Source organism: Pseudomonas sp. 21615526, from assembly GCF_013386245.1.
Classification (GTDB): Bacteria; Pseudomonadota; Gammaproteobacteria; order Pseudomonadales; family Pseudomonadaceae; genus Aquipseudomonas.
The window spans coordinates 1-54,408 of sequence record NZ_JACAOM010000041.1 but is presented as its reverse complement, the minus strand read 5'-3'; the positions used below and the strand labels follow the sequence as shown (position 1 = coordinate 54,408).

The 54,408-nt window shown below is 61.7% G+C and carries 49 protein-coding genes and 1 pseudogene; 26 read left to right on the top strand and 24 right to left on the bottom strand.

All coding sequences use genetic code 11. The features are described 5' to 3' along the window. Positions 1 to 300 precede the first annotated feature (300 nt). Positions 301 to 771, bottom strand: a complete 471-nt coding sequence (locus HX786_RS14265; protein ID WP_003209237.1) for a DUF1289 domain-containing protein — start codon at positions 769 to 771, stop codon at positions 301 to 303. Positions 772 to 1,165: 394 nt separating this feature from the next. Here HX786_RS14265 and acnB point away from each other — a divergent pair, with 394 nt between their 5' ends. Then, a complete protein-coding gene (gene acnB, locus HX786_RS14260) occupies positions 1,166 to 3,766 on the top strand; it encodes a bifunctional aconitate hydratase 2/2-methylisocitrate dehydratase (RefSeq protein WP_003209239.1) in 2,601 nt (866 codons plus the stop codon). 33 nt (positions 3,767 to 3,799) lie between these two features. Here acnB and HX786_RS14255 read toward each other — a convergent pair whose 3' ends face one another. Beyond that, positions 3,800 to 4,222 (bottom strand): MerR family transcriptional regulator, encoded by a 423-nt coding sequence (locus tag HX786_RS14255; protein ID WP_087693749.1) that lies wholly within the window; start codon positions 4,220 to 4,222, stop codon positions 3,800 to 3,802. 69 nt (positions 4,223 to 4,291) lie between these two features. Here HX786_RS14255 and HX786_RS14250 point away from each other — a divergent pair, with 69 nt between their 5' ends. Beyond that, entirely contained in the window at positions 4,292 to 5,524 is a 1,233-nt protein-coding gene (locus tag HX786_RS14250; protein ID WP_178912255.1) for an NADH:flavin oxidoreductase/NADH oxidase family protein, read from the top strand. Positions 5,525 to 5,602: 78 nt separating this feature from the next. Continuing rightward, positions 5,603 to 7,327 (top strand): ubiquinone-dependent pyruvate dehydrogenase, encoded by a 1,725-nt coding sequence (poxB, locus tag HX786_RS14245; protein WP_178912254.1) that lies wholly within the window; start codon positions 5,603 to 5,605, stop codon positions 7,325 to 7,327. 84 nt (positions 7,328 to 7,411) lie between these two features. Here the strand turns inward: poxB and HX786_RS14240 are convergent, their stop codons facing one another. Continuing rightward, complete coding sequence (locus tag HX786_RS14240; RefSeq protein ID WP_008431334.1) at positions 7,412 to 7,969, bottom strand: NADPH-dependent FMN reductase; 558 nt, start codon at positions 7,967 to 7,969, stop codon at positions 7,412 to 7,414. Between the two features lie 228 nt (positions 7,970 to 8,197). Between HX786_RS14240 and HX786_RS14235 the strand changes: the two genes are divergently transcribed. After that, complete coding sequence (locus HX786_RS14235; protein WP_003209248.1) at positions 8,198 to 8,434, top strand: hypothetical protein; 237 nt, start codon at positions 8,198 to 8,200, stop codon at positions 8,432 to 8,434. A gap of 4 nt (positions 8,435 to 8,438) precedes the next feature. Here the strand turns inward: HX786_RS14235 and gspG are convergent, their stop codons facing one another. After that, on the bottom strand, positions 8,439 to 8,867 hold the full coding sequence (gene gspG / locus HX786_RS14230; protein WP_008431333.1) for a type II secretion system major pseudopilin GspG: 429 nt from the start codon (positions 8,865 to 8,867) through the stop codon (positions 8,439 to 8,441). A gap of 176 nt (positions 8,868 to 9,043) precedes the next feature. Between gspG and HX786_RS14225 the strand changes: the two genes are divergently transcribed. After that, the gene (locus HX786_RS14225; protein WP_178912253.1) at positions 9,044 to 9,946 is read left to right on the top strand and encodes a LysR substrate-binding domain-containing protein; all 903 of its coding nucleotides are present in this window, start codon (positions 9,044 to 9,046) and stop codon (positions 9,944 to 9,946) included. Positions 9,947 to 10,420: 474 nt separating this feature from the next. Here HX786_RS14225 and HX786_RS14220 read toward each other — a convergent pair whose 3' ends face one another. The 3 genes from HX786_RS14220 to HX786_RS14210 form a co-directional block, all read right to left on the bottom strand. Then, the gene (locus HX786_RS14220; RefSeq protein WP_003217028.1) at positions 10,421 to 10,990 is read right to left on the bottom strand and encodes a GNAT family N-acetyltransferase; all 570 of its coding nucleotides are present in this window, start codon (positions 10,988 to 10,990) and stop codon (positions 10,421 to 10,423) included. Positions 10,991 to 11,010: 20 nt separating this feature from the next. Beyond that, positions 11,011 to 13,266 carry an arginine/lysine/ornithine decarboxylase gene (locus tag HX786_RS14215; RefSeq protein WP_087693840.1) on the bottom strand — a complete coding sequence of 752 codons (2,256 nt, stop codon included), beginning with the start codon at positions 13,264 to 13,266 and terminating at the stop codon, positions 11,011 to 11,013. Positions 13,267 to 13,347: 81 nt separating this feature from the next. After that, on the bottom strand, positions 13,348 to 14,727 hold the full coding sequence (locus tag HX786_RS14210) for a PLP-dependent aminotransferase family protein (RefSeq protein ID WP_178912252.1): 1,380 nt from the start codon (positions 14,725 to 14,727) through the stop codon (positions 13,348 to 13,350). A gap of 133 nt (positions 14,728 to 14,860) precedes the next feature. Between HX786_RS14210 and HX786_RS14205 the strand changes: the two genes are divergently transcribed. The 5 genes from HX786_RS14205 (at position 14,861) to HX786_RS14185 (ending at position 21,040) form a co-directional block, all read left to right on the top strand. Continuing rightward, positions 14,861 to 15,337: a carboxymuconolactone decarboxylase family protein gene (locus HX786_RS14205; RefSeq protein WP_003217021.1), complete on the top strand. Its 477-nt coding sequence runs from the start codon at positions 14,861 to 14,863 to the stop codon at positions 15,335 to 15,337. Then, entirely contained in the window at positions 15,330 to 15,770 is a 441-nt protein-coding gene (locus tag HX786_RS14200; RefSeq protein WP_087693842.1) for a GNAT family N-acetyltransferase, read from the top strand. The genes HX786_RS14205 and HX786_RS14200 overlap by 8 nt, the downstream gene beginning before the upstream one ends. Then, the gene (locus HX786_RS14195) at positions 15,767 to 16,390 is read left to right on the top strand and encodes an FMN-dependent NADH-azoreductase (RefSeq protein ID WP_102605240.1); all 624 of its coding nucleotides are present in this window, start codon (positions 15,767 to 15,769) and stop codon (positions 16,388 to 16,390) included. Before HX786_RS14200 ends, HX786_RS14195 begins: the two co-directional genes overlap by 4 nt. A 59-nt stretch (positions 16,391 to 16,449) precedes the next feature. After that, on the top strand, positions 16,450 to 17,598 hold the full coding sequence (locus HX786_RS14190; RefSeq protein ID WP_102605241.1) for a MalY/PatB family protein: 1,149 nt from the start codon (positions 16,450 to 16,452) through the stop codon (positions 17,596 to 17,598). A gap of 94 nt (positions 17,599 to 17,692) precedes the next feature. Next, positions 17,693 to 21,040, top strand: coding sequence for a hypothetical protein (locus tag HX786_RS14185; protein ID WP_178912251.1), 3,348 nt, complete (start codon positions 17,693 to 17,695; stop codon positions 21,038 to 21,040). Between the two features lie 147 nt (positions 21,041 to 21,187). On the opposite strand, the gene HX786_RS14180 is transcribed toward HX786_RS14185, so the two are convergent. Next, the gene (locus HX786_RS14180) at positions 21,188 to 21,403 is read right to left on the bottom strand and encodes a molybdopterin-binding protein (RefSeq protein ID WP_003217010.1); all 216 of its coding nucleotides are present in this window, start codon (positions 21,401 to 21,403) and stop codon (positions 21,188 to 21,190) included. A 413-nt stretch (positions 21,404 to 21,816) separates the two neighbouring features. Between HX786_RS14180 and HX786_RS14175 the strand changes: the two genes are divergently transcribed. From HX786_RS14175 to HX786_RS14165, 3 genes are read left to right on the top strand one after another with little or no spacing between them, the layout of a single operon-like run. Continuing rightward, complete coding sequence (locus HX786_RS14175; RefSeq protein WP_177051391.1) at positions 21,817 to 22,788, top strand: aliphatic sulfonate ABC transporter substrate-binding protein; 972 nt, start codon at positions 21,817 to 21,819, stop codon at positions 22,786 to 22,788. 10 nt (positions 22,789 to 22,798) lie between these two features. Continuing rightward, positions 22,799 to 23,632, top strand: a complete 834-nt coding sequence (locus tag HX786_RS14170) for an ABC transporter permease (protein WP_087693846.1) — start codon at positions 22,799 to 22,801, stop codon at positions 23,630 to 23,632. A gap of 2 nt (positions 23,633 to 23,634) precedes the next feature. Continuing rightward, a complete protein-coding gene (locus HX786_RS14165) occupies positions 23,635 to 24,348 on the top strand; it encodes an ABC transporter ATP-binding protein (protein ID WP_177019626.1) in 714 nt (237 codons plus the stop codon). A 132-nt stretch (positions 24,349 to 24,480) separates the two neighbouring features. Here HX786_RS14165 and HX786_RS14160 read toward each other — a convergent pair whose 3' ends face one another. The 3 genes from HX786_RS14160 to HX786_RS14150 form a co-directional block, all read right to left on the bottom strand. Beyond that, a complete protein-coding gene (locus HX786_RS14160; RefSeq protein WP_178912250.1) occupies positions 24,481 to 25,416 on the bottom strand; it encodes a FecR domain-containing protein in 936 nt (311 codons plus the stop codon). Beyond that, positions 25,413 to 25,931 (bottom strand): sigma-70 family RNA polymerase sigma factor, encoded by a 519-nt coding sequence (locus tag HX786_RS14155; protein ID WP_178912249.1) that lies wholly within the window; start codon positions 25,929 to 25,931, stop codon positions 25,413 to 25,415. The genes HX786_RS14160 and HX786_RS14155 overlap by 4 nt, the downstream gene beginning before the upstream one ends. An 84-nt stretch (positions 25,932 to 26,015) precedes the next feature. Beyond that, complete coding sequence (locus tag HX786_RS14150) at positions 26,016 to 26,636, bottom strand: LpxA family transferase (protein WP_177081531.1); 621 nt, start codon at positions 26,634 to 26,636, stop codon at positions 26,016 to 26,018. 114 nt (positions 26,637 to 26,750) lie between these two features. Here HX786_RS14150 and HX786_RS14145 point away from each other — a divergent pair, with 114 nt between their 5' ends. Both HX786_RS14145 and HX786_RS14140 read left to right on the top strand, forming a co-directional pair. After that, on the top strand, positions 26,751 to 27,716 hold the full coding sequence (locus HX786_RS14145; protein ID WP_178912248.1) for a threo-3-hydroxy-L-aspartate ammonia-lyase: 966 nt from the start codon (positions 26,751 to 26,753) through the stop codon (positions 27,714 to 27,716). Beyond that, positions 27,713 to 28,090: a RidA family protein gene (locus HX786_RS14140; protein ID WP_178912247.1), complete on the top strand. Its 378-nt coding sequence runs from the start codon at positions 27,713 to 27,715 to the stop codon at positions 28,088 to 28,090. Before HX786_RS14145 ends, HX786_RS14140 begins: the two co-directional genes overlap by 4 nt. 1 nt (position 28,091) lies before the next feature. Here HX786_RS14140 and HX786_RS14135 read toward each other — a convergent pair whose 3' ends face one another. Then, a complete protein-coding gene (locus tag HX786_RS14135) occupies positions 28,092 to 28,718 on the bottom strand; it encodes a transcriptional regulator (RefSeq protein ID WP_003212543.1) in 627 nt (208 codons plus the stop codon). Positions 28,719 to 28,775: 57 nt separating this feature from the next. On the opposite strand from HX786_RS14135, the gene HX786_RS14130 reads away from it, so the two are divergent. Further along, the gene (locus tag HX786_RS14130) at positions 28,776 to 29,885 is read left to right on the top strand and encodes a DSD1 family PLP-dependent enzyme (RefSeq protein WP_177067357.1); all 1,110 of its coding nucleotides are present in this window, start codon (positions 28,776 to 28,778) and stop codon (positions 29,883 to 29,885) included. 104 nt (positions 29,886 to 29,989) lie between these two features. On the opposite strand, the gene HX786_RS14125 is transcribed toward HX786_RS14130, so the two are convergent. From HX786_RS14125 to HX786_RS14115, 3 genes are all read right to left on the bottom strand, one after another. Then, complete coding sequence (locus tag HX786_RS14125) at positions 29,990 to 31,573, bottom strand: nuclease domain-containing protein (RefSeq protein ID WP_178912246.1); 1,584 nt, start codon at positions 31,571 to 31,573, stop codon at positions 29,990 to 29,992. 2 nt (positions 31,574 to 31,575) lie between these two features. After that, positions 31,576 to 33,834 (bottom strand): McrB family protein, encoded by a 2,259-nt coding sequence (locus HX786_RS14120; protein WP_178912245.1) that lies wholly within the window; start codon positions 33,832 to 33,834, stop codon positions 31,576 to 31,578. A gap of 76 nt (positions 33,835 to 33,910) precedes the next feature. Continuing rightward, positions 33,911 to 34,567: a hypothetical protein gene (locus HX786_RS14115; RefSeq protein ID WP_177039958.1), complete on the bottom strand. Its 657-nt coding sequence runs from the start codon at positions 34,565 to 34,567 to the stop codon at positions 33,911 to 33,913. A 256-nt stretch (positions 34,568 to 34,823) separates the two neighbouring features. On the opposite strand from HX786_RS14115, the gene HX786_RS14110 reads away from it, so the two are divergent. After that, positions 34,824 to 35,750, top strand: coding sequence for a pyridoxal-phosphate dependent enzyme (locus tag HX786_RS14110; RefSeq protein WP_178912244.1), 927 nt, complete (start codon positions 34,824 to 34,826; stop codon positions 35,748 to 35,750). Positions 35,751 to 35,864: 114 nt separating this feature from the next. Here HX786_RS14110 and HX786_RS14105 read toward each other — a convergent pair whose 3' ends face one another. From HX786_RS14105 to aldA, 4 genes are all read right to left on the bottom strand, one after another. Beyond that, positions 35,865 to 37,475, bottom strand: coding sequence for a GMC family oxidoreductase (locus HX786_RS14105; protein WP_178912243.1), 1,611 nt, complete (start codon positions 37,473 to 37,475; stop codon positions 35,865 to 35,867). 27 nt (positions 37,476 to 37,502) lie between these two features. Beyond that, a complete protein-coding gene (locus HX786_RS14100; RefSeq protein ID WP_178912242.1) occupies positions 37,503 to 38,720 on the bottom strand; it encodes a mandelate racemase/muconate lactonizing enzyme family protein in 1,218 nt (405 codons plus the stop codon). A gap of 1 nt (position 38,721) precedes the next feature. Continuing rightward, entirely contained in the window at positions 38,722 to 40,032 is a 1,311-nt protein-coding gene (locus HX786_RS14095) for a nitrate/nitrite transporter (RefSeq protein WP_178912241.1), read from the bottom strand. A 76-nt stretch (positions 40,033 to 40,108) separates the two neighbouring features. Further along, positions 40,109 to 41,533: an aldehyde dehydrogenase gene (gene aldA, locus HX786_RS14090; RefSeq protein ID WP_177008514.1), complete on the bottom strand. Its 1,425-nt coding sequence runs from the start codon at positions 41,531 to 41,533 to the stop codon at positions 40,109 to 40,111. A 208-nt stretch (positions 41,534 to 41,741) separates the two neighbouring features. On the opposite strand from aldA, the gene ccoN reads away from it, so the two are divergent. Then, positions 41,742 to 43,169 carry a cytochrome-c oxidase, cbb3-type subunit I gene (gene ccoN, locus HX786_RS14085; RefSeq protein ID WP_178912240.1) on the top strand — a complete coding sequence of 476 codons (1,428 nt, stop codon included), beginning with the start codon at positions 41,742 to 41,744 and terminating at the stop codon, positions 43,167 to 43,169. Further along, positions 43,169 to 43,390: a cbb3-type cytochrome c oxidase subunit 3 gene (locus HX786_RS14080; protein WP_177020105.1), complete on the top strand. Its 222-nt coding sequence runs from the start codon at positions 43,169 to 43,171 to the stop codon at positions 43,388 to 43,390. Before ccoN ends, HX786_RS14080 begins: the two co-directional genes overlap by 1 nt. A 110-nt stretch (positions 43,391 to 43,500) precedes the next feature. On the opposite strand, the gene HX786_RS14075 is transcribed toward HX786_RS14080, so the two are convergent. Continuing rightward, positions 43,501 to 43,995 (bottom strand): hypothetical protein, encoded by a 495-nt coding sequence (locus HX786_RS14075; RefSeq protein WP_003212554.1) that lies wholly within the window; start codon positions 43,993 to 43,995, stop codon positions 43,501 to 43,503. Between the two features lie 126 nt (positions 43,996 to 44,121). Between HX786_RS14075 and HX786_RS14070 the strand changes: the two genes are divergently transcribed. Continuing rightward, entirely contained in the window at positions 44,122 to 44,817 is a 696-nt protein-coding gene (locus tag HX786_RS14070) for an aspartate/glutamate racemase family protein (protein WP_178912239.1), read from the top strand. Here HX786_RS14070 and HX786_RS14065 read toward each other — a convergent pair. Continuing rightward, positions 44,814 to 45,326 (bottom strand): GNAT family N-acetyltransferase, encoded by a 513-nt coding sequence (locus HX786_RS14065; protein WP_177039954.1) that lies wholly within the window; start codon positions 45,324 to 45,326, stop codon positions 44,814 to 44,816. The two genes, HX786_RS14070 and HX786_RS14065, sit on opposite strands and share 4 nt — an antisense overlap. A gap of 204 nt (positions 45,327 to 45,530) precedes the next feature. On the opposite strand from HX786_RS14065, the gene HX786_RS14060 reads away from it, so the two are divergent. From HX786_RS14060 to HX786_RS14045, 4 genes are all read left to right on the top strand, one after another. After that, entirely contained in the window at positions 45,531 to 46,502 is a 972-nt protein-coding gene (locus HX786_RS14060) for a helix-turn-helix transcriptional regulator (protein ID WP_178912238.1), read from the top strand. 138 nt (positions 46,503 to 46,640) lie between these two features. Next, positions 46,641 to 47,486 carry a transporter gene (locus tag HX786_RS14055; protein ID WP_372846832.1) on the top strand — a complete coding sequence of 282 codons (846 nt, stop codon included), beginning with the start codon at positions 46,641 to 46,643 and terminating at the stop codon, positions 47,484 to 47,486. 22 nt (positions 47,487 to 47,508) lie between these two features. After that, entirely contained in the window at positions 47,509 to 48,684 is a 1,176-nt protein-coding gene (locus tag HX786_RS14050; protein WP_178912236.1) for an MFS transporter, read from the top strand. Positions 48,685 to 48,697: 13 nt separating this feature from the next. Next, positions 48,698 to 49,810, top strand: a complete 1,113-nt coding sequence (locus HX786_RS14045; protein ID WP_178912235.1) for a class II histone deacetylase — start codon at positions 48,698 to 48,700, stop codon at positions 49,808 to 49,810. Here the strand turns inward: HX786_RS14045 and HX786_RS14040 are convergent. Then, on the bottom strand, positions 49,807 to 50,949 hold the full coding sequence (locus HX786_RS14040) for a glycerate kinase (RefSeq protein WP_178912234.1): 1,143 nt from the start codon (positions 50,947 to 50,949) through the stop codon (positions 49,807 to 49,809). The genes HX786_RS14045 and HX786_RS14040 overlap by 4 nt on opposite strands. 91 nt (positions 50,950 to 51,040) lie before the next feature. Beyond that, positions 51,041 to 52,147, bottom strand: coding sequence for a sugar diacid recognition domain-containing protein (locus HX786_RS14035; protein WP_178912233.1), 1,107 nt, complete (start codon positions 52,145 to 52,147; stop codon positions 51,041 to 51,043). 161 nt (positions 52,148 to 52,308) lie between these two features. Here HX786_RS14035 and HX786_RS14030 point away from each other — a divergent pair, with 161 nt between their 5' ends. After that, positions 52,309 to 53,619, top strand: coding sequence for an MFS transporter (locus tag HX786_RS14030; RefSeq protein WP_003212559.1), 1,311 nt, complete (start codon positions 52,309 to 52,311; stop codon positions 53,617 to 53,619). A gap of 254 nt (positions 53,620 to 53,873) precedes the next feature. Next, positions 53,874 to 54,227: a hypothetical protein gene (locus HX786_RS14025; RefSeq protein ID WP_023658819.1), complete on the top strand. Its 354-nt coding sequence runs from the start codon at positions 53,874 to 53,876 to the stop codon at positions 54,225 to 54,227. A gap of 65 nt (positions 54,228 to 54,292) precedes the next feature. On the opposite strand, the pseudogene HX786_RS14020 reads toward HX786_RS14025, so the two are convergent. Further along, positions 54,293 to 54,408 (bottom strand): annotated as a pseudogene (locus tag HX786_RS14020) (dehydrogenase); the annotation flags it as partial.

Genomic DNA, 54,408 nt, shown 5'->3' with positions numbered 1-54,408 from the left:
AGGCCGCTGTGCTTTTGCTTTTGCTTTTGATCTTGATCTGACTGCCCCAATAAGCCCGAGGCCGAACGCAGGTATTGCGGAGCGGGTAAACCGGCAGGACGCCGGTTTAGCCGCGCCGGGCCATGGATGGCCCGTCGCGGCGGCCCGCGGAGCAATGCCGGAGTGAGGGAACGCCGAGCCTAGGCGAGGCGCCGACAGGCGGGGCAGAGCCCTTTGCTTACTTTGGGGCTTTTCCAAAGTGAGCCGCTGTAAGAGCGGAACCATAAGCGGCCGTTACCCAAATAACGGATATGTACTCAATCACCCCCCAAACGCATCCCTGAGAAACCCCGGCGCGATATACCGCTGATAATGCGCCTCGGACAAAATAAAAAACTCCCGATCAATCGCATCCCGCAACTCAGGCAACCCCCACTCCCGAAACTCCGGCATCAATACCATCCCATAAGCCTCAAGATTGCTGATCACCCGCGCTCCCCGGGCAATCAACTGATACGCCCAGCAGTACTCCGACTGATGCGGCACAAACCGAATCTTGCGCTGCTCCAGCTGCCCCCGCAGCATTTTAGGGTCAAACACCTCAAGCTTCCCGGCCATCACCTGCACCAACAACTGCTCCAGCCGCAGCCACACCGCACGTTTTTCTTCCTCGTTATACCCGTTCCACTGAATCACCTCATGGTGAAACCGCTTGCACCCCCGGCACACAAGATCGCCGTAAACCGTGGAGCACAGGCCTACGCAGGGGGTCTTGATGGTTTGGTTAGACATGGTCGACAACGCACAAATCAGCGAAACAGTTGCACATGTTAGCCCTTTGTCTAAGGTTGATCACCCTGCAAACTTGGCGCGGCAACTTACGTTTAGAATTTTTTTGCCGTAGAATCATCCGGCCTTGTAAGGCGCCAATAATCCGTTGGAAGCTGTTTTCAAAGCGTCACGAGCACAGTCGTTCCTAAAGAACGGTGTTGGCGATGGTTATTTACCCGGTAAATAACCATCGCCAACCCTCATCAGCTCCGTTCTGCAGGCGTAAAACTTTGAAAGCAGCTTCTGTGAGGATTGCCGGCAGCGCTGGCTCTACGGCCCAAAAAGCCCCTGAGCGCATGCGTGCCGTGCATTTCTGGATGAGCGTCCCGTGGGACCACTGATGAGGGTAATAACTGTGCTTGAAGCCTACCGCAAACATATCGAAGAGCGTGCAGCCCTGGGTATCGTTCCCCAGCCGCTTAACGCCGAACAAACCGCAGGCCTGGTCGAGCTGCTGAAAAATCCCCCGGCTGGCGAAGAAGAATTCCTCGTTGACCTGATCACCAACCGCATTCCACCAGGCGTTGACGAAGCTGCCTACGTCAAGGCCGGTTTCCTGTCTGCCCTGGCCAAGGGCGAAGCCACTTCTCCCCTGATCGACAAGAAGCGCGCTGTTGAACTGCTCGGCACCATGCAAGGCGGCTACAACATCGTGACCCTGGTCGAGCTGCTGGACGACGCCACCCTGGCCCCCGTCGCTGCCGCCCAACTCAAGCACACCCTGCTGATGTTCGATGCTTTCCACGACGTCGCGGAAAAAGCCAGGAACGGCAACGAACACGCCAAAGCCGTGATCCAGTCCTGGGCCGACGGCGAGTGGTTCAAGAACCGCCCGACCCTGGCCGACAAGATCAGCCTGCGCGTGTTCAAGGTCACCGGCGAAACCAACACCGACGACCTGTCCCCTGCCCCGGACGCCTGGTCCCGCCCTGACATTCCGCTGCACGCCCTGGCCATGCTGAAAATGGCCCGTGAAGGCATCGTGCCGGATGAGCAAGGCAAGACCGGCCCGATGAAGCAGATCGAAGAAATGCGCGGCCAGGGCTTCCCGATCGCCTACGTCGGTGACGTGGTCGGTACCGGTTCGTCGCGTAAATCGGCCACCAACTCGGTACTGTGGTTCTTCGGCGACGACGTGCCTTACGTGCCGAACAAGCGCGCTGGCGGCTTCTGCTTCGGCAGCAAGATCGCTCCAATCTTCTACAACACCATGGAAGATGCCGGCGCACTGCCAATCGAGTTCGACGTTACCAACATGAACATGGGCGACGTGATCGACCTGTACCCGCATGCTGGCAAAGTCACCAAGCACAACAGCGATGAAGTCCTGACCACCTTCGAAATGAAGACTCCGGTCCTGTTGGATGAAGTCCGTGCCGGCGGTCGTATCCCGCTGATCATCGGCCGTGGCCTGACCGAAAAGGCACGTGCCGAGCTGGGTCTGCCACCTTCGACCCTGTTCAAGCTGCCGGAAGCCCCGGCTGAAAGCGACAAGGGCTACACCCTGGCGCAGAAAATGGTCGGCAAGGCCTGCGGCGTGGCTGGCGTTCGTCCAGGCACCTACTGCGAACCGAAGATGACCACCGTCGGCTCCCAGGACACCACCGGTCCCATGACCCGTGACGAACTGAAAGACCTGGCGTGCCTGGGCTTCTCCACCGATCTGGTAATGCAGTCGTTCTGCCACACCGCGGCCTATCCAAAGCCGATCGACGTGACCACCCACCACACCCTGCCTGACTTCATCATGACCCGTGGCGGCGTATCGCTGCGTCCAGGCGACGGCATCATCCACAGCTGGCTGAACCGCATGCTGCTGCCGGACACCGTCGGTACCGGTGGTGACTCCCACACCCGTTTCCCGATGGGCATTTCGTTCCCGGCCGGTTCCGGCCTGGTAGCGTTCGCCGCCGCCACCGGCGTCATGCCGCTGGACATGCCGGAATCGATCCTGGTGCGCTTCAAAGGTGAAATGCAGCCTGGTATCACTCTGCGTGACCTGGTTCACGCCATTCCTTACTACGCGATCCAGGCTGGCCTGCTGACCGTAGAGAAGAAAGGCAAGAAGAACGCTTTCTCCGGCCGTATCCTGGAAATCGAAGGCCTGGACAACCTGAGCATCGAACAAGCCTTCGAGCTGTCCGACGCCTCGGCTGAACGTTCGGCTGCCGGTTGCACCATCAAGCTGTCGAAAGAATCCATCACCGAGTACCTGAACTCCAACATCACCCTGCTGCGCTGGATGATCGGTGAAGGCTACGGCGATGCGCGCACCCTGGAACGTCGTGCCCAAGCGATGGAAGCCTGGGTTGCCAACCCTGAGCTGATGGTTGCCGATGCTGACGCCGAATACGCGGAAATCATCGAGATCGACCTGGCCGACATCAAGGAGCCTGTGCTCTGCGCGCCAAACGATCCGGACGACGCCCGTCTGCTGTCCAGCGTTGCTGGCGAGAAGATCGACGAAGTGTTCATCGGTTCGTGCATGACCAACATCGGTCACTTCCGCGCTGCCGGTAAACTGCTGGATCAGGTCAAGGGTCAGCTGCCAACCCGTCTGTGGCTGTCGCCGCCGACCAAGATGGACGCTCACCAACTGACCGAAGAAGGCTACTACGGCATCTACGGCAAGGCTGGCGCGCGCATGGAAATGCCGGGCTGCTCGCTGTGCATGGGTAACCAGGCACGTGTAGAGCCGAACTCGACAGTTGTATCGACGTCGACCCGTAACTTCCCGAACCGTCTGGGTGACGGCGCAAACGTCTACCTGGCTTCGGCCGAGCTGGCGTCGGTGGCTTCCATCCTGGGTCGCCTGCCGACCGTCGAGGAGTACATGGAATACGCCGCGAAGATCAACACCATGGCCAGCGACGTGTATCGCTACCTGAGTTTTGACCAGATCGCCGAGTTCCGTGAAATTGCTGCAAGCGCCAACATCCCTGTGGTTCAAGCCTAAGGTTTTGTTGCTGTAAACGAACGCCGCGTATCGTCAGATGCGCGGCGTTTTTTTATGCGCCTCGATTGAGGCCCAGACCTTGTCCTGCGCCTGGGTGCACGGCGTGCCTTCCGGGTGTGCCTGGATCGTGGCGATCACCGCGCGTAACTCTGCCTTGCTCTGGTCCATTCGGGCTTGAAGCTCTTCTATCTGCGCAATCCTGCGCTCAAGCCTCAAGATGATATCGGCGCGTTTCGCCTCGCTCGGGGAATCGTCGGGCATCAGCGCCTTCAACTCCTGCAAGCTGAAACCGGCGCGCTGAGCGCCCTGGATCAATTGCAGCGTCTGCAACGTCTGCATGGGATAACGGCGATAGCCATTACCTTGTCGCTCGACCTGGATCAGCCCCTGGGCTTCGTAAAAACGAATCTTCGAGGCTGCCAAGCCGCTGCGTTCCGCCAGTTCACCAATATTCATCGCCAACCCCATTGACCTTAAAGTGACCTTTAAGCTTAGCCTGAGCGCTCCCAATGTGAGGAGTCAAGCATGTCGCCCTTTGAAGCGTTGCAATTGCCCAACGGCCAGCTCATCAGTAACCGCATCGCCAAGGCGGCGATGGAAGAGAACATGGCGGATGCGAACCAGGCGCCTTCCGAGGCCCTGATGCGCTTGTATCAAGCCTGGGCCGACGGCGAGCCGGGCCTGATCCTGACCGGCAACGTGATGATTGATCGCCGTGCCATGACCGGCCCCGGCGGCGTGGTGCTGGAAGACGAACGTCACCTGGACAAATTTCGCCAATGGGCCGCGATTGGCCGGGCCAAGGGCGCGCAGTTCTGGGTGCAACTCAACCACCCGGGCCGTCAGACCATGGCCAACCTCGGCCAGCAGGCCCTGGCACCTTCGGCGGTGGCCCTCGATCTCGGCGGCTTTTCGAAGATGTTCGCCCAACCCAAGGCCATGACCGAGGACGATATCCAGGACGTCATCACGCGCTTCGCCACCAGCGCGCGTCTCGCCGAAAAGGCCGGCTTCAGCGGTGCGCAGATCCATGCGGCCCACGGCTACCTGCTCAGCCAGTTTCTCTCGCCCTTGAGCAACCAGCGCACAGACCGCTGGGGCGGCAGCGTTGAAAACCGTGCGCGGCTGTTGCTGGAAGTGATCAAAGCCGTGCGCGCCGCCGTGAGCGCGGATTTCTGCGTGGCGGTGAAACTCAATTCCGCCGACTTCCAGCGCGGTGGCTTCGACGCCGCCGACGCCCGCTCCGTGGTCGAACTGCTCAACCCGCTGGCCATCGACCTGCTGGAACTGTCCGGCGGCAGCTACGAAGCCCCGGCCATGCAAGGCGAGGCTCGCGACGGACGCACCCTGGCCCGCGAAGCCTATTTCATCGAGATGGCCAGCGACCTGGCGAAAGTCGCCAACATGCCGGTGATGGTCACCGGCGGCATCCGGCGCTTGCCGATCGTGCAGCAAGTCCTGGACAGCGGCATCGCCATGGCCGGGATCGCCACCGCGCTGACCCTGGAGCCGCACCTGATCAAGCAATGGCGCGCCGGCCGCGATCTCAACCCGCAATTGCCGCCGATCCGCTGGAAGCGCAAACCCCTGGCCAGCCTGGCGAGCATGGCAGTGGTGCGCTATCAGCTTCGCCGCCTGAGCCGTGGCCGCCAGCCGAAACCCGGGGTGACGCCGCTGCTGGCGTTGATAAAAGACCAACTGTTTATCGCCCGCCGCACTCGGCAATATCGCGCTGCGATGACCAATTCTTCACATTGAGCGGGGAGCATTCAGCGCCATGGAACTGTCCTTAACTGATCAGCAGCTTTTTACCCTCACTGACGATTGGAGTTCTTCATGGCGAAAATCACCCTGGCCCAGCAATTGGCGACCACCCTTGAACAGGCGGGCATCAAGCGCATCTGGGGCCTGACCGGCGACAGCCTCAACGGCCTGACCGACTCCCTGCGCACCATGGACAGCATCGAGTGGATGCATGTGCGCCACGAAGAAGTGGCCGCGTTTGCCGCCGGTGCCGAAGCCGCCGCCACCGGCGAGCTGACCGTATGCGCCGGCAGCTGCGGCCCCGGCAACCTGCACTTGATCAATGGCCTGTTCGATTGCCATCGCAACCACGTGCCGGTGCTGGCCATTGCCGCACAGATCCCCTCCTCCGAGATCGGCCTGAACTACTTCCAGGAAACCCATCCCCAGGAACTGTTCAAGGAGTGCAGCCACTTTATCGAGCTGGTGACCAACCCCGAGCAGATGCCTCACGTACTGCACCGTGCCATGCGCTCGGCGATCCTCAATCGCGGCGTAGCGGTGGTGGTGATTCCGGGGGATGTGTCACTGTTGGAAGTAGAAGATAAATTCAAACCGTGGCCGGCCCTGCTGGCACCGCGCACGTTGCCGGCGGAACAGGACCTGCAACGCCTCACCGACATCCTCGAACACAGCGGCAAAGTCACCCTGCTGTGTGGCAGCGGCTGTGCCGGCGCCCACGATGAGGTGGTGGCCCTGGCCGACGCCCTCGGCGCGCCCGTGGTGCATGCCCTGCGCGGCAAGGAACATGTGGAGTGGGACAACCCGTTCGACGTCGGCATGACCGGCCTGATCGGCTTCAGCTCCGGCTACCACGCCATGCTCAACTGCAACACGCTGATCATGCTCGGCACCGACTTCCCGTATCGCCAGTTCTACCCGACCGACGCGAAGATCATCCAGGTCGACCGCAACCCGCAGGCACTGGGCCGACGTGCCACGCTGGACCTGGGCATTGCAGCTGACGTCAGCGAGACCATCCAGGCGCTGCTGCCGCGCCTGACCCGCAAGACGGACCGCAGCTTCCTCGAAACCTCGCTCAAGCATTATGACAAAGCCCGCCAAGGGCTGGATGACCTGGCGGAACCGTCAAAGGCCGGCAGGCCAATTCACCCGCAATACGTTGCGCGCCTGCTCAGCGAACTGGCGGACGACGACGCAATCTTCACCGCCGACGTTGGCTCGCCGACAGTCTGGGCGGCGCGTTACTTGAAAATGAACGGCAAGCGCCGGTTGATCGGCTCGTTCAACCATGGCTCGATGGCCAACGCCATGCCCCAGGCCATCGGTGCGCAAGCCGCGTTTCCCGGGCGCCAGGTGATTTCGATGTCCGGTGACGGTGGGTTCACCATGCTGATGGGTGACTTCATCAGCCTGGCGCAGCTGAACCTGCCGGTGAAGCTGGTGGTGTTCAACAACTCTTCTTTGGGCTTCGTCGCCATGGAGATGAAAGCGGCGGGCTACCTGGATACCGGCACCGAGCTGAAAAACCCGGACTTTGCCGCCATGTCCAACGCCATGGGCATCCTCGGTATTCGCGTAGAGCAGTCCGAAGACCTCGAACCGGCCCTGCGCCGCGCCCTGGCCCACGACGGCCCGGTGCTGGTGGACGTGGTCACCGCCACCCAGGAACTGGTGATGCCGCCGAGCATCAAGCTGGAGCAGGCCAAGGGCTTCAGCCTGTACATGCTCAAGGCGGTGATGAGCGGACGCGGTGATGAGGTGATCGAGTTGGCGAAAACCAACTGGCTGCGTTAATCGCGCCGTAGTCGCCGACCACGCGGCCGACCGCAGACAAAAAAGACCCCGCTTAAATAGCGGGGTCTTTTTTCGCACGACTGATCAACCGTGCTGTTTTTCCACCCACTTGCCATAGGCGTCGATAAACGCCTGCAAAAACGGCTTGGTCTTTTCCGAGACCTTGCCCGACTCATCGAACACGCTGCCCGCACCGCCCAGATAGGCTTCCGGCTGCTGCATGCACGGCACATCGAGAAACACCAGCGACTGGCGCAAATGGTGATTGGCCCCAAAACCGCCGATGGCGCCGGGGGACACACTGATCACCGCACCCGGCTTGCCGCTGAAGACACTCTGGCCATAAGGACGTGAACCGACGTCAATCGCATTCTTCAATACACCCGGCACGGAGCGGTTGTATTCGGGGGTCACAAACAACACCGCGTCGGATGAACGCACGTGTTGACGGAAAGTACTGTAGGCTGCCGGCGGTGCAGCACCGTCGATGTCCTCGTTGTAGAGCGGCAAATCGCCAATTTCGACAATATTCAACTTGAGGTTGGCGGGCGCCAACTCGGCCAGTGCCAGGGCGACCTTGCGGTTGATCGACTCTTTTCTCAAGCTGCCGACCAGTACGGCAATCGTGTAGACCTTGCTCATTGGGGTTTCCCGATTTCTGACTTAAGGAGTTTGTAGTTATAGAGCCTGCGCGACGCTATCACCAGCGCGTTTTTGCAATCCCCAGGGACGTTTACACCGCAGATGGATTTGTAAGTAATGTCTGAAAAAGTCAACGAATAGTATTTTTTTTCAATAGGTAAACTACCCCGCTCTCCTACGGTCTACAGAACCGCAAATCGAGTGTTTATCTCCAGAGGTTCTAAACAGATGGCAGCAGTACTTGTCGGACAGTTCCATGCCAGAGACGCGGAAGGTCGCGTTTATTCGGTGCATGAGTTCCAGGAATCCAACCCGCCCCTCGACGGCCTGGCTGGCTCGGCGCCCACCACCACCTACAAGCTGGCCATTGGCGACCGCGTAGAAAAACTGGATGGCGATGAGTTCAGGCTGATTCAGTCGGGCACTATCATCACCCGCGAATCCGCCACGATCCACGCTTCATAAAACGTTATTCCCCATAGGCGATATCAACATTATCGCCGACGCCTCCCAGTGTCCGGTCCTTGCCGAACGAGAACAGATCAAAGTTGGTTTTGGCCTGGCTGGGAGGATAGTGGTACTGATAGGCCACGCCCCAAGGGTCCGTCAGCATGTCCTGATCCTTGAGATAGGGGCCCCGCCACTTCCCTTCTCCCGCTGGCTGAACCGTCAACACCGCCAGACCCTCGTCGTCGGTAGGATAACGCCCTACATCTTGATGAAAACGCTCGACTGCCTTGCCCAGCTCTTTCAACTGGACCTTGGCCGTGGCGATTTCCGACTGAGTCACGTCGCCGAAGATCCGCGGCCCCACCGCAACCGCCAACACACCGACCACCAGCACCACCACCAGCAGGTCCCACAACGAAAACCCGCGCGTGTCTGTTTTACCGAGCATCGATAAGGCTCCCCCGTGGATCCTCTGGTTGATACGCCCTTTGTATGACCTGCTGGTTGCAGGCGCCAAGGGACTTGATCGTGCAAGTCTAGTTGGGGCGCTGCCGTGGCGGGTCTTTTTTCCACGCCCGGGCCTGAGCCATTGAATCCACGTCGCGCTGAACATAGACTCCGGCCATGCGTTTACGTCATATCGAAGTCATTCAAGCGATTTTACAGACCGGACACCTCGGCACCGCCGCCGAATGGTTGCAACTGCCCGTGGCCGATGTGGACGCAACCCTCAAGGATGCCGAGCTGCAGTTGGGCTTCATGCTGTTCGCCAGTGTGCGCGGACGCTTGCAGGCCACCCGGGAAACCCTTGAGCTGCAGGCCGAAATCGCCCACCTCTATGCAGCCCTTGAGCCGGTGCAACGCCTGGCCAGCAGCCTGAAGCACCACCATGCCCCGCCCTTGCGCGCACTGTGCACCCCGCCGCTGGCCAATCAACTGCTGCCCCAGGCGATCGCCGTGCTGCGCCGACGTTTCCAAGACACGCCGTGCAACCTCTCCAGCCATTCCACCCGGGATATCGTCAAAAGCCTGCTGCTGCACGAAGCCGACCTCGGCCTGAGCCTGCACGACCCGGAACACCCGCAAATCCACAGCCAACCGATGGCCCATGGCAAGCTGCAATTGCTCGCGCCCCATGGCTGGCTGAAGCCGCGGCAGAAATACATTGCGCTACAGGAGTTGGCCGGGCAGTCGATGATCGGCCTTGAAGGCCAGGACCCGCTGAGCCGCCTGCTGGACAGCAAGCTGCAAGCCCTGCGCCCGCTGCCGGTGGTGCAAACGCGGGTGCAGACGTATCAGATGATGCGCAGCATGGTAGAAGCCGGGGAAGGCCTGGCGATTGTCGACCCGTTCACCGCCAGCGGAGCACGGGAAGCCGGGCTGCATGCGTGCCCATTGTCACCGCCGATTGTGGTGACCTTGTATGCGTTGACCCTGAAGGGCAGCGAGCCATCGCCCGCCTTGAATGCGCTGCTGGAGATTGTCACCGAGAAGGCTGAAAACCTGCTGACAAGCACATTGCCGTGAATGTGGGAGCTGTCGGGCCTTGGCGAGGCTGCGAAGGCGGCGGCACAGTCGATAAAGAGGTTGCCTGACCTACCGCTATCGCGGCCTCGCTGGGGCTCGACGGCTCCCACAGGGGGTCGGGGGAAGTCTGGGAGTTGTGTGTTCGGTCGCAAGTACTTGGGTTGCGCAAATCGAATGTGGGAGCTGTCGAGCTTTAGCGAGGCTGCGAAGGCGGCGGCACTGTCGATAAAGAGGTTGCCTGATACACCGCTATCGCGGCCTCGCTGGGGCTCGACGGCTCCCACAGGGGATCGGGGGAAGTCTGGGAGTTGTGTGTTCGGTCGCAAGTACTTGAATTGCGCAAATCGAATGTGGGAGCTGTCGAGCTTTAGCGAGGCTGCGAAGGCGGCGGCACTGTCGATAAAGAGGTTGCCTGACACACCGCCATCGCGGCCTCGCTGGGGCTCGACGGCTCCTACAGTTGATCGGTGCAGCTCAGACTGCTTCCAATTCTGTCTTGAACAACCGATACCAGAAAATCGCCACTTCGCGCGTCTGCGGATCAATCCCGCGATAGCGCAGGTGGTCGATCCCGCCCATCACATACCCGCAGCGCTCATACAGCCGGCAGGCACCGAGGTTGTTGTTCTGGGTCTCCAGCATCATCCCCGGCAGGTTCTTCTTGCGGCTCCAGAACTGCGCCACGTCCAGCAATGCCTTGGCCACCCCGTGGCGCCGCGCGGGCAAGACCACCGCCAGCTCATCCACATGGGCAAAGCCGTTCCAGTTGGTGCTGACCACGATATGCCCCACGGGCCGGTCATCGAGGTAGGCCATGAACACCGCACTGTCGGCCGCGTCACGGAAGCTGGCGAACTCCTCGGGGTCGATGCCGTAGCATTTGCGGTACGGCACGATACGCTCCACCGCCCACTGGTCGACGCGCTTGCCCATTTCCGGCTTGCCGTAGGCGTTGACTTCAAAGCTGAAGTCGTTCCCCCACACGTAGGCGTCAAATCCTTCGTCAGCCACCCGGACACTGAGGCCCGGGTACTTCGGGTTCATTACAGCTTGCATAAACATCCTTAACCCTTGATGCAGTCGACGGTGTAACAACGACCACTGCCGTCATCTTCGTGTTGCAATCCATGAACATCGGCAACAAAGCCGGGGAAACTGCTATCGAACGTCCTGGCAAACGCCAGGTAATCAATGATCGAGCGAGTCGATTCGGTAAAGCGCTCACCCGGCATGATCAACGGAATGCCCGGCGGGTAAGGCACCAGCATGACCGCTGCGACCCGACCTGGCAAAGCGTCGATGGACACCGCCTCGACTTCGCCCTTGACCAACAGGTCGTAGGCGTCGGCCGGTTTCATCGCGATTTCCGGCAGTACCGTGTACATCCGCTTCAGGTGCTTGGCCGTGGCATTGCTGCGGTAACAGCTGTGCAACTGGTCGCACAGATCCTTCAAACCCAATCCCTGATACCGCGCCGGGCCCTGCTGAAACACCGATGGCAAACACACAGCAAGGCTCACGTTGGCGTCATAACTGCGCTTGAATTCCAGCAGTTCGGTGAGCAGGGTACTCCACTTGCCTTTGGTGATGCCCATGGAAAACAGCACGAGGAACGAATACAGCCCGGTCTTTTCCACCACCAGCCCACGTTCCCAGAGGAATTTACTGACCACCGCAGCGGGAATTCCGCACTCGCTCAAAGCCCCGCCGGCATTCAGGCCAGGCATCACCAGGGTGACTTTTATCGGGTCCAGCAGCACGTAGTCTTCGGCGATATCGCCAAAGCCATGCCAGTCGGCCTGGGGTTGCAGCAACCAGTCCGCCGTCACCACCCGGTCAATGCCCGCCACCAGCGGCGGCTGCCAGATGGAAAACCACCAGTCTTCAGCGGCGATATGCTGGCGCAGGTTGGCCAGGGCGCGACGAAAGCTCAGGGCCTCGTCAAACATCTCTTGCAGCAACGACCGCCCCGCCGGCCCTTCCATCATTGCGGACGCCACATCCAGGGAGGCGATGATGCTGTACTGCGGCGAGGTGGAAATATGCATCATGAACGCTTCGTTGAAGCGGTCGCGGTCCAGCTTGCGCACGCCGCCATCCTGCACATGGATCATCGATGCCTGGCTGAACGCCGCCAGCAGCTTGTGGGTGGAGTGCGTGGTGAACACCAGCGGGCTGTCGGCCGTGCGCGAGGTGCCCATGCCGTAGCGCCCGGCAAAGAACTCATGAAACGCCGCGTAGGCGTACCAGGCTTCGTCGAAGTGCAGCACCTCGACGCTGTTGCCCAGTTGCTGCTTGATCAGTTCGGCGTTGTAGCACAGGCCGTCATAGGTGGAGTTGGTGACCACCGCCAGCTTGACCCTGGCCGGTCGGCCTCGGGTCAGCGGGCTGGCGTCGATCTTGGCGCGGATCGACTCGGGGCTGAACTCGCTCAGGGGAATCGGCCCGATGATCCCCAGTTCATTGCGCTCCGGGCACAGGTACAGCGGGATGGCGCCGGTCATGATGATCGAATGCAACACCGACTTGTGACAGTTGCGGTCCACCAGCACCAGGTCATCCCGGCCCACCATCGAGTGCCAGACGATCTTGTTGGCGGTGGAAGTGCCATTGATCACGAAGTAGGTGTGATCGGCGCCGAAGTTGCGCGCTGCCCGCGCCTCGGCTTCGGCCAACGGGCCGGTGTGGTCCAGCAGCGAGCCGAGCTCCGGCACCGACACCGACAAGTCCGAACGCAGGGTATTTTCCCCGAAGAACTGATGAAACGCCTGCCCCACCGGGCTCTTGCGATAGGCCACGCCGCCGCCGTGACCGGGGGTGTGCCAGGAATAATTGGAATCCGCCGTGTGCTGCACCAGGGCCTTGAAGAATGGCGGCAACAGGCCATCCAGGTAGGCGCGAGCCGCACGGGCCACTTGCCGGGCAAGAAACGGCACGGTGTCTTCAAACAGATAAAGAATGCCCCGCAACTGGTTCAGCTCGCTCATGGCATCGGCCGGGGCGTTTTCCAGGGTGACCTGCTCACCGAGGGCGAAGATCGGCAGGTTTGGCGCCCGCACCCGCGCCAGGCGGATCAGCTCCACCATGTTTTGCATCAGATGGGTATTTTCCCCGGCCCCCTCGGCGGCAATCAGCATGCAGGCCAGGCCGTGATGGGTCGAAGCCACCAGGCGACCCTCGGCGTAGTCCACCGCCGAAAAGATACTGAAGCCTTCCTGCTCAAGCTCCCGGGCGATGCCCCGGACGCGGTCGCCGGCAACGGTGTCGGCCTTGATGTCGCGGTGTACGATCAGAACCGGGAACTTCAGGTCTTTGTACATGAGCGCTTGGCGTCCTGAGGGCTATGCCTTCAGGGTAGAAGCTCGGGGCCGATGTGGCGAATGAAGATGTTCAACCGGTGTTCACAAAGCGCCGTCGATGACCTCGCGCAACACCAGCGCCGCTTCCACAGCTTGCTGGCGAGTCGCCAGGTTGGTGAAGCCCATCAACAGGCCTTGCTGACCGCCGGGCTCGATGCTCCAGCCCGACACGGCCTGTATCCCCAGCCCGGCACGTGCGGCGGCCGCAGCGACGGCCTGATCGCAGACGTCCACCCGCAGCCGCGCCAGCAGGTTGATCCCGCCGGACTGCTCATCCACCTGCAAAAGCGCCCCGCAATGACTGGCCAGTGCCTCCACCAGAAAGCCGCGCCGCACGGTGTAGAGCTGGCGCATTTTTTTCAGGTGACGGGTGAAATGGCCCTGGTCGAGAAAGTCCGCCGTGGTGGCTTGCAACAATTCGGCGCTGCGGTTTTGCAGCACGCCGGCGCTGGCCTCAAAGGCCGGGAGCAGCGCCCGAGGCACCACCAGATAACCCAGGCGCAGCCCCGGGAAGAGCATCTTGCTGAAACTGCCGGAGTAGATCACCCGGTCGGCCGTGTCCTGGCTCTTGAGCGCGGCCAGGGGCTGGCCCTTGTAGCGAAACTCACTGTCGTAGTCGTCTTCCACCACCCAGCCGCCGTGGGCCTGTGCCCAATCGAGCAAGCAATGGCGCCGCGCAGTACCGAGGGCGACCCCCAGCGGGCTCTGGTGGGCCGGGGTGACAATCGCCAGCCGGGCGCCGGGCGCACGCCGTATGCCCTCCTCCACATCAAGCCCGTCGCGGTCCACCGGCACCGGGACCAACTGCGCCCCCAGGTGCAGCAGCAGTTGCCGCGCATGCAGGTAGCCCGGGTCTTCGAACCAGCATGGCTGGCCGGCCATCTGCAGCGCATCACACACCAGCGCGAGGCACGCCGAGTAACCGGCACACACGAACACCTGCTCCGGCGAACATTCCACGCCCCGGTACAGCGCCAGGTATTGCGCGATCGCCACACGCAGCGAGCGGGCGCCACGCACATCGCCCATGGCCAGGCTGTTCACATCGACTCGGCGCACTTGCCGGGTGACCAGCCGCGCCCACAGCTTGCGCGGAAAGCTGTCGAGCGCCGGCAAGCCCAACTGCAACAGGCGCGGGGCCGACGCCGGCGCCACGGGTTCGGGTTCGGGTTCAACCGGCAACGACTTGATCGAGCGCTGCGGCAACGCCTCGGCCACCACTGTTCCCGCCTGGCCCCGCGCCAGGAAGAACCCTTCGCTCACCAGCAACTGGTAGGCCGTCTCCACCGTGCCCCGGGCCACCTTCAGTTCCTGGGCCAGGCTGCGCACCGACGGCACCCGCTCACCGGGGCGCAGTTGGCCCTGGTCGATGGCCTGGCGAAAGCGCCGGTAGATCTCCTGGTATTTGGGCAGTGACGACATCGTTATCCGGCTCACAGTGAATCAGCCCTGAAGTCTGATCTTGTCCCAACCCGCTTGTCCATTCTTGGCCCTATTGAGCCGGCGACCCGGCCGCCACACTGACGGCATCACTTCACAAAACAAGGAGCACCCCATGCAACACCGTCTCGACTACGCCCTGGCGGCGCCCGTCGGCTACAAGGCCCTTGGCTCGGTGCACAGCTACATCCACGGCTGCGGCCTGGAGAAGGAATTGATTGACCTGGTGTACCTGCGGGTCTCGCAACTCAACGGCTGCGCCTACTGCCTGGACTCACATTCGCGCGACCTGCTCAAACAGGGCGTGAGCCTGGAAAAGCTGATGCTGCTGGCCGCCTGGCGCGAAGCGTTGCCGTTGTTCAGCCCGCGTGAACGCGCCGCGTTAGCTTGGGCCGAGTCGGTCACCCAGGTCGCACAAACCGAGGTGCCGGACGAACACTATGCCGAGGCCAAGGCCCTCTTCGATGACAAGGAAATTGCCGACCTGACCCTGGCTATCGCCCTGATGAACGCCCTGAACCGCGTCGCCATCAGCTTTCGCAAAGTCCCTGCCGCCGTAAAAGCGCACATGGAGCACGGCAACCATGAATGACTCTGTTGAGTTTGTGCACATCGAAAGCGACGCCGACTGCCTGGCCTGCTTTGCCGTCATGCAGCAACTGCGGCCAAAGCTCGAAGACCCACACGCCTTCGTCCAGCAGATCCAGCGCCAGCGCGAAACCGGCTACCGCCTGCTGGCCGCCCGGGAAAACGGCCAGGTGCTGGGCCTGGCCGGTTATCGCCTGACGGAAAACCTGCTGTATGGGCGCTTTATCTACGTCGATGACCTGGTGGTGGACGCCTCCCTGCAACGCCGACGCCTGGGTGCGCGCCTGCTGGACGAGGTACGCCAGCACACCCGCCGCCTGGGCTATCGCTACCTGGTACTGGACACCGGCATGCACATGGCCCTGGCCCAACGCTTCTATTTTCGCCAGGGCCTGCTGCCACTGGGGATGCACTTTTCACAGGACCTCGACCAATGACCCGCGCCCTGCTACTGAGCTTCAGCCCCCACGGCAAGGCCGCCCAGACCTTCCGCCTGGCCCGCGCCCTGCTCCGCGAACAGGCACCCGAGGCCGAAGTGGTCGAACGCGACTACGGCGGCCAGGGCTTGCCGGCGCTGACCCGGGAATACGCCAACGCCCTGACCACGCCCGGCGGCCTGAGCGGCCCGGCAACCGAGCGCTCCGAGCAACTGATTGTCGAGCTGGAAGCCTGTGACCTGTTGATCATCTGCACCCCCGTGCACAATTTCACGGTGCCGGCGGCCCTCAAGTGCTGGATCGACCATGTGGTGCGCATCCACCGCAGTTTCACGGTGAATCCGCAGTTTGAGAAAGTCGGCTTGCTCAAGGACCGGCGCACCTTTGTACTGGTCAGCTCCGGCAGTTCGCGAAAAAACCGCGAGCCCGACTTCCTCACGCCCTACCTGCAGGCGATCCTTGGAACCGTGGGCATTCACGCGGTGGATTTCGTCTATCTGGGGGCCATGGTGCGTGGCGCAGCCGCCGTGCAGCGCAGCCTGGAACAGGCCCACACGCAGTTGGCCGAGGCATTTGACCGGCAAGCGGGCGCCCGGGCGGCAATCAGCGCTGGCGCGTAAAATTAATGGCGCTAGAATCAGCGCCATTTCTACGCCCGCCTCCCTGATACGAGCCACCCATGAGCTTTGATTTCGACACGATCCACTCCCGCCTCGGCACCGGCAGCACCAAGTGGAGTCGTTACCCGCAAGACGTTCTGCCGATGTGGATTGCCGACATGGACATCGCCGCACCACCGGCTGTGCTTCAGGCGCTGCACCAGCGCCTCGGTCAACAGATCCTCGGCTACAGCGTGGCCTGCGATGGCGTGCGCGAGGCGATCGTCGCCGACCTGTGGGCCAAGTACGCCTGGCGCGTACAGCCGGATGAGTTGCTGTTCCTGCCGGGGGTCGAGCCTGGTTTCAACATGGCGCTGCACGCATTTGTGCAGCCCGGCCAACCGGTGGTGTTACAAACCCCCAACTATCGCCCGATCCGCCTGGCGCCCGGCCACTGGAACCTGCCGAAGATCGAAGTGCCATTTGAGCTGAGCGCCGAAGGCGAGTACCTCACGCCGTTGCCGGCAATGCGTGAAGCCCTCACCGGCGCCGGGGCGCTGCTGTTGAGCAACCCGCACAACCCGATGGGCAAGGTCTTCCCCCGTGAGGAACTGCTGGCCGTGGCCAGCGCCTGCCTGGACCAGGGTGCACTGATCGTCTCCGATGAGATCCACGCCGAGCTGTGCTTTGACGGCCGCCGGCATATTCCCACCGCCAGCCTCAGCCCCGAGATTGCCCAGCGCACCATCACCCTGATGTCGGCGAGCAAGGCGTATAACGTCGCCGGGTTGAAGACCTGCTTCGCGGTGATCCAGAATCCCGAGATCCGCGAGCGCTTCAACCAAGCCCGCTGCGGCATGGTCGACAGCGTCAGCCCCCTGGGCCTGGAAGCCACGCGTGCGGCCTACAGCGACTGCGGCGACTGGCTGCAGGCGCTGGTGGCCTACCTGCAAGCCAACCGCGATTACCTGCTGAACGCCGTGCAAACCCGCCTGCCCGGCGTGGTCATGCATGCGCCCCAAGGCACCTACCTGGCCTGGCTGGATTGCAGCGCCCTGGGCCTGGACGACCCGCAACGGTTCTTCCTCGAACAGGCCAGGGTCGGCTTGAGCGCCGGGATTGAATTCGGCGATGACAGCCAGCAATTCGTGCGCCTGAACTTCGGCTGCCCACGGGCCATGCTGGAAGAAGGCATCGCCCGTCTGGAACGCAGCCTGCGTCACCGTTAAGGCGCAATTCACAACTTTTCGCAACGACCGCCGAACCCCTGCTGTTACTGTTTTTGCCGATTCGTCCCACCGGTAACAGCAGGAGTTCCATGGCATGACGACCCAGCCGCTCAACCGCTCGACCGACCCCAAAGCCCTTCCTCTCACACCGCCCAAGTCCGGCGCGGCGTTCCACGTGCTGCTCAAGAACAGCGCCAACAACAAGAAGGTGGAGGCCGGCGACAAAACCGCGCAAGGGCTCGCTGCCAGCAAGGAACAAGGCTATGAACTGGCCGCCAAGGACGCCGCACCGCCCACCACCCTGGGGGACTACAAGGCCATCGGCCCGGCGGACGAAGTCGGCCCCGGCCTGATCCGCTATGAAACCCAGGACGGCAAGAAAGTCATCGTCAGCGAAAAAGACAGCCCCGAGCTGTTCAAGCAAGTCAGCGCCGACTTCAAGGCACTCTCCGGCGTCAACGCCAGCGAAGCTGCCGGCTACCAGCGCCTGGGCGGCGACGCCACGGCCCCGGAAAAGCTCGGTGATTACAAATCCCTCGGCCCGCCCGACGAAACCGGCCCCGGCGTGATTCGCTACGAGACCCAGGACGGCAACAAGTTCGTCATCAGCCAACGCGACAACCCGGAGGCCTTCCAGAAAGCCAAGGAAGCCTATGAAAGCTTCACCGGCCTGGGCAGCAGCGAAGACGCCGGCTATAAGCGCGCCAGCGACAACGAAGTGTGGCCGCCCTACGCCGGCACCACCGTCGGCCCCAAGGATGAAGTGGGCCCCGGCCTGATCCGCTTTGAAAGCAATGGCCAGAAAATGGTCGTGGTCCGCGACGACAACCCCAAGCTGTTCGACTACCTGGCAGGCTTGCACGAGGTCTACACCAACCCCGACAAAAACGCCGCCGTGGAGTCCGCGCTCAACGACGGCTCGACCCTGGCAGACGCCAATACCAAGGCGCCGGAGCTGAACGACTACAAGGGCTTCGGCTGGATCGAAGGCCAGCAAGGCAATGTGCTGACCTATGAAACCCACGACGGCACCAAGGTCGTCGTATCGGCCGACGTCAGCCCGGAACTGTTCAAGAGCGTGGCCACCGCCCAGGACACCTGGAGCAAGATCCACTCCAGTGAAGACGCCGGCTACAAGCTGGCCGGGCCGAATGACTTCCTGAAGAACGCCGAGATCACCTTCGGTTCCCCCGACGAGCTGGGGGACGGCCTGATCCGCTATGAAACCAGCGAAGGCAAGGTCATCGTCTCCAAGGAGCTCAGCCCGCAGCTCTACGACGAAGTGGTGGCGAAATGGGAAGCCTGGAGCGCCGGCACCGTCGACGAGACCCGCGCCAAGTACAACCTGCCGAGCAACGATGAGCTCGACGTGCTCAACCTCGACACCGGCGTGCATGCCGACAAAGACGACGACAAGTCGCCGACCCAGAGCGTCAGCGAACTGGCCACCACCGAACTGATCGACACCTACCGCGCCGGCGTCAAGGACGGCTCGATTCCCAAAGACGACCCACGGGCCAAACTGGTCCGCGCCCTGGAAGCCCAGGCCGCCTACCAGAACGGCCATGGCATCACCGGCTACGAAGAATCCAAGCGCCCGTTCAACACCACCTGGCGCGAGTTCGATGACAAGCAGACCGAGCTCACCTCCGCCGACATGCACGACATCATCGACGGCAAGGCAGTGCAGGAGCAGATCGGCGAGTTGTTCAAGGACCCGACGGTGCAGGCCGACTACAAGACCAAGATGGACGACGCCATCAGTCACCTGCCCAACAAGGACGAGATCAAGCAGAAGCTTCTCGACCTGACCAGCAACCCCGACTATGTGCTGTACCTCAAGGACCTGCAAAAACAGGGCAAGAGCCACGAAGCCCAGCAGGACCTGAGCAACACCCTGACCTCGCTGTCGCTGTTCGACCCGGAAGCCGCCACCAAGGCCGCGCAGAATATCCAGGCCGACGGCCTCACCACCGACCTCAACGAGATTCTCTCGGACCCGAGCAAGATCTCCGACGACAACAAGGAGCTGGCCACCAAGGACCTGTTCGGCCTGCTCAAGGGCGTGCTCAAGGGCAACCTGCTGGACCTGCCGCGCCGCAGCCAGGAAGTGCTGGAGAAATTCCTCAACGAAGGCCTGGAGGGCAAGGAGAAATCCTCGGCCGTGACCAAGGCCCTGGAAGAGCTCGGCGACGTCTACAAGAACAGCGGCACCATCAGCGAAGCCGACGTGAAAACCGCCCTGAGCAAACCGTATATCCCGGTGGCGGATCGCGGCATGCTCGGCGAAGTGTTCAACACCCTCAACAGCAAAGGCATCCTCGGTTCGATGGGCGCCGGCGTCAGCCTGTTCTCGGGGATTTACCAACTGGTGGGCAAAGGCGGCAAGCTCGGCGAAACCCCGGCCCAACGCATGACCATCGCCAAGGACTTCCTGAGTTTTGCCGGCGGCGCCAGCCACTTCGTCAAGCTCGGTGACAAGATCGGCGAAGCCCTGGGCAAGGGCGGCCTGGTGGACTTCCTCGGCCTGGACAAGACCCTGCCGGAAATCTGGGGCAAGGAAGGGGCGGCCGGCAAAGTCATCGACTTCAGCAAACCCACCGAAATCGACTCAAAGGTCAGCAAGGAAATCGCTGCGGCCCTGGACGCGGTTCCCGACAGCCAGTACGACGGCGTGGCCAAGCTGTTTGGCGAGGGCGACAAGGCGGTAACCGAAGCCACCGAAGGCCTCGCCACTCACCTGGATGACGGCCTCAAGGCAGCCGGTGCGGCCAAGCTTGGCGCCTCCCAATCGGCGAAGATCGCCGGTTCCGTGATCAAGGTGTTGGGCCCGGCGACGGACATTGCCGGTGGTTTTGCCGACATTGTGCTCGGCGCCCTGGCGATCAAAAGCGGCGTGGACAGCAAAGACCCGTTGGCTCAGGCCGCAGGTGGCTTGCAAGTGGCGGGCGGTGCGTTCGGCGCGTCGGCCGGGGTATTGGGTGCGGCGGCGCTGTTTGGCGCAGGCACGGCGGCGGCGCTGACCGGGCCGCTGTTCCTGGTGGGCGTGGTGTTGGCGGTGGTAGGCGGAATCATCGGCTACTTCGTCGACCACAATAAAAAACAGAAGGCTACCGAGAAGGAAAACGACTGGTACCGCGACCTGGCCGGCGACGGTTTGCTGCAGGACAACTGGGCGGACAAGGTCGAATACGCCCACTACGAGATACACCACTACCACGGCCGCGACACGCCGACCGATGACAGCCTGTTCCGCTTCCAGCAATCGGAGTGGGAGCATTTCGACTCCACACCACAAAGCGGCGGCTCGTCGAGCAACCGGCTGGATGGGGATTTGCACAAGGACTACAAGGACCCAAGCGAAACGCCCAAGGCACTGCCGGATGCTTCGGATGAGAAGCCTGGGTCCCGGCCATCAGGAGGCGGACCTCGACTCAACTAACCCTCCAACGGCTGTATGCAAAACAAAATGTGGGAGCGGGCTTGCTCGCGAAAGCGGTGGATCAGTCATTGTAGATGTCGACTGTCACACCGCATTCGCGAGCAAGCCCGCTCCCACATTTGGATTGGGTTCACAACTGGATTGCAGTCACAGCTTGGCGATCGACACTTCAGTCGACTTCACAAAGGCAATCACTTCACTGCCCACCTTCAATTCCAGGTCACGCACCGAGCGTGTGGTAATCACCGACGTCACGATCCCCGACGCGGTTTGCACGTCGATCTCGGACACCACTTCGCCGATCAGGATTTCCTTGATCACGCCTTTGAACTGGTTGCGCACGTTGATCGCTTTAATGGTCATGTCGGCTTTCCTTTGGTCTGTTGGGTCAATCCGCACGAATGCGCAGGCACTCAAAGTGCCCTATTCGTGAAACCAACAAAAGGAATATATAACTCTTTATTTATTCCATAAAAACATATGCAAGCTGTTGCACAGCCAACAGTGATTCAACAAAGTGCCCGCCTCCCCACTCCCAACCACTCCCCACGTAGCAGCTGTCGAGCCCAAGCGAGGCTGCGTCAGCGGTCTGTCTGACACACCGCGAACGCAGCCTCGCTTGGGCTCGACAGCTGCTACGCCAGGGTGTTGCCCTGCCCTGCAAAGACGCTGGCACAGAGACTGCATATTCCTATAACGCATGATGGAACATGCCATATGAATTTTCTGAATATAAGAAAAGCCTTCTCTTATCCCGCCTTGTCCGGAGCTGTTCCATGAAACCCTTCTTCAATACCCTGTTGGGCGCCTGCGCCCTCGCCTTCAGCCTGCAACCCCTGGCCCATGCAGCGGAAACCGACCCTGCGCAAGTCAACCTGGACTACGCCTACTACTCCCCGGTGAGCCTGGTGCTCAAGCACTTCGGCTGGCTTGAAGAAGCGCTGCCGCAAACCAAGGTCGGCTGGGTGTTGAGCCAGGGCAGCAACCGTTCCCTGGAATACCTCAACAGCGGCGGCGTCGACTTCGCCTCGTCCGCCAGCCTGTCGGCGGTGCTCAGCCGGGCCAATGGCAGCCCGATCAAGTCGGTGTATGTGTACAGCCGCGCCGAGTGGACTGCACTGGTGGTGCGCAAGGACTCGACGTTCAACAGCGTCAGCGACCTCAAGGGCAAGAAAATCGCCGCCACCAAAGGCACCGACCCGTACCTGTTCACCCTGCGCAGCCTGCAGAAAGCCGGCCTGAGCAAGGACGACGTGGAGCTGGTGCACCTGCAGCACCCGGACGGCCGTACCGCGCTGGAGAAAGGTGATGTGGACGCCTGGGCCGGTCTCGACCCGCACATGGCCGCCAGCGAAATCCAGGCGGGTTCGCGCCTGCTGTACCGCAACAAGGACTTCAACAGCTACGGCGTGGTCAGCGTGACCGACAAATACGCCAAGGAGCATCCACAGACCATCGCCAAGGTGCTCGGTGCCTATGAAAAAGCCCGCAACTGGGCGGTGAAACACCCCGACGAATTCGCCAAGCTGCTGGCCGACGAATCCGGCCTGCCCCTGGACGTGGCCAAGCTGCAATTGTCGCGTACCGACCTTAGCAGCCCATTGCTCACTGCCCAGGACGTGGTGTCGTCCAAGGCGGCCGCGCCGATCCTGGTGTCGGAAGAACTGGTGCGCCGTGGGGTGAATGTGGATCAGGTGATCGACCAGTTGATCGACCCAAGCTTTGGCCAGGCTTTGCCTCGTCCATAAGGGGAGCGTCATGAGCAGCAAAAGCGAAACCCTGCCCGTCGCACTCGCGCCAACGCTCACCGTGCAGCGCAGCGCCTGGCCGCGGCGGCTCAAGGGCCTGGCGTTGCCGGTGTTGATCCTGGTGATCCTTGAAGTGGTGGTGCGCATCGGCTGGCTGCCGTCCTACCAGATGCCGGCGCCCAGCGAGATCGCCGTGACCCTCACCGACCTAGCCGAAGGCGCGCTGTGGAAACACATCAGCGCCAGCCTGTTGCGGGTGCTGCTGGGGTTCACCATCGGCGCCGGCCTGGCCCTGGTGTTTGCCGCCTGGGTCGGCTTGAGCCGCGAAGCCGAGGCGTATCTGGAGCCGACCTTCGCCGGCCTGCGCTCGATCCCGAGCCTGGCCTGGGTGCCGCTGTTGCTGCTGTGGCTGGGCATTGATGAGACCTCGAAGATCGTGCTGATTGCCATCGGCGCGTTCTTCCCGGTGTACCTCAATGGCGTCGCGGCCATTCGCGACATCGACCGCAAGCTGGTGGAAGTCGGGCAGATGTATGGCTTCAGCCGCACGCGCCTGGTGCGTCGCATCCTGTTGCCTGCCGCCCTGCCCGGCCTGTTCACCGGCTTGCGCAGCGGCCTGAGCCTGGCGTGGATGTTCCTGGTGGCGGCCGAGTTGATCGCCGCGACCAAGGGCCTGGGTTACCTGCTCAGCGATGGCCGGGAAACCTCACGGCCCGACATTGTGCTGGCGGCGATCATCGTGCTGGCGCTGCTGGGCAAGATCAGCGACGGCCTGTTGGCGGCCCTGGAAAAACGCTGCCTGGCCTGGCGCGATACCTTCAACGGCCAAGGCCCGGAGAATTGAGCATGAGTGAAGCGCTACTGGACATTCGCGTCGAGCGGAAAAACTTCGGCGCGACGACGGTGCTGACCAACGTCCATTTGGCCTTGCAGCCGCGGGAAGCCGTCAGTTTGCTGGGCCCCAGTGGCTGCGGCAAAAGCACCTTGCTGCGGATCGTCGCCGGGCTGGAAAAGGACTATCAGGGGGAACTGCTGCAAGGCGGTGGTGAGGTCGCGTTTGTATTTCAGGAGCCACGGCTGATGCCGTGGCTGACGGTGGAGCAAAACATTGGTTTCAGCGATGACGTTGGCTATGACAAGGCCTGGGTCGCGCAGTTGATCGATGAGGTGGGGCTTACGGGTTTTGGCCAGGCGTTGCCCAAGGCGTTGTCTGGCGGGATGGCGCAACGGGTGGCGATTGCTCGCGGGCTGTATTCACGGCCGCAGGTGCTGTTGCTGGACGAACCGTTCAGCGCGGTGGATGCGTTTACCCGCATGAAGCTGCAGGACCTGCTGCTGCAATTGGCCGAGCACCACGGGATCGCCCTGCTGTTGGTGACTCACGATGTGGACGAGGCGCTGTACCTGAGTGACCGGGTGTTGGTGATGGATAACCGGCCGAGCAGTATTCGCCAGGAGCTGGCGGTGGAGCTGGTGCATCCGCGGGATCGGCGGGATCCGCTGTTGGCGCGGCTCAAGGCACTGGCGTTGACTGAGCTGCAGCGGGCGCATGTGATCTGAAAGGCACGTGTTGAGTCCGCCCAAAATCAAAAGCTAAAGCGGGCACGGTNNGTTAACGATGACGCGGGCATCCTGATTCAACGCGGCGCTCTCAGGTTCTTCGCGAGCAAGCCCGCTCCCACAAGGATCGCATCAAGCAGCCGATTTACGCGGCGTCAACGTCACCCAATACTGCGTACGGGACTGCACTTGCAGCGGCATCGTCGACGCCAGCAACGCGAGAATTCGATCGGTATCGGCCAACTGAAAACTCCCGGTCACCCGCAGCGTTTCCAGGCTCGAGTCCCAACGCATCACCCCTGGCCGATACCGCTCCAGCTCCCGCAAAAAATCACCCAACAGCTGGTTCTGCGCAGTCAGCACACCGTCGCGCCAACCCAATTGCAACGCATCAAACCCCACCGCAGCGCCCATCCCCGACGCCTGCAACCGTGCCTGCTGCCCCCCCTGCAATGTCGCCACTTGCCCACGCAGGTCCTGCACCTGCACCGCGCCCTTCAACACCGACACCAAACACCCGGAAGACAACTGCCGCACACACACTTCAGCCTGGCTGACGATCACCTGGCCATAACGCGTCTGCACCGTCAGCGCACCAGCCCCCGGCACCGTCAACGCCATCTCCCCTTCCACCAGCGTCACACGGCGCCGGGCCGTATCCACGTCCACCGCGCTCGCGGTATTCAGTTGCAGGCTGCTGCCATCCAACAGCGGCACTCGCTTGCGTTCGCCAGTAGCGGTGTGCAGGTCGGCGCGCCACACGTCGATAGGCAATTGCCGGCTGAGCAACCACGCGGTTGGCAACAACGCGGCGACGCCCAAGGCACGCTTGAGTACTGCACGCCGTCCCGGTTGCGGACGATCAAGGCTGGCCATGGCCAACGCTGGCGGCAAGTCGGTAAACCGCTGGCGCAGCGATTGGGCTTTTTGCCAGATCTGCTCATGCTGGGGATGGCTGTCACGCCACTGCTGCAGGCGGGCGTGATCACGTTCGGTGGCGCTGCCGGATTCCAGCAACGCCAGCCACTGCGCCGCCGCCCGGGCGAGATCCGGCGCAGCACGGCTCACAGTTCCACCAGCAGGCAATGCTCGTAAGCCTGGGCCATGTAGCGCTTGACCGTACGCTCGGACACCTTGAGCCGCTCGGCAATCTCCCGATAGCCGAGTCCTTCCAGCTGGCTCCAGAGAAACGCGCGGCGCACCACCGCCGGCAAACCGTCGAGCAATTCATCCAGGGCTTGTAGGGTTTCCAGCAGCAACCAGCGTTGCTCCGGCGACGGCACGCAAGCCTCCGGCAACTGCATCAACGCATTGAGATACGCCCGTTCCAGACTGCGCCGCTGGTGAAAATTCACCAGCAAGCGCTTGCCCACCGTCACCAGATAGGCCCGGGGCTCCTGCAATTGCGCAATCGGCTGCGCGCTGGCCAGCACCCGCAGGAACGTGTCCTGGCTCAGGTCGGCCGCATCCCAGGCGTTGCCCAAGCGGCGCCGCAGCCAGCTTTCGAGCCAGCTGCGGTGGTCGCGGTACAACGTGTGAAGGCTGGGTTCAGCGAGGTGCGTCGGCACTACAGCATCATTCATGGCAAGTAACCTGCGCGGCGCGAGTCAGTCTCAAATGAGATTCATTCTATTTAATAACCCGCCGGCATACCACGTTCTTTTCGACTAACCGTTGCCCACTTCTCCATCGAACAGTTGACCGCGCCCCACCACACGACCTGAACCGAGCACCGCACCCGGCGCCAGCACGCCATTGGCTCCCACCCGGCACTGATCCCCAAGCAGCGCGCCAAACTTGTCACAGCCGGTGCGCTGCAACTGCCCGTCAATGCGCACCTGCACTTCCTTGTCGTCACGCTCGTTCCGGTAGTTGGCCACGATACTGCCGGCCTCCAGGTTAACCCCACGGCCCAATACCGAATCACCGACAAAGTTGAAATGCGCCAGCTTGCTGCCGCTGAAGACAAAGGACGTCTTGAGCTCTGCACCCGGTCCGAAGATGCAATATTCATCCACCCAGCAACCGCCGCGAAGGTAGGCACCGGCAGCGATAAAACAGTGGGCGCCGATGATCAGCGGCGCTTTTAAAACAGCGCCCGCCTCCACGACCGCAGTACGGTGCACGGCAATCTCGTCATGAATCTCATAGTCATCATCAGAAAGCCCCGCCAGCAATTTGCGAACGATTTCCGGCGCCTGGGTCACCAACTCCCACGGCGCAAGATCCACCCAGGGTGCCAGCGGCGAACGGGAAAAATCAGCGATGTAATCGGTCAGTCGAATCAACGTCGAGCCCTCTACAGATCAGAGAAGCCCGAAACGCTAGCATGAAATGCAACTTTACAGTTTGTATAGATATGGATATTTTATCCATCTAACGAAATTCGAGAGGTCCCTCCCATGCCACCGTCTTCCTACCATGACGTAATCAAAGCCGCCGAGCGCCTGGAAGGCTTCGCCCACCGCACGCCGGTGTTCACCTCGCGTACCCTCGATGCCGAGACCGGCGCCCAGGTGTTTATCAAGTGCGAAAACCTGCAACGCACCGGCTCGTTCAAGTTTCGCGGCGCCTTCAATGCGCTGTCGCGTTTTGATGAGCAGCAGCGCAAGGCTGGCGTCGTGGCGTTTTCCTCGGGTAATCATGCGCAAGGCATCGCGCTGGCCGCGCGGTTGTTGCAGATGCCGGCAACCATCGTGATGCCCACCGACGCCCCCGCCGCGAAGGTCGCCGCTACCCGGGAATACGGTGCAAGGGTGGTGTTCTATGACCGCGTCACCGAAGACCGCGAGCAGATTGGTCGCACACTCGCCGAGCAACACGGCATGACCCTGATCCCCTCCTTCGACCACCCGGACGTGCTGGCCGGCCAGGGCACTGCCGCGAAGGAGCTGCTGGAGTTCACCGGCCCGCTGGACGCGCTGTTTGTCGGCCTGGGTGGTGGCGGCATGCTCTCCGGCACCGCGCTGGCCACCCGTGCGCTGGCGCCCGATTGCCTCTTGTACGGGGTCGAGCCCGAAGCCGGGAACGACGGCAAGCGCTCCTTCCAGAGCGGCAGCATCGTGCACATCGATACGCCCGTCACCATCGCCGACGGCGCCCAGACCCAGCATTTGGGTCAGCACACCTTCCCGATCATTCGCGAGCAGGTCACTGACATTTTCACTGTCTCGGACGCCGAATTGGTGGCCTCGATGAAGTTCTTCATGCAGCGCATGAAGATGGTCGTGGAGCCCACCGGCTGCCTTGGCCTCGCGGCCCTGCGAAACCTCAAGCATCAGTTCCGGGGCCAGCGCGTGGGCGTCATCGTGACCGGCGGCAACGTCGACCTCCAAACGTATGCGCAGTTGCTGAGCGCTCCACAATGAACTTCGTCCACACCCCCGCGGCCTCGGCGCCTGCCGGGCACTACTCCCAGGCCGTAAGCCATCAGCGCACGCTGTACATCTCCGGTCAATTGCCGGTGAGCCCTGACGGGCGTCATAACCTCGAGGCTTCGTTTGCCGAACAGGCTCAAGTGGCCCTGGACAATCTGTTGGCGATTTTGAAGGCCGCAGGCGGCTCACCCGCAGACCTGGTGAAAGTCACGGTGTACGTGGTGGGGGTAAAACACTGGCCTGAATTTGATGGCTTGTACGCCGCTGCGCTGGGAGATCACCGCCCGGCCCGCGCGGTGGTGCCGGTGCCGGAACTGCACCACGGCTATCTGATTGAAATCGAAGCCGTGGCGCGCTCGGCATAGGTCATTTGGCGTAGGTGTAGACCGCCGCCCGCGAGACCCCAAGGTGTGAGGCAACCGTTTCCATGGCACGCCGGATGTCCATCACGCCGGCTTCTTTCAGCTCTTGCATCAGCAGGCGCCGGTCGGCGGCCTTGAGGGCTCGTGGGGTGGTCGCCAGGCGTGCGGCGAACTGGTCGATGCGCGCACGAATGGCGTCCGCACCGGACGGGTCGAGAGACTCGGCGGGCCGATCGCCGCTGACCGAGCCGAACTGTTCCAGCATGCCCTGCAAGCCACGGAACAACGAGAGGTCGACGTTCATGCACAAGGCCGCCACGTACTTGCCGGTGGAGTCCTTGATGCCGATGGAAGTGCTCTTGACCTGACGCCCGTCGGCGAACTGGTTCTGGTAGTTGGCGATCACCTGCGGGTACTCGGGATCGGCAATCCGCGCCAGGCCCAGCTCGGTGGCCGGGTCACCCGGCTGGCGCCCGGAGAGGTTGTTGTGGATGGCCATGATTGCGTGCTGCGGGTCGCGCAGGTCGTGCAGCACGACCTCGCAAAACGGGCTGAAGGTCTTGCTCAGGCCTTCGGCAATCTGTTCGAGCTGGCTGATCAAGGCCGCTTGTTCGGGAGTGTGTTTTTTCATTCAGACAACATATCCAGTGCTGGATAGACCGTCAATTTACCTTTTGGAGTGTGCACGATGGAAACCCCGACAGCTTTGCTGGATGTGAGCCGGATGCAGCGCAATATCCTGCGTATGCAGCAGCGTGCCGATGACTTGGGTGTGAGCTTGCGGCCCCATGTGAAGACCCATAAATGTGCCGAGGTGGTGGCGGCGCAAATCGCTGCCGGGGCCACGGGGATTACGGTTTCGACGTTGAAGGAGGCCGAGTATTTTTTCGACCTCGGCATTCGGGACGTTCTGTATGCGGTGGCGATGGCGCCGCATAAATTGCCTCAGGCGTTGGCGTTGCGTCGTCAGGGGTGTGCGCTGACGCTGATCACCGACAGCCTTGCCGGGGCCCGGGCGATTGTCGAGTTTGGTGCGCTGCAGGGTGAGGTTTTTGCGGTGCTGATTGAGATTGACTGTGATGGGCACCGGTCCGGGGTGAAGCCTCAGGATCCGCTGTTGCTGGAGATCGCCAGGCTGCTGTATGGCGGCGGGATGCTTGCCGGGGTGTTGACTCATGCCGGGGAAAGTTACGGGCTGGATACGCCTGAGGCGTTGCGGGCGATTGCCGAGCAGGAACGGGCGCGCTGTGTTGCAGCGGCCGAGGTGATTCGGGGGGCGGGGTTGCCTTGCTTGCAGGTGAGTGTGGGTTCGACGCCCACGGCGCTGTCGGCGGTGAGCCTGGAGGGTGTGACTGAGCTGCGGGCTGGGGTTTATGCGTTTTTTGATTTGGTGATGCATAACGTTGGGGTGTGCCGCATTGATGAGCTGGCGTTGAGTGTGCTGACTACGGTGATCGGGCATCAGGTGGAAAAGGGCTGGATCATTACCGACGCGGGGTGGATGGCGATGAGTCGGGATCGTGGGACGCAGTCGCAGAAGCGGGATTTTGGTTATGGGCAGGTGTGTACCGAGGGTGGTGAGGTGATCGAGGGGTTGCTGGTGGGCAGCGCGAATCAGGAGCATGGGGTGGCTTGGTTCGACGGGGTGGCGGTGGATGTGGTTGAGCGGTTTCCGCTGGGGACGCGGCTGAGGGTTTTGCCTAACCATGCGTGTGCTACGGGGACGCAGTTCGGCAGCTATGGCGCGCTGCTGGAGAATGGTGAGGTGCAGGTTTGGGAGCGGTTGCGGGGGTGGTAGATCCAAGGCCTCAAACGAGAGCGGGAAAAGTCTTCGTTGTCAGAATGTCGGATCAGCGTCAGGACTTGCGCAGATCGAAGAGGTCTTAAACGCTGGTATTGTGGTTACTGGACCTCAGTGTGTGAAGTGATAGCCGGTCCCAACAGGCCATGAAGCAATTCGCCCAGCGTATTGAGGTCCTCCCCAACACCCAGCGCCACGACGCCAACCCCGTATGTATCCCTGTACTGTGTGGTTTCCAATGAAGGTACTCCGCCCTTTTTTGGTACGAGTAACAACGTGCAATCAGGACCCCGGTCTTGCCAGCGCAAACTGTCCCTATAGATATGCGCGGATTGCATTGCATCCAGTACGCCATAGCGGCTGGCTCGATACTTCGCATCCAGCACCAAAAAACGCTTCTGACCATGGGCCTCAAGGGTGATGACAATATCCGGGAAACGCTGCCGCGAAATACTGGCGAAGCCCCGGTTGGGTTTTTTATCGAATGCCGGGCAGCGGACCTGAAGCCATACATTGAGCTCGATATTGGGTGCGATTGCGTTGAAGGCAATGCATTCAGCTTTGTTCGAAACGCAATCCCTTTGCCAGACCATGTGTGAATAGCGCGCTTGCAAGGTTTTGACTACTTGGAGGTAACACCACCGTTCGTAGACTTCCCAGGTAGGACTCATCCAATGCCTTTCATCGCTCAACTCACCACCCACCCCATTACGCAGAGCGTGCCAGCCCACCCGATAAGCGCTTGCGTACAGTGGGTGCGCCGAAATAGCGTTCAACCCGGCCGATGAAATATGCGCCGTCTTTATTGATGTAAAGGGCTCACTGCGCGCAATTCGTCGCAGGTCATGCTGTAGGCGATTCAGGTACGCCATACGGCGCGCGAGCCTTGGCACCAGTAACGAACGAGCACCGTCCTGTTCCTTCTGCTCACTGAGCCGACTTAACCCCGCGATCACTTGCCCCGCGCGCCGAGCCACAGCGCGCAGAACCGCGCAGAGCGTCTGGTTCGCAGCATTATCAAGGTCGTTGAATACCGTCGAAACGTCAAAGGCAATGGGCCCGGGAGTACCGAAGTTGCTGGATTGCCCGTTCAACACCGGCAACATTGCAGGATTGCGCATAGCCTTGTGCACAGAGTATCGGTCCAGCCGTCTGACCTTGTTCAACCCCTGAATTGTCCGCTCTCGGCGCAGCCTCGTCAGTGGGCTTTTGGTCACCCTACGCATAGCCTTCAAAAATGCGTCGCCATAACAACGCAAGCGCGCGTATTGCAGATGCACATTCGTCACTTCACCTTGCACGCCGATCTGGCTTTTCGTGTATTCGGTCCCCATCAACAAACTTGGGTCGAAAGCCTGGATGTCGGCGATCATCCGCTCAAACGAAGCCTGTTCGAGTTTTTCGCCTTGTGGCGCTACAGACAGGCGATAAAGAGCGACAACGTTGCCGCTGACATCTGTGAGCTCAGCAGCGACTTCCCCCGCATAGAAGCCTGGCTCCCACACCCAGGCCATCTGTTGCTCATGCCGGCCGGCCGCCAGAGCGACGTCATCGACAAATAACTGGCCTGCCCCTTCGGGGATCAGAAAGACATAACGACCCTGCTCATGGAACCCTGAACACAGCTGATCCGGGCTGATGCTGAATAAGCGACCTGAGTGGTCAACGCAGACAATCTGCCCCATGCTTAACGCCAGAACCGGGCAGAACCCAGGTACTGGAGGTCTTCCAGCAACTCATGCATCTTGGCCTGCGATTGCGTAAGTTCATTCTGTTTGAGTACTACCTGCACTGCAGCAAACGCCCGTTGAATACGGGGCGAGTCCTCACCGCGCAGTTTGGGTAATACTTTGGAATAGATAGCCTGGTCCAACGCACTTTCAAAGTCGATAACGTTCCAGCGCAACGCCTCGCGGATATAGCCCATTACATCGCTGATCGTGCGCCAGCCGAAATGCAGCCTGACGGGACGAAGTGCTGCGACCAGATCCTTGAGTGCCTGCTGGACTTTGTGGGTCTGCTCGCTGGAAAGCGGACTATTTTTCCAACCAGGAAAGGCGTCCACGTCAATATCCCAGAACTCAATCACGCAGGCACGATCAAGCACCTTGTCGCTGAGTCCATGGGTGGTTTCGTCCATATTGACGGTACCGATGATAAAGAGGTTCGCGGGGTAGTCGAGGCTGGCTGGAATCCCATTAATCTCGACGCCTTGGGCGTGCAACTCGATCCGGTCACCGGTTTCCATTGCCGACAACAGCGGTGCGAGGTACTGCTCGGGGTGCGACAGATTCATTTCGTCCAGGACCACAGTGTAGGCACGGTCTGGATCTGCACTGGCACACAACAGAAAATCAAGGAGCGCCGTCCGCACATAGACTTCATTATTAATCGGGTTAATGTATCCCAACAAGCAAGACGGATCGTGCCAACCCGGTTGTACCGCAACGGTCAGCAAACCCTGCGCGGGATCTTTTTCCCCGTGCCGTAAGCCCAATGCATAACCTCGGGCCAGCAGTGTTTTCCCAGCACCGCTCAACCCCGTCAATACGGCAAGATGACGACGGTGATGGCTCCACAGGCCGGCATCGAGCTGGCCTATGAGTTCAGGGCGCAAGACAATGTTGTCGTCGAAACTCTCAAGAATCTCTCCCAGTTTCGGACGGTTGATATAGCCTTGGTAGTCGGGCGAGGTTTCTTGTGGCACCAGTACCGGGTCCCCTCCGAGCAAACCTGGAACCCAATGAATACGTTCGGCCCAAGTCAATCCACGCTCGGTCAACTGCAAGGTCTTGTCGGAGGCCAACTCAACAAGCTTCAGGCTGCGCAACCAGTTGATCAGTGAGCTCGGAACAAAGTTGCTGGTCCAGCCTGGATTGACCTTTTGTAGTTCCAGCGCCAGGGCCTTTACAGTCAAAGGTTCCTGCATCAATAGATAGAGCATGTTGTCGAACCCGAGAATACGCGTTAACAACCAATCGCAGAAATCATCCGGGTCGCCAGACTCAAGGAAACTTTCGCCTCTTGGCGTCAGGTAAAGGTTGTCTCCGTCAGGCCGCAATACACCCCACTCCGCAATCAACGCATTGATTTGAGTGTTGAGGGTGCCGGTTACATGGCCGGGGTTAATTGAATGCATGTGCTCACGGAAATCTTCGCGCGTGCAGCCTTCACGAGCAAACTCGATCATTGAACGAATGGTTGATGAGCCCCCACCAATAGCCAACATGCCACGGCGCCGACGATCTGCAGGTAATGGGTTGAGGCGCTCCTCTCCGGTAGCCAGGTCTGATACCTCTGTCGCCTCCAACTCCGCCTTTTGGACGTGATTGACGTACAACAACCAAGGCACGGTCATATGCTCAACAAAAAATTGCGTCAGCCCTGGGCCAGGATCGTCAAGAACCCCCTTCAATCGCGCCATTACCCAGCGTTGCTCCGACAGGCCATGCCCCAGGGGACCGTCAAACCCCATCGCGATAGCCAGCTCGTGGAGCTTTCGGAAATTGGTAATAGTCGTGAAGTATTCAGGACAAATAGCCGCGAGCAACCGACATAACTTCAGCAAAGGCCGGCGCTTGACCTTGAGCTCTACCAAGGCAAGTACCTGTGACCAAGTGGAATCAATCAACATCTCCACGGCATCAGGGAGCAACACTCGATAGGTTGACTTTAGCTGCCATAAGAGCTCGGCGATTTGCCCATCGGCTGCCACCAATGAAATGTCGACACTGCCCATGCCTGTGGCTGAAATAGCCCGGCTGTCCCAAAGCATTCGCTGAAATGCCTCACTGGTGAACTCATCGTGATCCGACTCGCGCACTTTTTCGAGCAAGACCATCAGTCGATTACGCCACTCCTGATTTCCAGGTTGGGTGCGCGTTTGCTCAAGCGCGCTTTTACAAGCGGCTTTCAGCTGGGTGTCATCTTTCAAATCCAACAACATTGGCTTAGCTCTCCGAAGCCACTAGGTCTTTTTACGGCTGAACGGGCGTGAATCGTTAAAGCACAAAGCGTCCGTCTCAGACTTGCAAACTGAAACCAGCAGGAGGACAAATAAGCGTCACCATTTTGTCGGCCTTTCTACGGTAATCATCACCCGCCCACACGTATGCCTTGATCCAGATTGTCATGCTGTCGTATTGGAAACGGATACAACTCTGATCATCAAGGTACTTGTTGGAACGTGCGACCTGTTCCTCACGCTCAAATACAGTAATTACCAAGCCAACGCGGTAGTCCTTGCACGCATCCTGTTGAGCTTTGGCGTTACGCATATCCGCAGTTGAGAACCGGTAAAACTCGTTGCGCTCCAAGTCCAGCTCAGTGCGCACGGCGTCACGTTCCTGACTGTAAGGATGGCTGTGAAAGTCTCCGAGAAAACGCAGTTCCGGAAAGAATGATTCGACGAAGGTATTTTTCAAGGTATAGGCATCGTCGCGGGCAGTAACGGAATCCCCCGTGCGGTGAGCGGCAGTCGATACATTTGCCTGGCTGATACGGTACACGGTCTCGTTCATACTGGTTGAGCTGAGATGGCCCCACAGATAACCAAAGGTCTCCAACTTGATCCCGGTACCGTCCAGATCGGCAGAGTGATCAACGCGGTAAGCCTCCAGCGCAGAAGTGGCAATCGTAAAAAAGGCTTGTTCGGACAGTGATACCAGGCAATTGGACATGGATCTACTCGTGTCAGTCGGTGAGATCGACACAAGGGAGGCGTGAAAAAACTCCCGCTACATGACCATCCTTGTGTCGAGCATTGCGCAATGGCCATAGAAGCCATCCAGGGGCGATAAGGTAACCGATCACCGAGCGAAGACAAAGCCATTTGCCACTATCACACACCGCAAGCAACTTAACCCAACCAGCCTAGCTCAGATACAGCACGTGGCCTGATATATGATGGGTACTCGACCGATCAGGAAATGACCAATGCTGCCGATTCGCACCCCGTTGATCCTGCACCCCGGCTTGTCCACCGCTACCCGGCGGGTCTGGCTGAAGCTCGAGAACCTGCAACCCTGTGGCTCGTTCAAGTTGCGCGGGATGACCACGTTGTGTGCCTACGCGGCCAGCCAGGGCAAGACCACCGTGGTGTGCCCCTCCGGCGGTAATGCCGGGTTGGCAACGGCCTTTGCGGCGCGGAGCTTGGGGTTGCAGGCGCGAATCGTGGTGCCCTCCACCACCCCCGAAGCCACCCGTGCGCGCATCCGCCAGGCTGGGGCCGAGGTGGTGGTGCACGGTGATCTGTGGGATCAATCCAACGAACTGGCCCTGCAACTCGCCGAAGCGCCGGACGCGTTGTATGTGCCGGCCTTTGATCACCCGCTGTTGTGGGAAGGCCACAGCAGCATGATCGATGAGATTCTCGAGGACTGCCCTCAGGTGGGCGCCATCGTGACCTCGGTGGGCGGCGGTGGACTGCTCGCGGGCGTTCTGACGGGCCTGGAGCGTCATGGGCGGTTCGGCTGCAAGGTGATTGCGTGTGAAACGGCGGGCGCGGCTTCGTTTGCTGCTGCCGTAGAGGCTGGAAAGCCCGTGCGGCTGGCGAAGATCGATACCGTGGCCAAGTCGTTGGCCGCGACCCAGGTGGCGGCGTGGCCGGTGCAGCATATCGGCAGGTTTGCCCATCAATGCGTGGTGTTGAGTGATGCCGACGCGATGATGGGCGTGGCGCGGTACGCCGATGATTTACGCCAGTTGGTGGAACCCGCATGTGGGGTTTCGTTGGCCGTGGCGTATCTGAAGCATGGGGCGATTGCCGGGATTGAGGATGTGGTGGTGATTGTGTGTGGTGGGGTAAGCATCAGTGCGGAAACGGTTGCCCAGTGGCAGAACACGGTCTCTCTACCGAATTAAATCCCCCTGTGGGAGCGGGCTTGCTCGCGAAGGCGGTGGTTCAGTCGACATATCCAGCGCCTGACACACCGCCTTCGCGAGCAAGCCCGCTCCCACATTTTATCGGTGGTGCACTCAGGCATCCTGCAGGACCAGATCCGCACCCTTCTCCGCCACCATCAACACCGCCGCATGGGTATTGCCCGAGGTCACGTTGGGGAAAATCGACGCATCGACAATCCGCAGCCCTTGCATCCCGTGCACCTTCAGGCGCTTGTCCACCACCGACACCAGCGGGTCCGAGCCCATGGCGCAAGAGCCACACAGGTGATAGATCGAGCCGCTGTTCTCGCGGAAGTACTGCAGCATCTGCTCATCGGTTTGCACCGCCGGCCCCGGCAATACCTCGGCCACCGTCACGCCCTTGAGCGCCGGCGCCTGCATGATCTTGCGCATCAGCCGGCTGCCCTGGATCACCTCGTCGATGTCCTTTTGGGTGCTCAGGTAGTTGGGGTCGATCAAGGCCGCGTCCCGTGGGTTTTTCGAGGCGATGCGGATCGTCCCGCGGCTGGTAGGCCGGCACGGGTTGAAGCACAGCAGGAAGCCTGAATACGGCTCGGGCTTGAGGCTGGCCTTGTTGTTTTTCGGGATCTGGTACGACAGCGGGTTGAAGTACAGCTGCAGATTGGGGTGCGCCTGCCCTTCGTTGCCGCGAAAGAACCCGCCGGCCTGGTTGACGCTCATGGCCAGCGCGCCCTTGCGGGTCAGCAGGTATTTGAGGCCGAGTTTGACCTGGCCAAACAGCGAGCTGAGCTGGTCGTTCAAGGTCGGGATATTGGCCTTGTAGTAATAACTGGCGCAGAGGTGGTCCTGCAGGTTCTGCCCCACTGCAGGCAGGTCCTTGACCAGCGGGATGTTGTGTTCGGCGAGCAATTGCTTGTCCGCCACACCCGACAGTTGCAGGATCTTCGGCGTATCCACCGCCCCGGCGCACAGGATCACCTCCTTGCGCGCGGTAAAGGTGCGAACCACGCCGTGCTGGGTCACGCTGATGCCGGTGGCGCGCTGCTGATCGTCGAACAGCACGCGGTCTACCAGCGCATGCAACTCCACGGTCAGGTTCGGCCTACCCAACGCCGGGTGCAGGTGCGCAAAGCTGCTGGAGCAGCGCTCACCGTTGCGGGTGTTGACGTCGTAGAGGCCCGCACCTTCGAAGTTCGGCCCGTTGAAGTCATCGCTCAGGCCATAGCCCAATTGCTCGCAGCCCTTGAGAAATACATCGCAGATGGCGTGAGTCTGGCCCTTCATCGGGGTGATGCTGATGGGGCCGCTGCTACCGTGGTATTCGGTGTCGCCCAGGGGGTGATTTTCCAGCTTGCGGAAGTACGGCAGCACGTCCTTGAAGCCCCAGCCGTCGTTGCCATTAGCCGCCCAGTCATCGAAATCATGGGCCTGGCCGCGCACGTAGATCATGGCGTTGATCGAGCCGGAACCGCCCTGCACCTTGCCCCGCGGGGCATAGATGGCACGGTCGGCCAGCTGTTTTTGCGGCTGGCTGTAGTACATCCAGTTGAAGGTCGGGTTGTAGTACATCTTGGCGAAACCGACCGGGATCTTGAACCACCAGGAGCTGTCCTTGCCGCCGGCTTCCAGCAGCAATACCGAATGCTCGCCCGAGGCGGAGAGTCGGTTGGCCAGGACGCAACCTGCGGCGCCGGCGCCGGCGATGATGTAGTCGTATGTCATTCACGGTTACCGCATAAGTCGTTTTTTTTAGCCCTTGGCGGGCGAAGTGTCTTTCACGTCAGCAGGCGTGGGCGCCATTTGCAGGTGCAGCCGCTCGCCGGTGTACGGCGTGTGCTTGCGCACCACGTCCATGTTCAGCTCCACCCCAAGGCCCGGCTCGGTGGACGGGATGATGTAGCCGTCCTCCCATTGCAGCGGCTTGGTCAGCACTTCGGCATGGAAGCCGCCCCAGGTCATGATGCTTTCCTGGATCAGGAAGTTCGGCGTGCACGCGGCCAACTGGAAACTCGCCGCTGCGCCGATCGGTCCGTTGTACAGGTGCGGGGCGATCTGCGCGTAGTAGGCCTCGGCCATGCTCGCGATTTTCTTGGCTTCCAGCAGGCCGCCGCAGCGGGCCACGTTCATTTGCAGGATCGATGCACCACCGGCCTGCAAGAGCTTGAAGAACTCGTACTTGGTGGTCAGGCGCTCGCCGGTGGCGATGGGAATGCTGGTCTTCGCCGCGACCTGGGCCATGGCCTCTTCCTGGCCTGGTGGCACCGGTTCTTCGAACCACAGCGGGTCGTATTTCTCCAGGCGCTTGGCCAGGCGAATCGCCGACGACGGCACCATCTGCCCGTGGGTGCCGAACAGCAGGTCGCACTTGTCGCCCACCGCCTCGCGAATCTTGCGGCAGAAGGTTTCGCAGCGTTCCAGCACTTCCAGGGAGATCTGGTGGCCGGAGTACGCGGTGTACGGGCCTGCCGGGTCGAACTTCACGGCGGTGAAGCCCTTGTTCATGTTCTCGATCGCGCATTCGGCGGCCAGGTCCGGGTCGTCATAGTCGTACTCGCCCTTGCTGTTGACCGGGTACAGGTAGGTGTAGGAACGCAGGCGCTCGTTGACCTTGCCCCCCAGCAACTCATAGACCGGCTTGTTGGCGGCCTTGCCGATGATGTCCCAGCAGGCCATTTCCAGGCCGCTGACCACGCCCATCATGGTCAGGTCGGGGCGCTGGGTGAAGCCGCTGGAGTACGCCTGGCGGAAGAAGCGCTCGATGTGGTGCGGGTCGTGGTTGAGCAGGTAGCGCTCGAACACGTCCTCGATGATCGGCAGCATGGCCTTGGGGCCGAAGGTGGCGGCGTAGATCTCGCCCACGCCTTCGATGCCGCAGTCGGTTTTCAGTTTGACGAACAGCCAATACATGCCGCCGATGTGCGGCGGCGGTACGGCGACAATATGGGTTTCAAGGGCGACGATTTTCATCTCAGGCACCTGTCTGGTTGAATTTTTTACGATTGATCCGGGCGCGCAAGGTCAGGGCCGCGAGGGTCCCGAGCACGCCGATGAAGGCGATGTAGCCGAAGTACAGGTTGTAGCCGACCCGCCCCGGGTATGTGTCGGTGAGGTAGCCATTGATCAGCGGGATAAAGGTGTCCGGCAGGTAACCCACCACCGAGACGATGCCGATGGCCAGGCCGGTGATGCGCAGCGGGATGTCGCAGCTGTCGAGGATCGCCCAGTACAGGCCGCGAATCGCGTAGGTCATCAGGCCGATAAAGATCACCGTGCCGATCAGCAAGCCGAGGCTGCCAATGGCCGGGAACACGATCAGGCCGACCATCGCCAGGGTCACCAGCATCAGCGCGACGATCAGCACCGAGATGTTCGAAAACTTGTCCCCCAGCCAGCCGCCGCCGATCCCGCCGATGGGTCGCATCCACAACTTGATGGTGGTGATGGTGCCGGCCATCACGGCGGTCATGCCGCTGCCTTGCAGGTAATCGGAGAAGCTGTAGGTGGCCCAGAACATGTGGTAACCGCAGAACACGATGGCGGTCACCAGCCACAGCTCGGGGATTTTCACCAGGGTGGTGAGGTCGGCGATCAGGTTGAACTTGCCCTTCTCCACCGCCGCAGTTTCGGCCATGGACTTGGGGTCCTTGAGCAGCACCAGCACACAACCAATGGCGATACACACGAACGAATACAGGTACACCACGTGCTTGAAGCCTTCGGCCGCAGTTTGGCTGCGGGTCTCGGTGGCGTAGGCGAACAGCCCCAGGGCCACGGTCGCCAGCAAGGCTTCCACCAGGCCACGGCCGCCGTCGAGGATGCCGAAGAAACGGCCCTGCTCACTGTGATGGGCGATCATCTTCACCCGCTTGAGCACCGAAGCCCAGAAGGTCAGGCCGGTGGTCAGGCCCCAGCAGCCGAAGATGATCATCAGGCCGGTCATCGACGGCACAGTGGAGTACCAGATACCCAGGGCCCCGGTGGCCACCAACGAAAAGAAGATCAGGAAGCGTGGCGGCAGGCGATCGGCCAACCAGCCGCTCGGCAGGTAGCTGAGCAGGAAGATCGTACCGAGCATCGAGTACAGATAACCCAGCTGGCTGTGGTTGATCTGGAACACCTCGAGCATGGTGGTCTGGTAGACCTGGCGCAGGTAGAGGATCGGGTAGATCGCCCCGGCAGCCAATACCAGCAACATCAATTGGAAGTAGCGACTGGCTTTGTCGCTTTTAGCCGCGGACACGGCATCGAAACCCTGGGCAACGGGTGCAGGCTTGGACATCTTGTAGACCTCGGGCACCCACTGTGCAGGTGCCCCGATAATTGTTTTTATTGAGGTGAAGCCGGTGGTCGGTGAATCAGTACTTCATGACCACCAAACGGGTCTGGGTGAATTCAAGCATCCCGTGCTTGCCGTCATCGCCGCCCAGCCCTGAGCGTTTCCAGCCGGCGTGGAAACCCTGGTAAGGGTCGGCCGGGGTGCGATTGACGTACAACTCGCCGGCCTCGATGGCGTTGGCGACTTTCATGGCCGTGCGGTAGTTCTCGGTATAGAGCACCGACGACAGGCCGAACTGGTGATCGTTGGCCATAGCCAGCGCTTCGTCGATATCGCGGTACTTGAGCACCGGCAGCACCGGGCCGAAGATTTCTTCCTGGATGATTTCCATGTCCTGGCGGCAGGCGCTGAGCAGCGTCGGCGGGTAGAAATGGCCCGGACCGTCGGGGAGTACGCCGCCTGTTTCCAGTACAGCACCGTCGGCGATGGCGCGCTCGACCATGGCGTGAATATTCTGCCGGGAGCTGGCGTTGACCAGTGGGCCCATCAGGCCCGCATCCGTGGCACGGTCACCGAATTTGACGGCGCCGATCTTGGCCTTGAGCAGGGCCAGGAATCGGTCATAGACGCTTTCCTGCACATACACCCGCTCGACGGCCGTGCACAGTTGGCCGCAGTGGGTGGTCTTGGAAGCGATGATGTCGCTGGCGGCTTTTTCCAGGTCGGCGTCGGCCTCGATGATCGCCGGGGTCTTGCCGCCCAGCTCCAGGGACGGCTTGGCGATGTTGGCCTTGCAGTAGTCGAGCACGATGCGCCCGGCGTTGACGCTGCCGGTCAGGGTGATCAGGCCCACGGCCTTGTGGGTGCACAGGGCGGCGGCGGTGGCGTGGTCCATGGTCAGGATGTTGATCACGCCGGCCGGCATGCCCGACTGCTCGACGGCACGGGCGATTTCAAAGGCGGACAACGGCGTGTTGTTGCTCGGGCGCACCACCACGGTGTTGCCGGCAATCAGCGCCGGGGCGATTTTGCGCAGCAGGGTATAGACCGGGTAGTTGAACGGAATTAGGCAAGCCACGACGCCAATCGGCTCGCGTTGCAGGAACAGGTTTTCGTCCGGGGTGTCGCTGGGGATGATTTCGCCTTCGATGCGGCGTGCCCATTCGGCGTGGTAGCGGGTGATCTGGGCGGCGTAGCGCGCTTCGTTGCTGGCGTCGTCGAGGCTTTTGCCGGATTCGCTGGCCAGCGCCCGGCCTATGCTTTCAGCGCAGGTTTCGAGGGCGGCGGCGAAAGCCCGCAGGTGTTCGGCGCGCTGGATGCTGGTGAGCTTGCCCCAGGTTTTCTGTGCGCTGGCGGCGGCATCGACGGCCGCAATGGCTTCATCAGGGGTGGCGGCGGACACCCGGCCTACCTGGGCCTCGGTCGCGGGGTTGTAGACCGCGATTTGGGCGGTGCTGGCAGGTTCGGCGAAGTGGCCGTTGTAAAAGTTGCGCTCGATTTGCATATGGTTTTTTGCCCAATCGTTGTTGTTTTGCGAGTGACTTGCAGTTTTGTCATTGGGCGGGGGTTGGACAAACGATTTATTGACGGGGGTAACGTGCGAAAAATGCAGGTTAGTGGCTGATCCGTATTAATGACCCGGGTCTGAGTCTGTATTGTTCTACCCATACTTCCTACAGTGCCGCCCACTTGGAACCGTGGGAGGACTAAGCATGCAACCACCATCAACCGCACAGGCCTACAACTACAAGGTCGTGCGTCAATTCGTCATTGCAACCATCGTCTGGGGCGTGGTCGGCATGGCCATGGGCGTGTGGATCGCCTCGCAACTGGTGTGGCCCGAGATGAACCTCGACCTGCCGTGGACCACCTTCGGCCGCCTGCGCCCGCTGCACACCAGCCTGGTGATTTTCGGCTTTGCCGGCAGCGCGCAATTCGCCGCCAGCTACTACGCAGTACAGCGCACCTGCCAGGTACGGCTGTACTCGGACAAGCTCGCTGCCTTTACCTTTTGGGGCTGGCAGTCGGTGATCGTGATCATGCTGGTCAGCCTGCCACTGGGTTACACCACCACCAAGGAATACGCCGAGATCGAGTTCAGCGGCGCGGTGTGGATGACCGTGGTGTGGGTGGCCTATGCGATCGTGTTTTTCACCACTGTGGTGCAGCGCAAGACCCGGCACATCTACGTCGGCAACTGGTTCTTCGGTGCGTTCATCGTGGTGATCGCCATGCTGCACGTGGTCAATCACCTGTCGATCCCGGTGGACTGGTTCAAGTCCTACCCGGTGTATTCCGGGGCCACCGACGCGATGGTGCAGTGGTGGTACGGGCACAACGCCGTGGGGTTCTTCCTGACCACCGGTTTCCTGGGGATGATGTACTACTTCGTGCCGAAGCAGGTCGGGCGGCCGGTGTATTCCTATCGCCTGTCCATCGTGCACTTCTGGGCGCTGATCACCCTGTACATCTGGGCCGGTCCGCACCACCTGCACTACACCGCGCTGCCGGACTGGGCGCAGTCGCTGGGGATGGCGATGTCGCTGATCCTGCTGGCGCCGAGCTGGGGCGGGATGATCAACGGCATGATGACGCTTTCCGGGGCCTGGCATAAATTGCGCACCGACCCGATCCTGCGCTTCCTGGTGCTGTCGCTGGCGTTCTACGGGATGTCGACCTTTGAAGGGCCGATGATGGCGATCAAGACCGTCAACGCCCTCTCCCATTACACCGACTGGACCATCGGCCACGTCCACGCCGGCGCCCTGGGCTGGGTGGCGATGATCACGTTTGGCTCGCTGTACCACATGATCCCGAAAATCTTCGGGCGCGCGCAGATGCACAGTGTGGGGCTGATCAATATGCACTTCTGGCTGGCGACCATTGGCACGGTGCTGTACATCGCGTCGATGTGGGTCAACGGCATCACCCAGGGCCTGATGTGGCGGGCGGTGAACGATGACGGCACCCTCACCTACTCGTTTGTGGAAGCGTTACAGGCCAGCCATCCGGGATTTGTGGTGCGATTCGTCGGCGGGGTGTTCTTCCTCAGCGGCATGTTGCTGATGGCGTACAACACCTGGCGCACGGTGCGAGTGGCGGATTTGAAGGTGGCGCAGCGTGACGCGCAGATCGCCTGATGTGGGAGATAGCGCTGAACCTGGCGGCGGTGATCAGTCTGTATGGCGCGGTTGAGTATTGCCTGCGGGGCCAGTCGAAGGAGAGCCTGGATGAGGCCAGCCTGATGCCGTTCGCCGATGACCCGGAGGTGGCACGGCGGGTGGAGCTGGCCACGGGCAAGCGGGTCAACGCGGTGGCGCCTGAGGAAACAAAGCAGGACTGGGGCAATATAGAGATCTAATTGTGGGAGCGGGCTTGCTCGCGAATGCGGTGATTCAGTCAACATATACAGCGACTGACACACCGCTTTCGCGAGCAAGCCTGCTCCCACACAAGCACCACATTGAGCGACTAGCCGCGTTCGCGGGGAATCAGGCTCTGCAACTGCAACGCCAGGAAGTTGGCATCGAAGCCGAACGTATCCGGGTCTTTCAAACCGTTGGTTTTCTTCCACAGCCAGTCGTTTTTCCCCGGCAGCAATACCAGGGAAATGCTGCCGTAGCGGGCGGCGGTCAAGCCCATCACCGACAGCGAAATCAAACCGCCGGCGCCCATCACATCCGGCACGAACTCCACCGGTTTGCCGGCGATATGGATGGTCAGTTTCTCGGTCTTGAAGGTGGAGGTCTCCACCGGCACGCTGGGGCCGGAAGCCACGTACGCCTCGCGCTGCACTTCCAGCAAACCGACCGTCTTCACAGGCGCAAGCCACTGCTCGATCTGGCCGAACAACTCGCCGATCTTCTGCGCCCAATGGGCCGACTGCACTTCGAACTGCTGTTTCTTGTGGGCTTCGCTGTCGGCGTAATGACGCAGCATCTCGCCCAGTTGTTGTACATCGTCCATTGCCGTGTTCCTTGGGTGACCCATGTTGCGAGCCTTGATCATGGCAGATGCCGCACACCGGCGTATGACTAAAGCGCAGCGCGCGGGTAATGTGGTGCCCTCGCCCGTCCAATTCAGGAGCATCGCATGCGCACCATCGGCCTTATCGGCGGCATGAGCTGGGAGTCCAGCGCCGAGTATTACCGCATCATCAACCAGAACGTGCGCGACCAGCTCGGGCCGCTGCGCTCGGCACAACTGTTGATGTACAGCGTCGACTTCGGCCCGGTGGAGCAGGCCCAGCACGCCGGGCGCTGGGACGATGCGGCGCTGATCCTCGAAGACGCCGCCCGCCGCCTGCAAGCCGGGGGCGCCGAGTGCATCGTGCTGTGTACCAACACCATGCACCTGGTAGCGCCGCGGATTGAAGCGGCGGTGTCGATACCGTTTCTGCATATTGCAGACGCTGCCGGCGCGGCGGCCGTGGAAGCTGGCACCCTGAGCGTTGGCCTGCTGGGTACCGCGTTTACCATGGAGCAGGAGTTTCTCAAGTCACGCCTGGCGGCACAGGGGCTGGCCGTGCTGGTGCCGGACGCTGAAGAGCGCCAGGCCGTGCACCGGATCATTTACGAAGAGTTGTGCGTCGGGGTGATCAGCGACGCATCGCGCGAGGTGTACCAGCGGGTGATCGAGTCTTTGGCCGCCCGTGGCGCCCAGGCCATCATCCTCGGCTGTACGGAAATCAGCCTGTTGATCAAGCCGCAGCACAGCAACCTGCCCTTGCTGGACACCACCGAGCTGCATGCGCAGGCTGCGGTGGCGTTTGCGTTGCAGGACGACTAGGCCGGCTTGCGGATGCGCGCCATGGTCAGCGTGTCGACGAATGCGCCGTCACGCACGGCGTAGTCGCGCAGCAGGCCTTCGGTCTCGAAGCCGAACTTGTGGTACAGGCGGTGGGCGGCTTCGTTGTCGGCGTACACCGTGAGTTCCACCCGGTGCAGGTTCATCCAGTTATCCGCCACCTCCAGCGCCGCGCCCAGCAGCCGGGAGCCCACGCCCTTGCCCTGCCAGGCGGTGGCGACGCCCATGCCGAATGAACCGACGTGGCTGCGGCGCACACGGGAATATTGCTCAAGCCCCAGGTTGCCGATCACCTCACCCGCATGCACGGCCACCAGTTGTAGCCGCCGTTCATCCCCGGGTGCCAGGCGTGCGCGCCAGGCTTCAACCGACTGGAAAGGCATTTGCAGCACCTGACGGCAGACAGCCGGGTCGTTGTAGAGCGCAGCGACGCCTTCAAGGTGGGCCTCGGTGAAGCGCGTGATCACGATTTTGGGTTCAGGTGTGTGCATGGTGTTTCGTCCTTTGAAAAACACGTGGCCGACCAGTGTAGGCGGCACAGCGGTTTTTTGGCGAGTACAAATCCTGCCGCACATCATGCATCTGTAGGATAGCGATCAGCCCCCGCAGCGCCGATACTTCACCCAGGCCCTGCCCCGTTTCGGCCTTTAAACCCTGTGACTAGAACAATAAAAAAGTCCCACAGAGGAACGCCCATGAGCCGTCTTGATCCCCCCGGCCTGTTACAGGCTTTCAGCACCCTGACGCTTGACCTGCAACGCCTGGCCCAGCATCAGGACATCGAACAGTTTCATGGCCATGCCCTGTCGCGCATCAGTCAACTGCTGCCCTTCGACAGCGCATGGTGGGGGCGTGCCGCGATCATCAATGGCCTGCCGGAAGAACACAGCAGCTACCTGCATCACCTGCCAGACACGTACTTGGCCGACTGGCAGTCGATCCGCCATGTGGACGTGACGGTCGGGCTGGTGCACGAAGCACCCGGCCAGGCAGTGATTGTCGACATGCTCGACCCCGCCAACGGCCCGGGCCAGAATTGGTTGGGTCAGCGCCATGACATTGGCGAGTTGTTGTGTGTGATCCACGTCGACCCGCAAACCCGCCTCAGTGACCACTTGAGCCTGTACCGCAAACCGGGAGCGCCACGGTTCAACCAGGACGACTGCCAACTGCTGAACAACCTGATGCTGCACCTGGTGGCGGCCGTCTCGGCGAACCAGATCCGCACCCTGGTGGCCATGCGCGAAACCCTTACCAGCCCGCGCAACCTGGCCCTGGCGGTCTGCGACCAGCGCGGGGTGTTGCAGTGTGCCGAACGCGGGTTTGTCGACCTGCTGCTCAGTGAGTGGCCGCAATGGAGCGGCCCCGCCCTGCCGGTGCCGTTGAATCAGCGCGGGCATGAGGGCAAGCACATCCATATCGAAGCCTCGGCCGTGGGCGATCAGTTTCTGTTGGCCGCGCGCCTCAACCGCGCCCTGCCCCAGCTCAGTCCCAGAGAGAACGACGTGGCCCAGGGCTTTGGCGAAGGCAAGACCTACAAGGAAGTCGCCCGCGACCTGGGCTTGTCGCCGAACACCGTGCGCCATCACATCCGCGCCATCTACAGCAAGCTCGGGGTCAAGGACAAGGCGCGCATCGCGCACTTGCTGCACGCCCCGCCCGACTGACCTCACCCCTTAATTCGTTGCTTTTTTGCGCTGTCGTTTTGACGGCCTCGGGCGCCCTTTGCCCATTTTCCGCTGCCATCCATCACATTCCATAAGAGATGCCTTGCGATGAATCACTCCACCTTGCGTCACCTGGCCATGCTGCTGGGCGGCACCCTACTGAGCCTCGACAGCCAGGCCGCCGACCTCAACGCCCGGGACTTTTTCGGCGCGCCGTCCGGTACCAGCCTCGGCGTGCTGTACTTGCCGGCGACGCGCTACGATGATTTCCACGGCCCGGCCGACACCAACGGCAAGGCCGACTTGAAGGTCAACGCCGTGGCGTACCGCCAGGTGTTTTTCACTGACGTCTGCGGCACGCTGTGCACCCCGCAATTTATCCTGCCCTTCGCCGACATCAATGCGCGCTTGCCCGGCGCCAGCCAGCACACCGGCGAGAGCGGCTTTGGTGACCCGCAGGTGGGCGGCACGCTGTTTTTCATCAACGACCCGGCCTCACGCACCTACAGCGGGCTGTTGAGCCTGATCACCGTGCCGGTGGGCGAGTACCACAGTAAAAACCCCGACGTGTCCCCCGGGGCCAATCGCTGGGGCGCGACCTTCGTTTACAACTACACCCAGGGCATTGGCGAGAAATGGGTGCTGGAAGCCAACCTCGAAGCCCAGTTGTACGGCACCAATGACGACTATTTCGGCAGCGACCTCAAGCAAGACCCGCTGTACCGCCTGCAAGCCTTCGCCTCCTACGACTTCAGCCCGGCCACCTACGGCGCCCTGCGTTTGATCCACGCCGATGGCGGCGAGCTGCGCATCAACGACCAGCGCATCGACGACACCCACAAGCGCTACACCCAGGTGGGTTTCGAGGTAGGGCATTGGCTCGACCGGCAGAACCAAGTGATGTTCAGCCTTTCGCAAAACGTCGCGGCATCCAACGGCTACGCAGGCACCGACGCCCTGTTGCGGCTGGTCCATGTGTTCTGAATCACTTTCCCGGAGCTTGCCCATGAACACTCAGACCCACGCTGCAACCGCCGGCCTTTCAGCACGGTCATGGCCGTTGCTGGCGGCGATCATTCTGTTCGCCGCCATCACCCCGACCATCCTGATGACCGCACCGGCGGTGGCCGCGCAACTGGCCAGCCAATGGCAGTTGAGCCCGTCCCACATCGGCGACCTGTTCTCCACCGAGCTGGGGGCGATGAGCCTGGCCACCCTGCCCGCCTTCTGGTGGCTGAAACGGGTGGACTGGCGCCTGGCAGCCCTGGTCGCCGCCGTGGCATTCATTGCCGCCAACCTGTTGTCGATGCTCGCCGACACCTACGCCACCTTGCTTGCCTTGCGTTTTATGAGTGCCTTGGCGGGCGGTTCGTTGATGATCATCTGCCTGGCCAGCGCGGCTGCCACTGCCAATCCAAGCCGGGTCTACGGCTTGTGGGTGATGGGGCAACTGGTGGTCGGAGCGGTCGGCCTTGGCGTGCTGCCCGGACTGTTTGCGCGCTATGGCCTCGGCGCCTGCTACCTGATTCTTGCGGGACTGATGACGCTGCTGTTGCCACTCGCCCGGTGTTTCCCGTCCGGCAGCCCGCCGCGCGAGCAAACCGATGCAGCGGCGATACCTGTCTCCCGGGTGAAGGCTGCGCTGGGCATCGCCGGGATCCTGGCCTTCTACGTCAGCCTCGGCGGTGTCTGGACCTTTATCGGCGCCATCAGCAGTGGCGCCGCAATCTCCGCGCAACACAGCGGTGAAGTGCTGGCCCTGGCCACCGTGATGGGCATCGTCGGCGCCGGCTGTGCCTCGCTGATCGGTACGCGCCTGCCACGCCTGCTGCTGTTGCTGGTGGGCTACGCCCTGATGGCCGGTGCGGTGCTGTTGCTGAGCGGTACGCCAACACTGCTGCGCTTTGCCCTGGCAGCGCTGCTGTTCAAATTCACCTGGACCTTCATCCTGCCGCTGATTCTCGCCTGCCTCGCCGACCTCGACCGCAGCGGCAAGCTGATGAACACCTCCAACCTGGTGATCGGTGCGGGCCTGGCCATCGGGCCGGCCATTGCCGGGCGGCTCATCGAAGCCAGCGGCGGGTTTGCCTCGCTGCTGGTGGGCGGCGCCGCCGTCACCCTGTTGTCCCTGGCGCTGATGCTCGGCAGCCGCGCCACGCCTGACGCTGTTTTAACCCGCTGAACTGGAGACTCTGATGAACCGAACCACCGCGTTTTTCTTTGATGAACTAAGCCTCTGGCACAGCGCCGGCGCCCACGCACTGACCTTGCCGGTGGGCGGTTGGGTGCAGCCGCCTGCCGGCAGCGGGCATGCCGAGTCGCCGGAGACCAAGCGGCGCTTGAAAAGCCTGCTGGACGTATCCGGGCTGAGCCGTCACCTGCAACAGCACAGCGCAGTTCCGGCCACTGACGAGGACTTGCGACGGGTACACGGTGCCGACTACCTGCAACGCTTCAAGGCCCTGAGCGATGCCGGCGGTGGCGAACTGGGCCCACAGGCACCGATCGGTCCGGGCAGTTACGAGATCGCCCGACTCTCCGCCGGGCTGGCCATCGCTGCAGTGGACGCAGTGCTGAGCGGGCAGGTCGAGAATGCCTACTCACTGTCGCGGCCGCCGGGGCATCACTGCCTGGCGGACGGCGCCATGGGCTTTTGCTTCCTGGCTAATATCGCCATCGCCATCGAGGCCGCCAAGGCGCGCCGCGGGCTGGGCAAGGTCGCCGTGATCGACTGGGACGTGCACCATGGCAACGGCACCCAGTCCATCTTCGAAACACGTGGCGATGTATTGACGATCTCCCTGCACCAGGACGGTTGCTATCCGCCGGGCTACAGCGGTGAACAGGACCGTGGCCGTGGCGCCGGCCTGGGCGCCAATATCAATATCCCGTTGCCGCCAGGCAGCGGCCACGAAGCCTATCTGCACGCGATGGAGCGCATCGTGGTACCGGCCCTGGAGCGCTTCGAGCCGGAACTGATCATCGTCGCCTGCGGCTATGACGCCAACGCCGTGGACCCGCTGGCGCGCATGCTGCTGCACAGCGAGTCGTTCCGCCTGATGACCCACACAGTACGCCAAGCCGCCGAGCGCCTGTGCCAAGGGCGCCTGGTGCTGGTGCATGAAGGTGGTTACAGCGAAGCCTATGTGCCGTTTTGCGGGCTGGCGGCGCTGGAGGAGTTGGCCGGCGTGCGCACGGCGGTGGAAGACCCGATGCTGGAGTTTGTCCAGTTGCAGCAGCCCAAGGACGTACTGCTGGGGTTTCAGCGCCAGTGGATCGACCGACTGGCGCAGGGCTTTGAGGCTTAGACCGCCAGGGCGGCCACACGCCAAACCCGGGCAATGTCCGAGGCGCGCTCGCGCAACAGGCGCGGTGCCTCGCTGCAGGCCTGTTCCAGGGTAGTCGGGCCGGACGGCAAGGCGAACGCGGCATCCACGCCGTGGGCGTACATTTGCTCGTAGCCATCCCCCAATGTGCCGGCGATCACGATCACCGGCACGTTGTGCTCCCTGGCGATTCGCGCCACGCCAAACGGGGTCTTGCCGCGCAGGGTCTGGGCGTCGAACCTGCCTTCGCCGGTGATCACCAGGTCGGCGCCACGCACGGCTTGCTCAAGCCCAACAAGCTCTGCGACCACTTCAACACCCGCGCGAAACTGCGCGCCAAGGAACGCCTTGGCGGCGAAACCCAAGCCACCGGCGGCGCCGCTGCCGGGTTCGTCACGTACATCCTTGGGCAATACCTTGGCGCAGTGATCGGCGAAATGGCCGAGGGCCGCATCCAGTTGTTCGACTTGCTGGGGATTGGCGCCCTTTTGCGGGCCGAAAATCGCCGAGGCCCCGTGAGGACCGCATAGAGGGTTGTTCACGTCGGCGGCGATTTCGAAGCGCACTTCGTTCAGGCGGGGATCCAGTTGTTCAAGGCTGATGCGCGACAGCTTGCCCAGCGCCAGGCCGCCAAGGGGCAGCGCTGCTCCCTCGGCATCAAACAACTGCACACCCAGGGCTAGCATCGCCCCGGCGCCGCCGTCGTTGGTGGCGCTGCCGCCAATGGCCAGGATGATGCGCTGGGCGCCGGCATCCAGGGCGGCGCGGATCAGTTCGCCAGTGCCGAAGGTGCTGCTGGAACACGCATTTCGCTGACCCGGTGGCACGAGTTGCAGGCCGCTGGCTTCGGCCATTTCGATGATTGCGGTGTGGCTCTCGGCCAACCAGCCCCAATGCGCGTCGACACTGCCGCCCAATGGCCCTTGCACACGGCTGGTGCGCAGCTCGCCCTGGCAGGCGGCGAGTACCGATTCCACCGTGCCCTCACCACCGTCCGCCATTGGGCACTTGATCAGCTCGGCGTCGGGCCACACGCTGGCCAACCCCTCGGCAATGGCATTCGCCACGCCTTCAGCACTCAGGCTGTCCTTGAACGAGTCGGGGGCGATGATGATTTTCATGGGCTTTCTCCGGTTTTTATAACGCCCATGCTGCCAGTTGGCACCGGCAATAACGCCGGTCCATTGCACAAGAGTGGCTGGGGTTTGTTGTTCATTTGGACAAGGCTTGCGGCAATAGCTGCACGCCGAGGTACAACGCGAGCATGCCGTCGAGGGTCAGCGGGTCGACGCCGCTCAGCTCGGCGATGCGTTCCATGCGGTAGCGCAGGCTGTTGCGGTGGATCCCCAGGGCATCGGCGCAGGCCTGGCTTTGGCCGTCGTGGTCGCACCAGCTGCGCAGGGTCGCCAGCAACTGGCCGTTGCTGTCCTTGGCCAGTACCTTGCGCAGCGGGTTGAGCAGTTCGTCGAGGGCGTCGTCGTTGCGGTGGCGCCAGAGCATGACCGGCAGGCGGTAGCGATTGAGGGTCAGCAACCGCGATTCGGGCAGCACATCACGGCCATAGGCGAGCAGGTCGCCGACCCGCCGGTAACAACGGCGCAGGCCGGCCAGCCCGTCCGCTTGCCCGCCGACGGCGACCCGCAGGATGTTCCAGCCCAGGCCGTCGAGCTTTTCCAGCAGGCGCGGGTTATCGACTTGCACCGACGCCGGCCGGCACCACAGCAGGGAAAACTGCGCGGAGCTGACGCACCAGCTTTCGGGGTAGCGCGAGGTCAGCCAGGCGCTCAAGGCCTCGGCCGACTGGCCGCTGCCCAGCTCGAACAGGTACGGCGTGCGCGCCAGCTGCGGCTTGAGGCCCAGTTGCTGGGCTTCATCCACCAGGCGCGGCGAATCGCCGGTCTCGGCCAGCAGCAGTGCCAGCAGATCATCGCAGCGCTGGCGCCGCCATTGCTGCTCGGCTTGCTGGTGACGCTGGCTGACCAGCATTTCGGCGGTCATGCGCACCAGTTCGGCATAGGTGCGCAGCAATTCCGGCTCACCGGTAATGCCCAGCACACCGATCAGGCGCTGGTCGTGCAGCAGCGGCAGGTTGATCCCGGGTTGCACGCCCTTGAGGTGCTTGGCGGTCTGGCCGTCGATTTCCACCACCCGCCCGTTGGCCAGCACCAACTGCGCGCCTTCGTGGCGGGTGTTGATCCGCTCGGGTTCGCCGCTGCCCAGTATCAGGCCCTGGCTGTCCATGACGTTGACGTTATAAGGCAGGATCGCCATGGTGCGATTGACGATATCCTGCGCCAGGTCATGATCCAACTCGAACATGGGGCTAAATTCCTGAAAAAAACCGGTTGTTCATAGGCACAGCGCAAACCATGCTTCACTGTGCGCGAGCACAAAGACAGCACCCCTTGAGGTGGCCGAGACTCGTTGGGCGATCAACGTTACCCTCGCATCGCGAAAAATCATAATAAAGAGAGACTGCCATGTCACAGAGCGCCGCTGTTACCCAGGCCACCGATGACGATAAAAACGCCGTATACAAGCGCATCACCCTGCGCCTGATCCCCTTCATTTTCATCTGCTACCTGTTCAACTACCTCGACCGCGTCAACGTCGGCTTTGCCAAGTTGCAGATGCTCGACGACCTGAAATTCAGCGAGACCGTGTACGGCCTCGGTGCCGGGATCTTCTTTATCGGCTACGTGCTGTGCGGCGTGCCGAGCAACCTGGCGTTGACCAAATTCGGTCCACGGCGCTGGATTGCGCTGATGATGATCGTCTGGGGCGCCCTGTCCACCTGCCTGTTGTTCGTTACCACACCGACGCACTTCTACGGCTTGCGCCTGCTGACCGGCGCCGCTGAAGCCGGGTTCTTCCCGGGCGTGGTGCTGTACCTCTCGCAGTGGTTCCCGACCTTCCGCCGTGGGCGGATCATGGCGCTGTTCATGTCGGCGATTCCGGTATCCGGCCTGCTCGGCAGCCCGTTCTCCGGCTGGATCCTCAACCACTTCGCCGCCGGCCAGGGCGGGCTTGCGGGCTGGCAGTGGATGTTCCTGCTGCAAGGCGTGCCGACGGTGATCCTCGGCGCCCTCGCCTACTTCCTGCTCAGCGACAGCTTTGCCAACGCCAAGTGGCTCACGCCCCATGAGCGCGCGGTGCTGGAAGCCGACCAGGCGACCGACCTGGCCAACAAGCCGAAGACCACCAGCGACTCGCTGCTGGAAGTGTTCAAGAACCCGGCGATCTGGGCGTTCGGCCTGATCTACTTCTGCATCCAGAGCGGTGTGTACGCCATCAACTTCTGGCTGCCATCGATCATCAAGAACATGGGCTTCAGCGATAACCTGGTGATTGGCTGGTTGAGTGCGATCCCGTACCTGCTGGCGGCGGTGTTCATGCTGCTGGTGGGCCGCTCTGCCGACTTGCGCAAGGAGCGTCGCTGGCACCTGGTGGTGCCGATGCTGATGGGCGCGATCGGGCTGGTGATTGCGGTGAACTTTGCAACCACGCCGGCCATTGCGATCCTCGGCCTGACCATCGCCACCATGGGTGCCCTCACCGGCCTGCCGATGTTCTGGCCGGTGCCAACCGCGATGCTCAGCGCAGGTGCGGCAGCGGGTGGTCTGGCGTTGATCAACTCCATGGGCCAGATGGCGGGGTTCCTCAGCCCGTATATCGTCGGGTTTGTGAAAGATGCAACCGGGTCTACGGACCTGGCGCTGTACCTGCTGGCGGCGGTGATCGTCGCGGGCAGTGTGTTGGCGTTGCGCATGACGCGCACACTCAAGGCTTGAATCAGCGCTGACCGGTGCCGTGATATCAAGGGCGGCGCCGGTCATCTTTTCGCTCATATAAAAGCGAGTTTTTATAGGCAAACAACCGCCCAAAAGCCCTATTAACCTCTACGCCCACTCCACGTAACAAATAGGCTACAACCTTTACCCAGCCTTTACTTTCGTACCCCATCATCCCGTCCGAAACCGCTGTCTGAAGCCTATGCCCGGGGATATTATCAAGACCGGTTCGGTGCATACGTAGAGGACTTATCATGATCAGTCGACTCTCAAAAATGAAAGTAGCCATGTTGCTCATTGCCACCCTCGCCATCGCAGGGCAAGCAGAAGCCCGTGGAGGATATGGCTATGGCTGGGGTCACGGTTATGGGTACGGGCATGGCGGTGGTTGGGGCTGGGGTGGCCCGGCTTTGCTGGGTGCGGTTGTCGGCGGTCTCGTAGTGGGTTCGGTGGTCGCCAACTCCCAGCCTCCGGTCTATGTGCAGCAGCAACCGGTTTACGTGCAACCGCAGCCGGTGTACATCCAACAGCCGCCACCGGTCTATTACCAGGCGCCACCTCCAGGCTATTACTACCCGCCACAACCGGTTCCGGTGCCACGTTATTAAGCACGGCCCTATTACTGATAATGCAGGTCCCGCCTGAAAGCGGGACCTTTTTTATTCAGCTGCCTTTAGAGTAATCCGCCGCCGTCGACATCAATCACGCTACCGGTGATAAACCCGTTCTCCATCGCCAACACATACCCGGCAGCCACTTCTTCGGCCTGCCCCACGCGCCCCACCGGCA

What these genes read in the sequence shown, in the direction of transcription:
- HX786_RS14265 (WP_003209237.1), bottom strand. Translation starts at nt 771, where the DNA reads ATGTCTAACCAAACCATCAAGACCCCCTGCGTAGGCCTGTGCTCCACG.
- HX786_RS14255 (WP_087693749.1), bottom strand. Translation starts at nt 4,222, where the DNA reads ATGAATATTGGTGAACTGGCGGAACGCAGCGGCTTGGCAGCCTCGAAG.
- HX786_RS14250 (WP_178912255.1), top strand. Translation starts at nt 4,292, where the DNA reads ATGTCGCCCTTTGAAGCGTTGCAATTGCCCAACGGCCAGCTCATCAGT.
- poxB (WP_178912254.1), top strand. Translation starts at nt 5,603, where the DNA reads ATGGCGAAAATCACCCTGGCCCAGCAATTGGCGACCACCCTTGAACAG.
- HX786_RS14240 (WP_008431334.1), bottom strand. Translation starts at nt 7,969, where the DNA reads ATGAGCAAGGTCTACACGATTGCCGTACTGGTCGGCAGCTTGAGAAAA.
- HX786_RS14235 (WP_003209248.1), top strand. Translation starts at nt 8,198, where the DNA reads ATGGCAGCAGTACTTGTCGGACAGTTCCATGCCAGAGACGCGGAAGGT.
- gspG (WP_008431333.1), bottom strand. Translation starts at nt 8,867, where the DNA reads ATGCTCGGTAAAACAGACACGCGCGGGTTTTCGTTGTGGGACCTGCTG.
- HX786_RS14225 (WP_178912253.1), top strand. Translation starts at nt 9,044, where the DNA reads ATGCGTTTACGTCATATCGAAGTCATTCAAGCGATTTTACAGACCGGA.
- HX786_RS14220 (WP_003217028.1), bottom strand. Translation starts at nt 10,990, where the DNA reads ATGAACCCGAAGTACCCGGGCCTCAGTGTCCGGGTGGCTGACGAAGGA.
- HX786_RS14215 (WP_087693840.1), bottom strand. Translation starts at nt 13,266, where the DNA reads ATGTACAAAGACCTGAAGTTCCCGGTTCTGATCGTACACCGCGACATC.
- HX786_RS14210 (WP_178912252.1), bottom strand. Translation starts at nt 14,727, where the DNA reads ATGTCGTCACTGCCCAAATACCAGGAGATCTACCGGCGCTTTCGCCAG.
- HX786_RS14205 (WP_003217021.1), top strand. Translation starts at nt 14,861, where the DNA reads ATGCAACACCGTCTCGACTACGCCCTGGCGGCGCCCGTCGGCTACAAG.
- HX786_RS14200 (WP_087693842.1), top strand. Translation starts at nt 15,330, where the DNA reads ATGAATGACTCTGTTGAGTTTGTGCACATCGAAAGCGACGCCGACTGC.
- HX786_RS14195 (WP_102605240.1), top strand. Translation starts at nt 15,767, where the DNA reads ATGACCCGCGCCCTGCTACTGAGCTTCAGCCCCCACGGCAAGGCCGCC.
- HX786_RS14190 (WP_102605241.1), top strand. Translation starts at nt 16,450, where the DNA reads ATGAGCTTTGATTTCGACACGATCCACTCCCGCCTCGGCACCGGCAGC.
- HX786_RS14185 (WP_178912251.1), top strand. Translation starts at nt 17,693, where the DNA reads ATGACGACCCAGCCGCTCAACCGCTCGACCGACCCCAAAGCCCTTCCT.
- HX786_RS14180 (WP_003217010.1), bottom strand. Translation starts at nt 21,403, where the DNA reads ATGACCATTAAAGCGATCAACGTGCGCAACCAGTTCAAAGGCGTGATC.
- HX786_RS14175 (WP_177051391.1), top strand. Translation starts at nt 21,817, where the DNA reads ATGAAACCCTTCTTCAATACCCTGTTGGGCGCCTGCGCCCTCGCCTTC.
- HX786_RS14170 (WP_087693846.1), top strand. Translation starts at nt 22,799, where the DNA reads ATGAGCAGCAAAAGCGAAACCCTGCCCGTCGCACTCGCGCCAACGCTC.
- HX786_RS14165 (WP_177019626.1), top strand. Translation starts at nt 23,635, where the DNA reads ATGAGTGAAGCGCTACTGGACATTCGCGTCGAGCGGAAAAACTTCGGC.
- HX786_RS14155 (WP_178912249.1), bottom strand. Translation starts at nt 25,931, where the DNA reads ATGAATGATGCTGTAGTGCCGACGCACCTCGCTGAACCCAGCCTTCAC.
- HX786_RS14145 (WP_178912248.1), top strand. Translation starts at nt 26,751, where the DNA reads ATGCCACCGTCTTCCTACCATGACGTAATCAAAGCCGCCGAGCGCCTG.
- HX786_RS14140 (WP_178912247.1), top strand. Translation starts at nt 27,713, where the DNA reads ATGAACTTCGTCCACACCCCCGCGGCCTCGGCGCCTGCCGGGCACTAC.
- HX786_RS14135 (WP_003212543.1), bottom strand. Translation starts at nt 28,718, where the DNA reads ATGAAAAAACACACTCCCGAACAAGCGGCCTTGATCAGCCAGCTCGAA.
- HX786_RS14130 (WP_177067357.1), top strand. Translation starts at nt 28,776, where the DNA reads ATGGAAACCCCGACAGCTTTGCTGGATGTGAGCCGGATGCAGCGCAAT.
- HX786_RS14125 (WP_178912246.1), bottom strand. Translation starts at nt 31,573, where the DNA reads ATGGGGCAGATTGTCTGCGTTGACCACTCAGGTCGCTTATTCAGCATC.
- HX786_RS14120 (WP_178912245.1), bottom strand. Translation starts at nt 33,834, where the DNA reads ATGTTGTTGGATTTGAAAGATGACACCCAGCTGAAAGCCGCTTGTAAA.
- HX786_RS14115 (WP_177039958.1), bottom strand. Translation starts at nt 34,567, where the DNA reads ATGTCCAATTGCCTGGTATCACTGTCCGAACAAGCCTTTTTTACGATT.
- HX786_RS14110 (WP_178912244.1), top strand. Translation starts at nt 34,824, where the DNA reads ATGCTGCCGATTCGCACCCCGTTGATCCTGCACCCCGGCTTGTCCACC.
- HX786_RS14105 (WP_178912243.1), bottom strand. Translation starts at nt 37,475, where the DNA reads ATGACATACGACTACATCATCGCCGGCGCCGGCGCCGCAGGTTGCGTC.
- HX786_RS14100 (WP_178912242.1), bottom strand. Translation starts at nt 38,720, where the DNA reads ATGAAAATCGTCGCCCTTGAAACCCATATTGTCGCCGTACCGCCGCCG.
- HX786_RS14095 (WP_178912241.1), bottom strand. Translation starts at nt 40,032, where the DNA reads ATGTCCAAGCCTGCACCCGTTGCCCAGGGTTTCGATGCCGTGTCCGCG.
- aldA (WP_177008514.1), bottom strand. Translation starts at nt 41,533, where the DNA reads ATGCAAATCGAGCGCAACTTTTACAACGGCCACTTCGCCGAACCTGCC.
- ccoN (WP_178912240.1), top strand. Translation starts at nt 41,742, where the DNA reads ATGCAACCACCATCAACCGCACAGGCCTACAACTACAAGGTCGTGCGT.
- HX786_RS14080 (WP_177020105.1), top strand. Translation starts at nt 43,169, where the DNA reads ATGTGGGAGATAGCGCTGAACCTGGCGGCGGTGATCAGTCTGTATGGC.
- HX786_RS14075 (WP_003212554.1), bottom strand. Translation starts at nt 43,995, where the DNA reads ATGGACGATGTACAACAACTGGGCGAGATGCTGCGTCATTACGCCGAC.
- HX786_RS14070 (WP_178912239.1), top strand. Translation starts at nt 44,122, where the DNA reads ATGCGCACCATCGGCCTTATCGGCGGCATGAGCTGGGAGTCCAGCGCC.
- HX786_RS14065 (WP_177039954.1), bottom strand. Translation starts at nt 45,326, where the DNA reads ATGCACACACCTGAACCCAAAATCGTGATCACGCGCTTCACCGAGGCC.
- HX786_RS14060 (WP_178912238.1), top strand. Translation starts at nt 45,531, where the DNA reads ATGAGCCGTCTTGATCCCCCCGGCCTGTTACAGGCTTTCAGCACCCTG.
- HX786_RS14055 (WP_372846832.1), top strand. Translation starts at nt 46,641, where the DNA reads ATGCTGCTGGGCGGCACCCTACTGAGCCTCGACAGCCAGGCCGCCGAC.
- HX786_RS14050 (WP_178912236.1), top strand. Translation starts at nt 47,509, where the DNA reads ATGAACACTCAGACCCACGCTGCAACCGCCGGCCTTTCAGCACGGTCA.
- HX786_RS14045 (WP_178912235.1), top strand. Translation starts at nt 48,698, where the DNA reads ATGAACCGAACCACCGCGTTTTTCTTTGATGAACTAAGCCTCTGGCAC.
- HX786_RS14040 (WP_178912234.1), bottom strand. Translation starts at nt 50,949, where the DNA reads ATGAAAATCATCATCGCCCCCGACTCGTTCAAGGACAGCCTGAGTGCT.
- HX786_RS14035 (WP_178912233.1), bottom strand. Translation starts at nt 52,147, where the DNA reads ATGTTCGAGTTGGATCATGACCTGGCGCAGGATATCGTCAATCGCACC.
- HX786_RS14030 (WP_003212559.1), top strand. Translation starts at nt 52,309, where the DNA reads ATGTCACAGAGCGCCGCTGTTACCCAGGCCACCGATGACGATAAAAAC.
- HX786_RS14025 (WP_023658819.1), top strand. Translation starts at nt 53,874, where the DNA reads ATGATCAGTCGACTCTCAAAAATGAAAGTAGCCATGTTGCTCATTGCC.